Here is a 57671-nt window from a genome sequence, read left to right on the forward strand (position 1 = left end):
GTTCTCTCGATCTCCTGAATGTCATCTGCGCTACGCTTCCCGCCCCCGATCAACGCAGGAGACTCTGCCAGAACAATGTTGGGTCTGAGCCTAGCAACAGCAGCACTTTCTTCGACCGATCCAGCGCAAACCAGCGTAGCGAGCCCAACTTCATCCGCTCGACGGATCGTTGCGTGTAGCGAGGAAAGACTTAAGGGTTTCTCAGCGTGGTTCAGCAGAACACCTACTGCACCCGCTTCTCTAAGGGCTTCAGGCAATACCGCGCCTACACCACGACCGATGCAATTCGCATCCATGTGTTGAGCAAATACTTTTAGGTGGGTTGTCTTTTGCGCGATACGATAGATGTCAGTGTACTGCGCCGTGCAGATGATATCGACGCCATAGTCGTCACACAGCTTATCAGCATGCAACGCGAGCTCGATTGCCCTATCACCGTATAAATAGACTTTCGGGCCAAGTTCGAAAAAAGGCCTTCTGAGCGAAAAATCTTCTATCATCGTCTATATCCTACCGAGAATACCGTTCAAAAAATCGGCCGCGGCGGGCAATGTGACTTCTGGGCGTCCCATCGTGCTACATTCCAAATTGATGAATCGGCTATATCCGCACACCTTGAGCGCTCTAAGCCCGCGCTCCCAGTCAATGCTTCCGGATCCTGGCGTACAGCGGTTGTTGTCGCCCAAATGCACATGTCGAATAGCGCCGCTGTCAGCAACGGCCGTTATAGCGTCAGCTATATCGGCCTCCTCGATCGACATGTGAAAGAAATCGGGCAGAATCCCAGTTTCCTTCAAGCCAACCTTGGACGCTACCCGCGCGCAGTCCACAATGCTGTTCAAATAGGGGCTTTCATAGCGGTTGATCCCCTCGAGGAGGACGGCCCCTTCGGTCCCGACCACAGCCTGAGCGATATCCCGGTAGATCGAAACGAAATCATCCTCTTGTTCCGGCGTCATCTGCCGATATATGTCGAACAACGGCAGAGGGTCCTGAGGTCCCAGAAGATATTCGATTTCAGTGATAGCGCCGATTTGCGCGCACACCTCAGCCGCCTGGACATAGAGTGCCTTTGTGGCTGCCCTCTCTCGGGAATCATCACTCATCAGTTTCCCGGCGGCGGGCGACATGAATAGGAACTCACAAGGTGTAACGCCGGCGTTTTCTTCGAGATGAAGTAATTCATCCATCTTCTCATCGTTCCACGAGTCATGATCGGCAAATACGGAGATACCTTTGTAACCCCAGCTCCGCAATAGAGTTGCCTTGTCAGTCAAAGTTCTTCCTGGGACCATCATGTTGGTGCATGAAAGTAACATAGCGATTCCCCTATTTGCTTATGGCCGCTAAGCGTAGATCTTAGAAACACGTATACGCACCGTCGACAATGAAATCGGCCCCAGTTGTAAACGAACTAGTGTCGCCTGCGAGATACACGGCGATCGATTGTAATTCTTCCGGCTTCCCCATGCGGCGAAGTGGCGACAGTTGCTCCCACTGCTCGATCAGAGGTCGTAACGCGGGGGACTTCAACGTCATTTCTGTCGCCATATACCCAGGGCTTATGGTGTTTACTCGCACGTTCCTAGTCGCCCATTCGATGGCCATTGCCTTGGACATCTGGATGACCGCTGCTTTTGATGCTGCATATGACGCTTCGCGCTGGGGAATGTTGACAATATGAGCCGACATAGATGCTGTGCAGACGATTGAACCGCCTCCCTGTTTCAGCATGACCCGCCCGGCAGCCTGCGCGGTCAAGAAGGTACCGTTTAGGTTCACTTCAATGATCTTCTTCCAATCCTCGTACGTGTCGTCCTCTACCGCCACTTCGTTTGAGATTCCCGCGTTGCAGAAAGCAATATCGAGGCGGCCGAACTCTTCGAGAATGCTGTCTATCATCGCATTTACCTGTCGTGGATCTGTAATATCTGTCTTAATGGCAATCAGCCTGCTACCGTTTGCGGCCGATATCTCCGCGCAAGCCTTCTTCGCTTCATCCAGATCAAGATCTACAATGGCGACCTGCGCCCCGGCCTCGGCTAGTGCACTGGCGATTGCTTTGCCAATACCGCGTGCGCCCCCTGTTACGAAAGCGGTCTTTCCGTCCAAACGCATTCTTTCTAGAATACCCACTTTAGAAATCTCCACTTCTGGGCCTAGCGATTTGGCCAATGGGGAAAAAGACATTGCTTGCGACTCCACGTGCTCTTTCGCGCAATCAGGAAAACAGTCAGCGCCATAAGAGATGAAACGCCGAGAACAGAGGTCTCGATTGCGTTCAGTTCAGGCGTGATACCGCGTTTCACAGAGGCGAGCATAAAGATGGGGAGCGTTGGATTCGGCCCGGCCACGAAGAATGCTATGATGAATTCGTCGAAACTCAGAACGAACGATAGAAGTGCCCCGGCCAGCAAAACTCCCAACACAGGCCTCATCGCGACCTAAGCTCTCAAGCTGAGACATGTCGGTCTGGGTAATGTTCATGGCTGTCTCAACCCGTTGGCGGAGTTGGAATTATCCATGTGAAGCCATTGACAACAATGATAAAGAACAGATAGATTAATAAGCATAGGTGATGAATTACCAGCGGGACTATTGCTCCGTGCTGTCTCCGCGGCGGGAGCCCACTGGCTTGCAGAAGCTCGGGTTCGACTGTTGTCGCTCGAACGCGACTTTGGCTGGCCAGACGATCTCGTCCACCCCCTTGGCAGGCACACGACGCATTTCTCACGCGCGATCGTGACAGTTTCGATGTCATCGAGATCGACCGGTGGGTGAACGATGCTGCAATTAACCTTGCCGTCTTAATCGGTCGTATTTTCCGCGACTTTCTTTCCATCGTCGTTCCTCTTCAAAATTACGATAATAGACTATTCTATGCCCTAAACCACGATCCCGTACTCTTGCGTCGAGTTCCGATGCGCCGTGCAGTCTTCCGCGCTCTGCGACGGCGTAGCAGCGCTGCTTATTTGCAGCACGGGAACCGTCGTGGCGCACTTTTCCATCGGAGTGACGGAGCATCGTCACAGGCAATCCGGCGCGGTCCGGCCGTCTCGCGATCGGCGCGGCCGCAGGCAAGATAACGTGCGTTCCGTCGTTCCTGGTCTGCATCGGTCCTCATCCGCCGGAGCGGATTCCTTGTCTCAGATGGCGTCCGTCAACGTGCCGGTGCCATGCGTTTCAACTGTCGGTCTTCTGCTCATCGATGCGCTCCGAGCAGCTTGCGGGCTTTGTCATGGGCACGGCGCGCGGCGTCCGCCTGGCTTGCCGCCGGATCGCCGACATAGAACGTGCCGTCGGTCCAGATCGCGTGCATGATCACCGCCAGCTTGCGCGCCACGGCGACACAGGCCTTGCGGTGGCAGGAGCGTTTGGCGATCGCCTGGCCCCAGCTCTTAACCTTGTCCCTGCCCTTGAAGCGCGTCATCAGCCCCGACGCCGCCTCGTAGAGCGAGCGTCGAACATCGGCATCGCCGGCCTTCGATATACGACCCTGAACGTCGATCGAGGTGCCCGACTGCCAGCGCCGCGAGGTCAGCCCGAAGTAGGCCGCGACGTCGCGTGAGCGACGGAAGCGTGACGGATCGTCAATCGCCGTCATGAACGAAAGTGCTGTGACGGGGCCGACGCCGAGGAATTGCCATGAAGCGTCGGCACAGTTCGCTGCGCGCCACCATTTTCACGACGAGATCGTGCAGCCGGCAATACTGTCTCCACAGCGCTGCGCGCGCCGACAGCATGGCGTCCATCAGCTCGGACGACAGCGGGTCGTCCGCCACCGCGGTGCGCACCGTCTGCTCGAAAGCCCCTCGACCGACCTTGCCTAGGCGGATGCCGAACGCCTTCAGCGAATGGCGGATGGCGTTCTCAAGGTCGAGGAACTTGGCCTTCAGATTGCGCCGGTGCGTCAGCAGAAGCTTGGTCCGGTAGCAGCTTTCCGACTTGATATGGGCCTGGCGGAACCAGCCGGTGCGCATGATATGGGCGATGCCGAGCGCATCGGCCTTGTCGGTTTTGTTGCGCTGCGCCGACATCGCGGCGCGCACGTGCTGCGTCTCCAGGCAGACGGCCGGCAGGCCGAGTTTCTTGAGTTCCGGATGCAGCCAGGGCGACAGTGATCCTGCTTCGTGGCCCACACGCCGCAGGCGCGGCAGAAACGGCTTCAACGTCGCAAACAGCGCGTCGGGATCAGTCACCGTCGTCATCTCAAGATGCACAACGCCATGATCGTCGACGACGCACACCGCTGTTTCGTCCATCGCCACGTCCAGTCCGCAAAAGAATTCCATCGTTCGCCTCCTGCGTTGCTTCACAGGAGCAGATTTTGCCGCCGAGTCGCCGGCCATCGCCAGTTGACTAGCGGTCGACGCACAGTTTTGCTGCTCGGCCAGGCGCTCGCCCCGATTACGGGCGGCAGTCCCGCAAACCTGTCGACGGATCCGAAAATCAAACTCCTGCAGATACAGTAGGCACCCAGCGCGAGACGTTCAGCTCTTCGGCAGCGCGCGCAAAGTCCTCTCATCCGCCACGTCGATGAAGGCGAATATACCAGACCTGGATATTCATAAGCGTTGCCAATTAATCGTTCCGCCAATCGTCATTGTTGTCATTCGGTCCGCATGGATAATCGGAAGGCAAGCCAGTGAGTTGAGCTGGGCCATGAATATCGGCCGTCAGGACGTCTCCCCAGAAATGGGGGTGGGTCTGGCCGAATTTCCAGGCAGCCTGATTCACAGTCCGTTCCTAACTCCCAAGCGACGGCTGTATCCTCTGGCGGGGCTCGAGATCCCCGCCAGAGGAGTCAATGTCCAGATGGAGCACCCATGAGCTTGAGCCTTTGATGGCGTTGCTACGCCTCACATTCACATTGGCGGTGAGTCGCGCCCTAACACGGCCAGGTCCGTGCCCCGCACAAATCTGCCCATCGACATCGCCAAACACGAATTCATCGCCATCCCGACCCCAGCGGCCCCGGGCAAGAGCACGCCGCTTCGACTAATCGCCGGGCGCGACCGACCGAGCATGGGCAGCATGGTATTCGAAGGGGCCGACGTCACCGATCTGCCGCCGCACAAGGGTCGTCATCAATTGGGGACGGGCGACGTGCTTCTTCCAGGCCCAGCGCAGCAAAGAGCTCCGCAAACGAATCCTGGACGGTTGACACCGACAATTTGCCGATGAAGTCATGAGTTTCGCATGACATGTTATGCCACCCGTTCCCCAACGCCAGCCATATGGTGAAGTATCTCAGTCTCTGTTGTATGCTCGGTTTGAAGCTCACATGCGATACTACCGCGCCTCAAAATGTAGATGCGATGTGTTGTCTCCATCAGATCTGATAGTCGGTGGCTCACTAGCATCACCGAAGTCCCGCTCCCAGGCAGCTTACGAATCAGCTCCAGCAAGGGGCGTCCGGCTTTCACTGACAGCGCTGCGGTAGGCTCATCCAAAATAACCAACTTCGGGGATGAGGCCATCGCCCGAGCAATCGCCACCAGTTGGCGTTGCCCTCCTGAAAGCGCCGAGACCGGCTCGGTGAGCGACGGCAATTGCAACTCAAGCTTTTCCAGGATTTGGCTTGCTCTCCGCAACATAGTTGATCGGTCCAACGCATTTATGCCGAATGCCCCGAAGCGACGAATTTCTCGTCCAAGAAAGATATTTTCATATATTTCAAGATTATCGCAGAGCGCGAGATCCTGGTAGACCATTTCGATTCCGAGTTCGCGAGCGCGCTTAGGATTGTACGCCACAAGCTGCGAACCGTTCACAAGCAACTGCCCGGCGCTCGGCTCGACATCCCCCGCCACAGTCCTCATCAAAGTGGATTTTCCTGCGCCATTATCCCCGGCAAAGCCGACAACTTCACCAGGCTTGATATGGAAATTAACGTTCTCCAGAGCGGTCACAGCCCTGTAATGCTTGGCGATCGATCGCGCCTCAATTACGTTCTGCATCTCTAAATCCTCGTCTCGCCCCTGCGGCTCAATGAATCGAGACCCACTGCAAACAGCAGGATGATCCCGGTCGCGACCATTTGGTAGAACGTGTTAACTCCCGCCAAACTCAGTCCATTCGAGATGCTCGCCATGAGCATTGCGCCGGCAATCGCCCCCGGGATGGTACCTTGTCCCCCGAAAAGGTTTGTACCGCCAATAATGGCTGCGCTTATCGCATTCAGAGCTAGAAGCTCGCCGATCCCTGGGGGTGCCGCATCGAGCAACGACGATTGTATGATTGCCGCGACGGCGGTCAGGACGCCCATGAGCATGAACAGCGAGACGATTATGACGGGCACCGCAATACCAACTCGCTTGGCTGCTTCCGGATTTCCTCCGATGGCGTAGACGTAGCGGCCAATATCAGTCTTGCGAGTGAATGTGTGCAAAAGTATCCCCAACGCCAAAAGCAAAACAGTCGGATACGGAAGGCCTCGGTAGCCCGAGAAGACCCACAGCGCGCCCGCCAAAAAGACAATCAGAAAGCCGAGCCTAGCGGCATTGACAACCCGAGTGATTCCCACCCCACCTCTTTGTTGCTTGACTTGGCCAACAATACCCCAAGCCGAGATCGCGCCGATCGCCGCTATGAGGACCGCGGATACGACAGGCGGGACCTCAGAATTTGCAATGGCGTAGAACCCTTCTGAGGCACCAGAAAGAGTTTGGCCGTCGGGAATTATGAACGCAACACCGCGGATCCACGAGAAACCGGCCAACGTAATAATGAAGGATGGGATCCCAAGACTGACACGGACTATTCCGTGCAAGGCTCCCACCGTCGTCCCTATGGCAAGTGCGATGACGATTGTCTCCCACGTGCCTATTTCGTATTTCACTTGGCACTGAAATATCGCAACCATAATCAATGCCATGACTGCGCCAGCAGACAAGTCGATCTCGCGGGCAACCAGCAGCAAAGTCATGCCCATAGCCAGAATGGCCGTGACCGCCATCTGAACGGACAGGGTACTTAGATTTCGTTGCGTTAGGACGAAGCCGTCAGTGAGAAAAAAATGAAACACCACCCACGTCACGATTGTGAATCCAAGAAGGAGCACTAATCGCAAATCTCTCAGATCTGACGCCACGGACGTCTCTTTGGCGTCGCCAGCACGAGCATCCATAATTTCTTGTTTCACAGACATCTTCGTCTCCGCAGCGAGAAGGGAGCCTCGCGCTAAGCGCGAGGCTCATAAAGCCTATCGGAACTTCGCTAGCCCTGCGGGTAGAACTCCATCTGGAAGGCCCTTGAGAACAGTCGGCGCATCGACATATCCCGGGCTGTACTGCGAGAAATATGTCGCCATATTTTCCCTGGTAACGTTGAAGTCCTCTATCGGATACAGAGGTATGCTGAGGTCCCCTGTTTTATACTCGCTTGGAGCTTTTGGCTTTTCACCGCGGGCAAATTGAACCGCAACTTCTCCGGCTGTCCGTCCCATTACGTCAAATCTTGTGAAGCTTGATAGCTTCATGCGGCCCTCTATGATCTGGCGACATCCGTCGCTCGTCGCGTCCTGCCCAGAGACGAAAATTGTGTCCGGCAGACCGAGACGCTCGATGGCAGCGATAGCGCCACCAGCCATCCCGTCATTGTTGCACAGGAAGCCTTGGATGTTGTTGTTGTTAGCGGTCAGCGCGTTTTCGGCCTGCTTGCGCGCAGATTCCGGGTCCCAGCCCGCTTGAAACTCGTGGCTAACGATTTTCAATTTCCCGCTGTCGATGTATGGCTGCAGTATTTCAAAATATCCCTTTGTGACTTCCTCAGCCACGGCGTTTCCGGGCTGCCCCGAGATGATGACCCAATTGCCTGCCAGAACTCCCTCCTTTTCGGCTGCTTTCACGGCCGAGCGTCCAACATTTCCGTTGTCACGCGAGACGAAAGCTGCGACGTCGGAGCTCGGGATCGCAGTGTTGTATGCTATTACCGGAACTCCCTCGCGTTGCGCCCGTCGAGCCATGTTAATGGCGGCCTTTGACTCGACGGCCACGATGGCAAGTGCGTCCACGCCTTGTGAGAGGAGGTTTTCAACGTCACGTAGCTGCTGAGCGACGTCGAAATTTGCCTGGACGACTACCGCCTCAAATCCTCCTTTACGCACGGCATCCTCAAAACTCGGTTTGTCCAAGTTCTTCCACCGGGGCACCGTAAATGTTTCCATGGCAAAGCCGATGCGGCCCGTACGTGCTTGAACAATCGCTGGCGAAGCGATCGCTGAAAGCGCTGCTAGCGTACCGACTGACCGCTTGACGAAACTGCGTCGTGACATTTTATACATAATATACTCCTCTCTTGTTGTGCCTATTGCGATTTCACATCGTCTTTTTATAGTTTGGACGCCAGCACATCGATCTCGATTACCATGTCTGGGTGAGCGAGTGCCGATACATAAACGAGCGTATTGCCTGTGATGACATCGCCAAGCAGTTCGGCGCGGCGTTCCCTGCTGTAAGCAACGTGGGTCGCATCGGTCATAAAGACCGTAATCTTCAATACATCCGCCGGAGAGAGATCTTCGCTGGCAAGCCAGCGACCCACGTTCAGCCACGCTTCTGCGATCTGCTCTTTGTCGTCCTTCAGCATCTCTCCGGCTTGGTTGATCCCGAGTTGTCCGGCAGACGCGAATAGTCGCGCGCCAGGCTCGGTGATGTTCACGTGAACGTATGGGCCAATGGGTGCATGAAGCTGAGGTGGATTATGGCGCCTGATCATCCTATTTTTTCCTCGCTTTGGTGCCAACAACGAGTGTCGCGGGAGCTAATCCCGCGAGAAAATTCGTAGTCGCCCCCACGCGTTTGCCGGCATGCTGAAGCACATCCTTGCGATGCACGGCTCGGAGTACTAGGCGACCGCCAATTTGCCTGAAGGGTTCGGGTGGAAAGCCTCCTGTGGGGCCTCTAATCAAGGCAGACGACGTGAGTTCGGTCCGCTGTTCCAGCGCCAAATCTTTCAAGAAGCGCGCGGCCAGTCGAGTTGGCCCGACTCCGTTGCCGGAGAACCCGCAAGCGTAGATTATGTCCTTGTTATTGTTCAGGTAGCCAAACAGAGGAAGCGCATCTCGAGTGCGATCGACTGGCCCAATCCAGCTTTGCTCAGCCTTCAGATTAGAGAATGCAGAAGAGTATCGATGAAACTCCGCTTCCATCAGCCGAAGCCGGGGAGCTGGACCCGTGAACCGCGACTCATTTACCCCCCGGTAGCCGATCTTGCCTCCACCCTTTCCGAACACGATTCGACCGTCGGGGCGAGCTTGAATGGCACCTACCATCAGCCGAGCGTCATTTACGACGGGGCCATCGGTCCAGCCCATTGCCTCCACGATTTCGGGGACTGGCCTGGTGGTTGCGAGTTCTGATGCAGCTACTAAAATCGAGGATCGAAACTCGCGCATGGCGCCCATCCATGCATTCATGGCAAGGATGAGCTTCTTGGGGCGCACGCAACCATACGGAGTCGTCACTTCAAGGAAACCGCGACGCCGAAACCGGTTCATTGGTGTTCGTTCGAAAATTCGGATGCCACTTTCTGTGGCAGTCCGCCGCAGCGCCAGGGCGAGCTCTGCGGGATGCACAGTTCCAGAGGAAGGATCGAGGACGCCAGCTTTGAATCCGTCAAGGCCCCACCGGGAGGAGATCTGTCTGCCCGTCAACTGTTCAAATTTAGGGAGGTGGCCAGCGTCCAGTGCGAGTTGTGTGCTCCTCCATGCTCCAACATGAGCGTCGCAGGTCGCCGCCCAAAGCCAGCCGCTGCGCCTAAATTCGGCTACTCTGTGCTGACGACAGAACTCTTCGATTTCATCGACCGCTGCCATAGACGCACGGACAAGCGAGCTAGCTTCGTCTGCGCCGCAGAGGGCTGTAAGTGCAGGTAGCCGACCAGCCCAACTCAAGACATATCCGGCATTTCGGCCACTGGCACCAGCGCCGCAGATATCCTTTTCGAGGATAATGATTTCAAGAGATGGGTCCGCCGCTTTGAGAGCGAGCGCCGCCCACAATCCGCAGTATCCCCCTCCGACTATTGCGATGTCACAACTTACATCGCCTCTCAATTGAGGTGCCGCGCTGAGGTCTCTGCCGAGAGCGTCGGCGAGCCAGAAAGAGTTTTTAGCGACGTTCATCGGAATGCGCACCCGATTCACCCAGCTGAAGATCGAGGCCATATGCCTCTAAAGCAGACTGCAGCGACACATAGCCGTCGTGCACGTCTGAGATCACCTTTTGTCGGTCGCGCTTTGTCGGATCACCGTAGCCGCCACCGCCAGGCATGAGCACACGTACGACATCCCCCTCTTTCAACTTGATATTGGAGTACTTGCTCGAGGACGCGCGACCGAATGCCTCGACCGCATTGCGCCAATCTACGCTCGACGTCGTGCGGAACAGCGTGGCACCTGTCATGCCGGCTTGGCCTCCGTCGAGCCCCCAAGCAGGGATACGGTGCCGGTTTGTCATCTGGTTGATTGAAATTGGTCCCAGTGCCACAAGGGTCCGAGACGTAGCCAGACCACCGCGAAATGTGCCAGCGCCGCCCGAGTCTGTCCGTAGCGAATACTCTTCGATCCGCCATGGGAACTTTGTTTCAAAGACTTCGACAGGGGTGATTGCGCAGTTGCCGTTGATTGAATCAAGAGTGCTATTGCCGTCGGCGAACTGTCTGCCACCATAACCGATAACCGAGAGATCAAAACCGGCAAAGGACTCGCCCAATTTCTCGTGATATCCACCGAAAGTCAGGCATCCATGCGTGCAACCCTCAGCCGCCATCACACGGTTAGGGAGTGCCTTGGATAAGGCGCCGAAAATGGCGCACACAACGATCGGATGCGTTTCAGTATTTCCGCCAACCTCGGCACCCGGGTAGTCGACATTCATGATACTGCCAGCCGGTGCGATGATCTTGATAGGCCTATAGCACCCTGAGTTCTTCGGTATTGTCTGGTCAGTTATGTGCAGGAACGCGTTGAAGACCGCAGACCATGCGACCCCCAGGGTTGCATTTATCGGCCCAGTGGCCTGAGGCGAACTGCCTGTGAAGTCGACAACCGCCTGCTCGCCCTGAATATGCACCGCGACAGCAATCTGATATTCTTTGTCGCGATCAATACCGTCGTCTTCAACTATGTCTTTAAACCGATATATTCCATCAGGTATTTTTGCGATCTCGGCCCGGGTTCTTCTCTCAGAATAATTCAGCAGCGATGCTACAATATTATCCAATCGCTCTGAGCCGTATTTCGTATAGAGCTCCTGCACTCGCCTTTCAGCAAGTGCCACGGAACTCAACATAGCCCTCATATCTCCGTAGTAGATGCGGGGCGTACGCACCTGGGCAAGAAGCAGCCGCCACACGTCGGCGTCATCCTGACCACGCTTGACGATCTTTACAGGCGGAACCCGCAGTCCCTCGTGGAATATCTCGGTGGCGTCGCCGGGAAAGCCGCCGGCCGCGATACCGCCCACCTCAACAAAATGTCCGACCGCAACGGCGAAAGCTACGATCCGACCTTCGAAGAAGATAGGTTTGAAGACAGTATGCTCTGGAGTGTGCAACCCCCCCCGATAGGGATCATTGTGAAGAATTACGTCTCCCTCCTCGATCGTGTCGAGAGGCGTTTCCTGGATCATTGTTCGGACGAGGAGCGGTATCCCGCCGATCTGCGACGGGCAGTGGTCGCCGTTCGCGATCAGTTCACCTGTTGGCGTGGCCAGTCCGCAACTGAAATCTTCTGACTCACTGAAGAGAGAAGAGTAGGCGGTACGCATGAGATTGATGCCCATCTCGCGACAGATGGACGTCAGCAAGCCTTCGATCACCGAGATGTCCACCGCCGATGCCGTGGCAACCGCACCTCCGCCGGCGTCGGTGCCCAATGGGATCTGCGGTGAGGCGATACCCCGCGCCTTTTGCGCGGACCACTCATTGCACCAGGCTGAACAGAACAACGTTTCTGATCCAACGTGGGTCTGACCCGCAAAAAGTAGCGCCCCGCAGTTTCTACACTTTAGGTATTTTTCGACGTAATACTTGTTCGGTGATAATTTCATGTTAGCGGAGTCCACTCTTGCGCGAAATAATCAAGTTGCCGAACTGATCCACCTTCATTGTTGCGTATTCAGGTACGACCGTCACCGAAGCAATTTCTTCTACCAGTGCTGGTCCATCAATCGTTGAACCCGCCCCAAGGTTAGATCGCCAGTATACTGGCGTATCCCGTGGCCCGTCCTCAAACACCACACGACGCATTCCAGTGGGCTGAACGTTCCTACCCGCCTCTTCGATCGTTTCGAATACCGGCTTTTCGGTCGCGCCGACCGCTGTCAGCTTGAGATTCACTATCTCAAGTTTTTCCTCGGGATTGTGATAGCCGTACCGCGATTGATGTGCTTCGTTGAATTTTCGGAAAAGACTCTTGGTGTTTGCCTCGTCGAAATTCATAAAATCGATGGGGACCTCGAGTTCATGACTCTGACCGAAATAACGCATCTCCACACTCGGCATGAGAATGACGTTGCCCCGATAGCCCTGCTCCTCCAATTCCTTCTCGGCTGCTTGTCTCAGAGCGCCAAGCACTTCCGTCAGCTTGTCACCCTGGAATGTGTTGGATGTCATGGGGACAGTGCGTTCGAGATCAACCCGAGCATCTGCTCGCAGAAAGCCGTAAGCGGAGAACTGACCGGGATAGTTTGGAACGATTGCTTTCTTGAGATCGCCTTCGGCCATGAGTTCCGCCACATGCAGCGGACCAGCTCCGCCAAAGCCAACAAGTGCGAAATCGCGCGGATCATGCCCCCGCTCAGTTAGCACAGCGCGCAGCGGCCCAAGCATGTTGTTGTTAACAATGCGCAGGATCGACCACGCGGTTTCTTCGAGTCCCAGCCCGATGGACTGTCCCAGGACTTCGATCGCGTGGACTGCCGCGTCCTTATCTAAACGATAGCTTCCCCCGAGGAAGTTATTTGGATCGATCCGCCCAAGGACCACATTTGCATCCGTGACGGTCGGCTTGGTGCCACCCCGTCCGTAGCAGATTGGCCCAGGCATTGCGCCGGCGCTCATAGGCCCAACGCGCAGCATTCCTCCCGTATCAACCCAGGCGATTGAACCTCCTCCCGCTCCGAAAGTCCTAATGTCGATCATCGGTACCTGGATGGGCAGGCCGAACTCGATCTCAAAGTTCGTCGTAAATGCTTCTGTAAAGTCAACGATGCTGGCGCAGTCTGTTGATGTTCCGCCTATATCGAGCGTAACGACATGGCTCTCGCCGATGGCCTTCGATAGATCACGCGCGCCGATGACGCCGCCAGTCGGCCCTGACACGGCGAGATTGATAGGCACCTTCGCGGCCGCGGTGAGCGCGACCTCGCCGCCGTTCGATTTCATCATAACGACGCGTGGATCGTCAGCTCTAGAGGAGAAGTACTGATCAATGCGCGCAACTTGCTGTTGAAGGAGCGGCTTTACATAGGCATCAGAGATCGTCGTTTGTGCCCGGGCGTACTCCTTCCACCTCGGCATCACGTCAAATGAAATCGAGATCGCGTGGTCCGGGAGTTCTTCGGCTAGTATCTCTCGCAGGCGCCGTTCATGTGCTGGATTAGCGTAGGAGAACAACAGGCACACAGCCACGGCATGAACTTGGCCTTTTGAACGGATCTGCCTAGCCACTTCCCGTGCGCCATGTTCGTCCAACGGCTTCAGGATCTTGCCATCGGCATCTATCCGCTCGTCCACCTCATAAGCATTTCGCCGTTGAATCAGAGGGGCCGTCTTGACCCAGGTGATATCGTAGCTTCCCTTGCGCTTTCCGCTCTGGATGAACGGGATATCCCGAAAGCCTCTTGTGGTTATATATGCAACGTCTGCGCCGCGGCGCTCCAGAAGTGCATTCGTAGCAATTGTCGTTCCAAGCCGAAGATATTCGATTGAATAGTCGCCGAACTTCTCCAGGCCTGTAACGATTCCTTTGATTGGATCGCCAGACGTAGTTAGGTTCTTCCAGGCTTCGACTTTTCCTGTTTCGCGGTCAAACGATACGAAATCCGTAAACGTCCCACCGACGTCTACACCAAGCATTTTTCCCACTAGATGACCCTTCAGGTTCCCACTGTCGGCACTTCTTGCGCCGCCGGTCCGTTAGTTCCCGCAACGTTATGAGGTCGCTGAGGCCTCGCAGCACTCTACAAAATTCGCCTGCTCTCATCGCTCGGCTTTGGAAGACGGAAACAGAGTTTCACAAAGGAAACAAAATGTCAACGGTGAATTTTTGTTGCGCAGACTGAACCGTCTGTTGCAAGAGTTGAAATGGTTCTTGTTGGATTCCGCACTCAACAATCCACCGGGAGCTGCCGGAATGGCCTCCTTTAGTCCAGCGCGGTCGAGATTTTACGACGCATACCGCACATGCTGCGAAGAGGTTGTGCTTCCGCCCAGCAGACCCGATTGCAATCGCCCTGAAGACAGGTCCGCGTGAAATCAGAAATTTCCCTCGTGCAACTAGGTTTCTCTTGCGAAAAAATGAGCGGTAGCTGTTGGTTGGCCAGGGCCCAATCTCACTAACCGGCACTTGCGAAGGGAATAATGCGGGCATTCAGCGCCTCGCTTGCTCAGCATTGGCGGCAGGTGTGGTCGATCGGGGTGATGCTTATGCCGCGGCCGGAGGCAACCGCCTGAAGCCCGGAGTTGACGGTGGCCGCCTTGAAGACCACGTTGGCCGGCCTGTCGAAGCGGTATTCATTGGCGAGCCAGTAGTCGCGCCATACGCCGGGCACCGGGGCGGCGACGTCGGCTCGTCGAATATGTCATCAAGTTCGACGAGCGAGATGGTGCCCCGTCGGCAGGCACACGACGCATTTCTCGATGTTGACAATTTCGATGTCGTCGAGATCGACAGGTGGCCGAATGATGCCGCAATCGACCTTGCCGTCCCCCAGGCCTGCCGTCGGATCCGAGAAATCGAACTCCTGCAGGTGCAGTGAGACACCCGGGCGCATTCGTTCGAACTCACGAATGATCGCCGGAATGAACTGAACGGCGGTGCCGATCATGTAGCCGACGTGCAAGCTGTTCTTCAGGGCAAGCTGCAGCGCCCTCGCCTCGCCCTGGAACAATTCGATGTCCTTGTCCCGCGTCCGCGCTCTTACCAGCAGCCTCTCTCCGGACTGGGTCAGGCTCACGTTGCGGGTGGTGCGCTCGAATACCGGAAAGCCAAGCGTCTCCTCGAACTGGATGATGGTCTGCGAAAGCGCCGGTTGCGAGACGTTCAGCCTTTCAGCGGTGTGCGCAAAGCTCCTTTCCTCAGCCACGGCGATGAAGGCGCGAATATGCCGGGCTTGGATATTCATAAGCCTCACCTATTAATCGTTCCGTCATTCGTCCTTGTTTTCAAGTGCTCCACATGAATAATCGCAAACTAGGCCATAAGTTGAGCTGAGCCATGAGTATCAGCCATACAGAGTCTTCCAGGGTCACCGCGTCTTGGAGCGCGGCATGCGATCTCTAATCCATGACCCGGTGAAGGGCGACAAGTCCAAGCTCACCCTGGTGCGTGCCAGTGGTAGGCTTTGGGCTCTGCTTTATTCCGACGCTGTCGGCATCGCTCGCCCCCCGCTTGCTCGGCGCGCCGTGCGGCGTGCTCAACGGCATGTCGATAGCGCAGCAGTTCGGCGAGTCCGGCACGTGCTCGGCGCGGCCACGGGCGATTCCACGTCCTGTTCGCCTCGCTGTCGAGCCGGCCGAACTTTCCCTATCCTCCGGAGTTCGACTTCAGGAGCTACATCAGGCTCTACGCCAACACCGTTTATCAGAGCGCCTTCCTCAGCAGCCTGATCATTGCGAGGTGCACTACGGCGTTAAGCCGGAGCCTTCTCAATGAGGCTTTGAAGTAGCGCGTATACCGTGAAAGATGCCGGCCCCGGCAACCGTCGGCACGCTAAGGAAGAAGGGCGTATAAACTGCAGTCCTGCGCGCGTCCGCAACAGTGGACGGTTGTCGCGCGCAGGACGGAGGAAATTCGCCCCCGCCGCGGGCGGTTAACGGGACAGCCGTAGGAGCGTCAGCATAGCGCCGGCCGCAGCACGGGACGCGGGACCGACTGTCCCCGTCCGCGGCGGTCCGCTTTTTTTGCGTCAGGATGGAAGCCAACCGGCCGAGATCGCGCGATCCCCATTCTCGACAAGTCCGGCGGCTGATCGGCGACGATTCTCTGCCTTCGGTGACCAAAGGGTTTGTCGCCGCTCGACTTGTTTCGGTCAGCCGCAGCAGCGAAGCCGGAACTGGTGGTTTGATGAGTGGGGGAAAGGCGGTAGCGCTCTCCCGCTACCAAAATCTAGTTAACTAACTGAAAAATATGAGAAAAGCTCCTCTTATGGTAGCGCCCCCGAGTGAAATTTCGCAATAAAATCAAGGGAGCATCCCAATCAAACCGCGCCTCACTGAGGCGTCACGTCGATACCAAAAACCGAAGCCGACGGTGACCTAATCGTGCCATCCTGCTAGGCCTTGTCGAACATTGCCTTGAGTTCGGTGCCCTGCTTGCGCATACCGACGCCAGCGCCATTGCCCATCACGCAACCTTGAAAACAGGGTGTCGCAAATGTGTAGCAGATCGAAGCACACGGTTTTCAAAAGGCGATAAGCTCTTCGCGCTCCCGCGTTGTGGCGACGTCGGCCATGAGAGCATCATACTTGCCAACGTTGAGTGCCGGGATCATGTTGTCGAAGGAGCAGTCAGCCGTGATCGCGTATTTGACCTTCATTCTGGCGCAGTGATCAGTGGCAAAACCAATTTCGAAGCCGGCGAGCGTACCATCCGGCTTGGTCATTCCTTGGCAGATTGTTTGATCCACCCGTTCGCAATTGCATCAACAAATATCATTTCGGCAGCGATGGCGAGTTCAGGAGCATTCTGATGGATTGCTTCTGTCAGCTTTCGCACTCTGGCCTCGTCGACGGCGAAGTCGACCCATGTGCCGCCTCCGACAACATGATCTAGCAAAAGTGGCTGAAAACGCAAGAAGCACCGACTTACCCGCGCCGGTGGGGCCGACGACGAGCGTGTGGCCAACATCACCGACGTGCAGGGACAACCGGAACGGGGTGGAGCCTTCGGTTTTGCCGTAAAGCAAAGGGGGGCTACCGAAATGCTCGTCCCGTTCCGGCCCCGCCCACATGGCAGAGAGGGGAATCATGTGGGCGAGATTGAGCGTCGAGAGAGGCGGCTGGCGGACATTGGCGTAGGCATGTCCGGGCAATGAGCCGAGCCAAGCATCGACGGCGTTGACGGTTTCGACCATAGCCGTGAAATCGCGGCCCTGGATGACCTTTTCGGCAAGGCGCAGTTTCTCGTCTGCGAGACGCGGATCGGCATCCCAGACTGCGATCGTCGCAGTGACATAGGCCAAGCCCGACATGTCGGCGCCGAGTTCCTGCAAGGCCATGTCGGCGTCGACCGCTTTGTTGGAGGCGTCCGTGTCCATCAGCACGGACGCCTCGTTGGTCATCACCTCCTTCAGGATCGCTGCTATGCTCTTGCGTTTGGCAAACCACTGGCGCCGGATTTTCGTCAGCAGCTTCGTGGCGTCGACCTTGTCGAGCAGGATCGCGCGCGTCGACCATCGATAGGGAAAGGCAAGCCGGTTGAGCTCATCGAGCAGACCCGGCGTCGTCGCGGTCGGAAAACCGATGATGGTGAGCATGCGAAGATGCTGGTCCCCAAGACGCGGCTCGAGCCCGCCCGTTAGGGGCTCGTCGGCCAACAGCGCATCGAGATAGACAGGCGTCTCCGGCATGCGCACACGATGGCGCTTCGTCGAAACAGTGAAGTGCAGGTAGGTCAGCGTCTCGACATCGTCCAGCCAACGGCATTCCGGCATGAAGCCATCGAGCAGCGAGAGCACGCGCTCGGTGCGGTCGACAAAGGCGCGCAGGATCTCACGCGGATTCACGCCGGACTGTTCGCGTCCCTCGTAGAGCCAGCCTTCCGTACGCGTGGCCTCCTCGGCGGGCGGCAGATAGAGGAAGGTGAGGAAGTAGCTCGAGACGAAATGGACGCCTTCTTCCTCGAAGTCAGCCTTGCGTTCGGCATCGACCAGGCCGGAGGCCGCGTCGGGAAACTGGCTCTCGGGATACGTTGCCGCCTCGTGGCGCTGAGCCTCCACAAAGATGCTCCAACCAGAGCCGAGGCGACGGAAGGCATTGTTGATGCGCGAGGCGACCGCGACCAATTCGGCCGCGACGGCGGAATCGAGATCGGGTCCGCGAAACTTGGCGGTGCGCTGCAAGCTGCCGTCCTTGTTCAAGACGACGCCGGGGGCGACAAGAGCGGCCCATGGCAGATAGTCGGCAAGGCGGCTGGCGCTACTGCGAAATTCGGCAAGGTTCATCATGGCCACGTCCTCAAACCGACAAATGACTGGGAAGTCGCAGATGCCGGCGGCCGACTTCGAAAAACAGCGGATCGCGCTTCGCGGCCCATACCGCGGCGGCATGGCCGAGCGCCCAGATGATGAGGCCGACCAGCCAAAGGCGCAGGCCGAGACCGACCGCGCCGGCAAGCGTGCCGTTCAGGATCGCGATGGAGCGCGGCGCGCCGCCGAGCAGGATGTGCTCGGTCAGTGCCTTGTGAACAGGAACGATCCATCCCGGCACCGCGTCGAGCTGTTCGAAAGCGGTCGCCATCAGATCAATGCTCCGCCGCCGAACGAGAAGAACGACAGGAAGAAGCTGGAGGCCGCGAAGGCGATCGACAGGCCAAAGACGATCTGGATCAACCGCCGAAAGCCGCCCGACGTATCGCCGAAGGCGAGCGTCAGCCCCGTCACAATAATGATGATGACGGCAATGATCTTGGAGACCGGCCCCTCGATAGACTGCAGGATCTTCTCGAGGGGCTGCTCCCACGGCATCGACGAACCGGACGCATTGGCGGCGGGAGCAATGGCGACATTGACAATAAGGATCATGGCAACGGCAACCGCATTGCGGTAGCCGCGTGTAAGGGCGGCGATCATGAGTTCTCTCCTGTGTCGGTAGGTTTGGCTTGAATGATGCGATAGTCGCCGTCGGGGCCGAGACCTTCGACGCGCGCGAGTTCGGCAAGCCGCCGCGCCGAGCCGCGTCCGGCAACCACCGCGACGAGGTCGATGGTTTCGGCAATCAGCGCACGAGGAACGGCGACGACGGCCTCCTGGATGAGTTGTTCGAGCCGACGCAACGCGCCGATACCGGAGCCGGCATGGATGGTACCGATTCCGCCGGGGTGGCCTGTGCCCCATGCCTTGAGCAGGTCGAGAGCCTCCGGACCGCGAACTTCGCCGATCGGTATGCGATCGGGCCGCAGACGCAGCGACGAGCGAACCAGGTCAGACAGGGTAGCAACGCCATCCTTGGTCCGCATGGCGACAAGATTGGGAGCCGCGCACTGCAGTTCGCGCGTGTCCTCGATGATGACCACGCGGTCAGACCCTCTGGCGACTTCGGCAAGCAAGGCGTTGGTCAGCGTCGTCTTGCCGGTTGATGTGCCGCCGGCGACAAGGATATTGTGACGGGTGGCGACGGCGGCGCGCAACGTCGCTGCCTGTTGTGCGCTCATAATGCCTGCCGCCACATAGTCTTTGAGTGTGAAGACAGCGACAGCAGGTTTACGGATTGCGAAGGCAGGCGCTGTCACGACAGGCGGCAGCAACCCTTCGAAGCGTTCTCCGGTGTCCGGCAACTCCGCCGAGACGCGCGGCGAGCGGCTATGCACTTCCGCGCCGACATGATGGGCGACCAGTCGCACGATCCGCTCGCCGTCTGCGGCTGAGATCATCTCGTCCGTCCCGGACAGACCCTCGGCGAGCCGATCGACCCAAATCCGGCCATCCGGGTTCAACATCACTTCGACGATTTCGGGATCGTCCAGGAACCGGCTGATAGCCGGCCCGAGCGCCGTGCGCAGCATGCGCGAGCTGCGCGCTCGTCCTTCGGTATCGTTGTGCGAAGCAGCCATGTTGTCCCCGTTTCGGTCGGGAACAATTCAGTCGGTCCCCGCTTGGGGATGATCAAAAGAGCCAGAAATTCCGCTGATTCAACAAGTTTCCATTGTCGTCGTAGCACAGCGTGCAAATACAGGTGAACGGCGGCGGGCCCGAGAACGTCAAATGCCGGGCGGCCGGCCTCCGCCAAGCTTGGTTACGCTTGAACGTCGATGTATTCGCTAATCAGCTTGGGATTCGTTGACCAGCGGCAGACCTACTTGGCTTGCCTGGAACTGAGGCCGAGCGCATTCTCCAACTTCTCATATGCCTGACGGTGCTTGTCTCGCTGCATGCGTTCCAGATTGTGCATTTTCCAGCGAACCGCGGGAAGCTTGTCGGCCTCTTCGATACCTAGCAGGTTCCAATCCGGGCGCCTTGCCTTGAAGGACAGGAGGAATTTGCGCTGATCCTCGGTCAGGGCCTTGTTGAGGTCTGCGATCAGGCGTTCGCGGACGGCCAGCAGTTCGTCGAGGCTGACCTCGATCTGGGACATACGAACGAATTCGCCCTCGTAGATGCCGGCGATATCCTTGCGCGTTGGCTGCAGCAGTTCGGCCATAGTCCGGTTGTGGCTGATCAGGTAGACCAGAAATGTCCTGACCAGGTCCTCGGTGAGGCCCTCGTTTTCAAAGAGCAGTTTCACATCGAAAAGATCCCGCGGGTGCTGCCTGTCGAGCGCGGCGCAGATCTTTCCGGCATAGAGGTCCGGGATGGAAAGAAGCTGCATTTCGATGTAGCCAAACTGCTCCTCGACCGCGGGCGACACTTCGCGCGGTTCCTCGGGAAACACGGATCCACGCAGGACCGGCGAGAGCTCGATCTTGATGCGATCGCTGCCTTGCGCGACGAAGAGGCGAAGTGCATCTGCCTGATGCTCGAAAGAGCGAACAATCTCGGTGCCAGGCATCGCGGCGATGACGGCGTCCGCGATGCGGGCAAGCGCCTCCGCGACGTTCCTCAATGCCGCGTCACGATCGTCCATTGGCAGATAGACAAGATCGATGTCGACAGAGAGGCGCGGCAGGTCGCGGATAAAAAGATTGATCGCCGTGCCACCCTTTAGGGCAAACGACTTCTCCACCGCCACCAGCGGCAAGATGCGGGTCAGGAGGCGGACTTGTCCGTAGTAGGGGCTGGCGGTGTCCACATCTCCTCCGGAACGGTTATGCGATACTTTGGATCGAGTCTGCCGCCCTTGGCCAGAACTCTGTTGCCGCTGCCAAGGCCGAGATCATCGAGCGCTTCGGGAGGGGGCAGCTTTTTAAGCCATGCGTAAGCGTTGCGTTCTGCCATCCAATAGAACAGCCGGCGGACCTTGACGTTGGTGCATTTGCGCAGCAGCTGCTCCATGCGCCGCGGCGAAAGCGTCGTCATACCCTGAAGCAGCTGATTGGCATGTTCGAAGGAGATCGCCTCGGGAACATCCATCAGCACCTCAAGGTAGGCCCGTTCTGGCGACGACAAGGTGACAGGCCAATAAACTTGCCGCCGGCCCGGAGGTTCGACATCTTTGAGTGTGCGCTCGACCGGATCATACTCCCGGTGAACGAAGCCGAATCCCAACAGCGAGGAAAGGCGGTTGTGGCGGACGAACCGTACGGCCGGTATCGCATGGTTCAGCCAGGCCGGCAAAGCATCCTTGCTGTAAAGATGCACTGATCGTTGGCGCGACAGCGGCAGGTAGTGCGCAAATCCTTGCAATTCCAGTGCGGTAAGCCCACCGACATTAAGATCCTTGCTGAATATGGTTTCCAAGGCGGCCACGACGCCTTGCCAGGTCAAATGCGTGCCTGGCCGCACATATACGCCCGGCGCCAGCGCTTTGAGCTGCTTGCTTTTGAGCAGGTTGTCGAGGGCGTGACGATCAAACTGCGGGCTTTGCTGCGTCAGCCAATGCTTCGTCACTAGAAGCCCCTCGGGCATCAGGGTTTGAAGCAGTTCTCGGCGATCGGCATTCGTGGGCATTGGGTTTATAGATTTTGATGTATGCGGCAATCATCGCCGCATTTCTTCATTTCGATAAACTAGCACATGTGGCCGCAGTTTACAATAATGTCAATTTGCGGCGACCATCGCCGCAACTATGAAAAACTGTAAACGCCGCCAAAGTAGAGGCGCCACTCTCGTGGCCACTGTCAGCCTAAATCCCACCTGTCTCGGTCGGGTGGATATCGTCCGAAATCTCCTGTCGCAGTTTCGGCCCTTTCGCCAGCCGCCTCCCCAAGGCGGTGACGAAGGCTTCGTAGCGTTCGGCGGCCTTGCCCCGCGCGGCCTGGGCGGCGGGCTCTGGCAAGGCAGGCGTTGCCGCGAGCCAGAAGCGGACGAACACCGCCAGGGTCTCGACCGCGATGCCTATATCCCGTTCCTGCCGGGCCAGACGGCGATCGACCTGGTCAAGGCGCTTGGCGATCGCCGCTTCGCGGCGCTCATCCGCATCCGGCGACAGGAACGACGCAATCGCAGCCTCCGCGATCATGGATTGGGATTGATCGCGCCGGGCCGCATAATCGCCAAGCATCGTCATAATGGTCTGATCGAGGTAGACCGAAATCTGCACCTTCTTCTTGCCACCTGTCATGGGAGCTACAACTCCATGCCATCATCAGGGTCGAGCGAGACCTGCCGCGCGACGCCCTGCATCAGGCGCGCTAGGCGCCGATTGCGAACCGCATCATCGTCGTCGCTGTCGTCGGCCGGGCTGATCTCGAACTCATTGTCGATCGGAGCGGTTTTTTCGACTGGCCGCGCACGATTGAGTTCGGGTTGATGACGTCGCTCCGATCCCGTCGGATCTCCATCGTCCTGCTGGGGCATGAGGAGATCCTCGCTGACTTCAGCGTGGACCAGCGACTGCAGGTGACTCCAGTCGTCAACATTGGCCGATTGGGATCGGCCCAACTCGGGTGGCGGGAGGACGCGTTCGCGGAAGCGGACATCCTCATAGTAGCGCGCCTTCTTCGCCCGGATCGGCGGTGCTCCCGCCACCATGACGATCTCGTCGGTCGGGGGAAGCTGCATGATCTCGCCTGGCGTCAGCAACTGGCGGGCTGTCTCTTGCCGCGAGACCATCAGATGTCCGAGCCAGGGCGAGAGCCGATGGCCGGCATAGTTCTTCATCGCCCGCATCTCGGTCGCAGTGCCTAGCGCGTCAGAGACGCGTTTTGCGGTCCTTTCATCGTTCGTGGCGAAGCTCACACGAACATGACAGTTGTCGAGGATAGAGTTGTTCGGACCGTAGGCCTTCTCGATCTGGTTCAGCGACTGCGCAATGAGAAAGCTTTTCAGCCCATAGCCGGCCATGAAGGCCAGGGCGGACTCGAAGAAGTCGAGCCGGCCGAGGGCCGGAAACTCGTCCAACATCAAAAGCAGCCGGTGGCGGCTGGCCTTGGTATGCAGATCCTCGGTGAGGCGACGTCCAATCTGATTGAGGATAAGGCGAATAAGGGGTTTGGTCCGATTGATGTCCGAAGGCGGCACGACGAGATAGAGCGTTGCCGGGCGTTTCTCACCGACGATGTCGGTGATCCGCCAGTCGCAATGCCGGGTTACCTCGGCGACGACGGGATCGCGGTAGAGACCGAGAAAGGACATCGCGGTGGAGAGCACACCCGAGCGTTCATTGTCGGATTTATTCAGCAGCTCGCGCGCCGCACTGGCGATGACCGGATGCGGGCCAGCGTCTCCTAGATGCGCGGTCTTCATCATTGCTGCCAGGGTGGACTCAATCGGACGCTTTGGATCGGAGAGGAAGCCAGCGACCCCGGCCAGTGTCTTGTCCTTCTCGGCATAGAGGACATGCAGGATCGCGCCAACCAGCAGCGCGTGAGAAGTCTTTTCCCAGTGGTTGCGCTTCTCGAGACTCCCTTCCGGGTCGACCAGAATGTCGGCGATGTTTTGGACATCGCGGACCTCCCATTCGCCGCGGCGCACTTCCAGCAAGGGATTGTAGGCCGACGATTTCGAATTGGTCGGGTCAAAGAGCAGCACACGACCGTGGAGAGCGCGGAAGCCGGCTGTGAGCTGCCAGTTCTCGCCCTTGATGTCGTGGACGATCGCCGAGCCCGGCCAGGTCAACAGCGAAGGCACCACCAGGCCGACGCCCTTGCCGGATCGGGTCGGAGCGAAGCACAGCACATGCTCGGGACCATCGTGGCGCAGGTAATGGCGTTCATAGCGCCCGAGCACGACACCGTCGGCGCCGAGCAGGCCGGCAGCCTCCACCTCCCTCCTCTCGGCCCATCGCGCCGAGCCATAGGTGTAGACGTTCTTGAGCTCACGCGCCCGCCACACCGACATGCCAATTGCAACGACGATTGACAGGAAGCCGCCGGACACGGCGATCAATCCGCCTTCCACGAAGATACCTGGTGCATAGGCGTCGTAGAAGTACCACCACCAGAACAGTGCGGGCGGATAGTAGACGGGCAGTCCGGCAACCTCGAACCAGGGGTGACCGAGCCCCGTCTGGAAACCGAGTCTCCATGCGGTCCATTGCGTCGCCCCCCAGGTCGTCAACAGGACGATCAGGAAGACCGTGAGGATCTGACCCCATAGGATTTTCGTGGCGGACATTGCAGGTCCTTTCTGGGGTTGTCAGAGGCCAAGCCCCCTCTTACGGCCAAAGCTCCAATCGACACCTCCGCCATCACGGGCAACACCGGAGACGTGCTGGCCGAGATGCTTTTCGAGAGAGGGCGTCCAAGGAACGAGCTGGAAGCCGAGGCCGTCGTCGATCATGGCGAAGCGGCCGGAGGCCAGCATCAAGCGCTGACGATAAGTGCCGGCGACATAGCCTCCGGTAGCGACACGGTTGAAGGGCCGTCCGGTTTCGTCCGCGAGCTTGTCGCCATGCATCTCCAGTTCCCGGCGGCGCAGCGTGTCGAGTAGGTTGCGAGCGAAGACAACCCGCCTTCCCTGCCGCTCTGCGAGCCCCTGATCGACAAGGTGTTCGGCGCGCCTGTTCAAGGCGTGGCGGACCTCGTCGCCGAAGCCAGCTTCGGCCATGGCGACAGGCTCGCGGGCGATCGCCTGGCGGTCGAGCCAGGTCGCACCCGATGCCGCAACTTGTTCATCCAAACCAAGATCGGAGCGCACTGCCAGAGCTGCCCGGCGTTGGCCGCGCGCGTCATCGAATTTGCGCAACTCGACGATCGATCCGGGCAGGCTGTCGCCCGAAGCTTCCAGGTCGGAAAGTTTGATGTGATGCGTGCGTCCGTCGACGCCGTCAATGACAGCATAGGCTGTCCCGCGCAGTTCGTCGTCGAGCCCACGCTCGAGCAGCCGCCCGATAATGGGCGCATCAAGACTCTCTGCAGCCAGAACGTAGCTCGCTGGACCGCGCTCGATGCTTTGTTCACTCAGCGCGCGGTGCATGCGTTTGATGATGTCGCCACGTTCGCCGAGCTCGCGCAGCGCGGCTTCGGCCCGCTCGTCGACTATCCATTGACCAGGTCCGAGTTGCTCGGCGAGACCGAGGGATTCGAGCTTGCGCAGGCGGCCGACCTTCATCGCATGAAACTCGTCGGGTGGCTTGTCGGCCCGTGGGGCGAGATCGATGACACCGTCGTCGCGCCCGTCGCGAACCAGCTGGCGGTCCAGTTGTGTCCAACGCTCGGACTGGATCTGGCTTTCGAGCGTCCGGCGGATATCGAGATCGGTGCGTGGCCCCAATTCCTGGGTGATCAACTCCCGAGCCCGGTCACGCATGCCTTCCTTGATATAGTCACGCGAGATGACCAGATCCTGGCCGTCGTCACGAACACCACGCACGATCAGATGGAGATGCGGATGCCCGGTGTTCCAGTGATCGACCGCTACCCAGTCGAGCCGCGTGTCCAGGTCCTTCTCCATCTGTCCCACCAGTTCGCGGGTGAAGGTTTTGAGGTCCGCCATGTCGAGGGCGTCGTCCGGCGAGACGATGAATCGGAAATGGTGCCGGTCGTCCTTGGCGCGCATAGCAAAGGCCGCACCATCGGCTTCCTCGGCCCCCGGGCCAAACAATTTCGCCTTCTCTCCGTCGCGGGTTACTCCCTCGCGCCGCAAGTAGGTGAGGTGTGTGCCAAGCGAGGCGGCCCGCAGGGAGTGGCGGACAACGCGTGCCTTGACGACAGCGCCACGCGATCGTGAGGTGACGAAGCGATTGGCTTGGATGCTGGCACGCTGGCCGTGGCCAAAACGGGAGCGGTTGCTGGGAACAATCCGGCCCGAGCGCGAGATGGCGCCGCCAGCCTTTTTCGCCGCGGCGAGGGCCTGCGCGATGAAAGGCCGGGCCTGCTGGGCGCGGGTCGAGCGGATCCGGCCAGGCCGAATGCGAAACTCCCGCTCCCTATCCATCGCGCGTCACCGCAACGTGTAGAAAAAGGCGCAAATTCAGTAATGTAGGCGTTTCGCACACATTGCGCCGGTGGTTGGCAATGTGCGCAACACGCCAGAATATCGAGCAAGAACAACCGCCCAACCGACGCACAATGTGCGGCCTTTTATCCTGCCGTCTTAATCGGTCGTATTTTCCGCGACTTTCTTTCCATCGTCGTTCCTCTTCAAAATTACGATAATAGACTATTCTATGCCCTAAACCACGATCCCGTACTCTTGCGTCGAGTTCCGATGCGCCGTGCAGTCTTCCGCGCTCTGCGACGGCGTAGCAGCGCTGCTTATTTGCAGCACGGGAACCGTCGTGGCGCACTTTTCCATCGGAGTGACGGAGCATCGTCACAGGCAATCCGGCGCGGTCCGGCCGTCTCGCGATCGGCGCGGCCGCAGGCAAGATAACGTGCGTTCCGTCGTTCCTGGTCTGCATCGGTCCTCATCCGCCGGAGCGGATTCCTTGTCTCAGATGGCGTCCGTCAACGTGCCGGTGCCATGCGTTTCAACTGTCGGTCTTCTGCTCATCGATGCGCTCCGAGCAGCTTGCGGGCTTTGTCATGGGCACGGCGCGCGGCGTCCGCCTGGCTTGCCGCCGGATCGCCGACATAGAACGTGCCGTCGGTCCAGATCGCGTGCATGATCACCGCCAGCTTGCGCGCCACGGCGACACAGGCCTTGCGGTGGCAGGAGCGTTTGGCGATCGCCTGGCCCCAGCTCTTAACCTTGTCCCTGCCCTTGAAGCGCGTCATCAGCCCCGACGCCGCCTCGTAGAGCGAGCGTCGAACATCGGCATCGCCGGCCTTCGATATACGACCCTGAACGTCGATCGAGGTGCCCGACTGCCAGCGCCGCGAGGTCAGCCCGAAGTAGGCCGCGACGTCGCGTGAGCGACGGAAGCGTGACGGATCGTCAATCGCCGTCATGAACGAAAGTGCTGTGACGGGGCCGACGCCGAGGAATTGCCATGAAGCGTCGGCACAGTTCGCTGCGCGCCACCATTTTCACGACGAGATCGTGCAGCCGGCAATACTGTCTCCACAGCGCTGCGCGCGCCGACAGCATGGCGTCCATCAGCTCGGACGACAGCGGGTCGTCCGCCACCGCGGTGCGCACCGTCTGCTCGAAAGCCCCTCGACCGACCTTGCCTAGGCGGATGCCGAACGCCTTCAGCGAATGGCGGATGGCGTTCTCAAGGTCGAGGAACTTGGCCTTCAGATTGCGCCGGTGCGTCAGCAGAAGCTTGGTCCGGTAGCAGCTTTCCGACTTGATATGGGCCTGGCGGAACCAGCCGGTGCGCATGATATGGGCGATGCCGAGCGCATCGGCCTTGTCGGTTTTGTTGCGCTGCGCCGACATCGCGGCGCGCACGTGCTGCGTCTCCACGCAGACGGCCGGCAGGCCGAGTTTCTTGAGTTCCGGATGCAGCCAGGGCGACAGTGATCCTGCTTCGTGGCCCACACGCCGCAGGCGCGGCAGAAACGGCTTCAACGTCGCAAACAGCGCGTCGGGATCAGTCACCGTCGTCATCTCAAGATGCACAACGCCATGATCGTCGACGACGCACACCGCTGTTTCGTCCATCGCCACGTCCAGTCCGCAAAAGAATTCCATCGTTCGCCTCCTGCGTTGCTTCACAGGAGCAGATTTTGCCGCCGAGTCGCCGGCCATCGCCAGTTGACTAGCGGTCGACGCACAGTTTTGCTGCTCGGCCAGGCGCTCGCCCCGATTACGGGCGGCAATCCCCCGGTCGTGGTGCCTGCCCCTGTCCTTTCCGCGCGCCTTGGCACGCTGAAGCACGAGATGATGCGACGGGCCCCGGGGTGTCTCATGGCGCGGCCCTTTCGTTTGTTTTAGGCACGAACAGGCCAGTTGACTGCGGCGCGACGTTTGGCGGTCCGCCCTTTGTCTGGGACCTTGAGGCGTCATCGCGCGGACGGCCCTGCTGCATTGCATAAGCGGTCGCACTTCCGTTCCGCTGCGCGACGAAGAGCGGCGCAAACTTCCAGCCAGGCCGTGCGGATACTGCCGAACTGATTGCTTTTGTCATGCCGTCGTCGACGATGGCGGCCGCAACGGCGGCGACATAGGCGCGCGTCTCCGCAGGCAGGCGCCGGCCTTGTAAGGACATCTCGTAGCGCCCCGGACCAGCATTGTAGGCAGCAATCCAGCCAGGGAATCCGTAGCGATCAAGCAGTTCGCGAATATAGGCCGAGCCCGCGATGATGTTGTCGCGTGGATCGTAGGGATCGCCGCCAAGGCGATACCGGGCGCGCAGATCGGACCAGGTCTCGGGCACGATCTGCATGAGGCCCATCGCGCCCTTGCGCGATGTGGCGCGTACGACGCCAGCGCTCTCGGCGGCAAGGACCGCGCGGATCCATGCGGGCGGAAGACGGAAGCGACTTGCCGCTTCCGCGATGTGGGCCTCATAAGGACTTCGCACCGACGGCGTGACGACTGTCCGGTCGTGCGCCACCGCAAGTGCAGGAAGGACGCATGTGATGCAGAGGCCGCCAAGCAGCGCGAGAGCCGGCCGTGTGGCCGAGCGCAGCAGGCTGTGCGATCCCGGATGGCGTGTCGACCGTCGGCGCGCGGACATCGCTCAGTCCTTCTCGGCGCGGTCGCGCGGACGGGACCACTGCAAGGACCAGGACTTCTTGTCGTGGCTGTTCTGGAACAGATTGGCGCGGATCGGTTGCGCGAAGGTCGGGTCATCTATCAGGAGCGACACGAACTCGCCGGCCTTTTCACCGGAGCGTTTCCACCCAGCCCCGATCGCGGGGCCGTCCTCGCTGCCAGCGTGCACCCGGTAGTCGGGCGCGTTTTCCACATCGCTGGCTTCGGCCGCGATGATCGCGACATCGAGGTCGAGGCTGAGTGTTAGGATGTGTCCCGAATAGCCGGTTGTATTGCGCGTGAATTCTCCGATCTGAGGCATGTCGTGTCTCCTGGGGCTGATAGACCGCGGTGATGAGAGGCGGCATGAAATGGACCGCCGTTAGCGCGCTCACCGCGTTCGCGCGCGCCATTCAAAGCGACCGTCGCCTTGCTCGTCGGTCCACAGCGGGACCGCGCGGCCAATAATCTGATCGGTGGAGACGAGGCCGAAATATCGGCCGTCGAGGCTGTCTCGTACCTGCCGGTTCATGAGGAAGACGGCGCCGACCGGGATACGCTGGCAGCCCTGCCAGCGTGGCAGATCGCGCCCGGCGCGATCGCGCTCAAGTGCAACGCCGACTACCAGACCATCTACCGAGATGGTGAGTTCATGCCGGCACAAGGTTTGACCGGAAACCGCCACGATGTGCTTGAGCAAAAGCACGCCCTTCGGTAGATAGGCTCGGGCGGCAAGGAATGTTGCGAGCGGCTCAGGCGGCACGACGGCGACGAGTTCGCTCACCGACAACGGCCCGCCGCCGTCGATCCGGTAGAGGCCAACCGGAGCGCTGGCCGAAGCATTCCAGACCAGCTTTGGCGTCAGAACGGTGAGACCGGGGAAGAGCACGCCTACGGTCGCCAGCCCAGTAGCGAGCATAATTGCGGACCGGCTCATAGCTGCACCTGCCGCCGAAGCAGGTAAGCTCGATGAAGATCAAGCGTGTAGGCGCGAGGATCCTGGCCAGCCGTCATCCGGTTGTGGACGTGCCGCCAGTGGTCGGGCGAAACCGCTTCCGGATCGATGTCGAGTTGCTCGATACCGTCGATCGTCTGCAGCACACGCTCGACCTTGGGCCAGCCTTCCATCTTGAGCAGGATGTCGCCGCCGGGGCGCACGAAAGGCAGCGTCTGATGGGCTTGGCTCTGCCCGACAGCGCGCACGATATCGACGCGCGAGATGATCGTGCCGAAGTCGTTTGCGGCCCAGCGGACGAAGGCAAAGACAGTGCCGGAGCGAAATGAAACGATGCGCCGGCGTCGATCGAGTACCTTCTCCCCGGCAACCGCACCGAAGCGGATCCAGTACTCGATCTTCTTCTCGACCCATGTCAATTCGACATGCGTGAGGTCTTCGTCCTGCATGGCGCCGGGCGCCGATCTGCCTGTACGGAAGTCAACGACAACGGCCATCGTCTGTCTCCTCATCTTGTGGGCGAGCACGGCTGCGTTGCGCTGTTGCTGTTGCTGTCCCTGGTCTGCCTGCGCGATGAACGGCCGCGCAGATCGTCCGCGGCTTAGCGCCCATACCGTCCGGTCTGGCTCGAAGGCGTTGGCAAATGGCGCTTGGCGGGAAGGACGGAGCCGCGCGGATCAGAGGTTGAGGTCACGGCCCCGCGTTCGGCCCAGGCCTGCAGATCATCGACGGCATAGACGACGCGGCCGCCGAGTTTGCGATAGGCAGGACCGGTGCCGTAGGTGCGGTGCTTCTCGAGCGTGCGGGCTGACAGGCTGAGGAATTCGGCGGCTTCCTTCGTGCGAAGAAAGCGTGGCGGCAAAAGAGCTAGATCCGGTCGCATGTTTCAGGCCTCCGTGGGGGTTCAGCGAACCGCTGGCGTTCAGCGGCGGACGGCGATCACGGTGGCGGAAAGACAGGGTCGGAGGGGATGGGGAAGATCAGGGGAGCCAAAATCACCACCCCGATCCCGCTAGGAGCGGCGGCGATGGCGTAGGAGTTGCAGATAGCCGCCGCCGATCATGGCAGCGCCAGCTCTGGCGAGACCAATCACCGTGTCCCGCAACGAGGAGGTTTTCCAGGGAGCAGAAGCGACACGCTCTGTCCCAAAGAAAGTGAAGGCGATCTCGCGGTAACTGGCGCCGTTCGTGCGACCGTCGGAGGCCTGCATCATCAGACGCAGGCGACGCCGTTGCTGAACGGTCATGCGGGTGTCAGGCGGCACAGACCACCCATGATAGCCGCGCCAGAAACGGACAAGGGCTTCGACCCGCTCCAGTGTCTGGGAATCCAGTGGGATCAAGGCCGACAGTGAACGGCTTGTCTCACTACCGGGAAGAAGGAGCAGCTGTGTGGCGATGCCCCTGTCGTGGACGGCATGAGACCCTTGAGGGCTGTCGCGATAGGTGCCGAGTCCGACGAGCGCAAAGGGCTCGGCCGAAAGGAATTCCGGAGACGGCATGAGGGTCAGCACAGCCGGATCGGCCAGGGGCGACCAGAGAACGTCTTGCGTCAACGCGGACAAATCCGGCCGGGCCGGGAAATCGCAGCCCCCAGCGCCGCTGTGCTTCCAGCGCGAAGGGTTCCTCCTCGGCTCCTGCACTAGCGAGCGCTTGATAGTACCTCTGGTACGAATTGGAGCGTCGCAGACATTCCCAAGCGAGGCCTTCGATTGGCAAGCTGTCGAAGAAGTCGTAGCTGTTGTTGTCCCGCCAACGCGACGTGTTCGGTTTCGTCGAGCGGTTCCTCGCGAAAACTGCAGGTTGTGCTCGATTCGATTCCGAACTCTGGCGGATGACGGAAGACCCAGCGGAGGCATCGCGTGATGCTCTTTCGGCATCACCTGCCGGACTAAGTTCGCTTGGGGTCAGTCTGGCCCAGGAGATAACGGTAGCCGGTGCGCGTCATCCAGCGTGCCCGCGCCAGGTGACTATCATGGACGCGTCGGGCACGCTGCGGCTCCACTGCTGGATCGATCCCGAAGAGAACCTTGACCACCTCGCGCCAATCGGCGCCGTCAGCGTCGGCGTCGAACAAGCGCATGTAGAGCTTGACGTGGCTGCGATCATAGTCGGTTAGTTCGTCGCCGGTCGGTGCAGTTTCGTCAAAAGGCCCAATCATCGTTATTCCCTCGCGCGACGCAGAGGCAAACCTTACAGGTGCGACGTCGTTCTTGGAGGAGGCCAGGCGCGCATCACGCGATGCTGTCCTAGCATCGCCCCTGCCGCTCGCTATGCCGACTATTGTTTGATCGAGAGGTCCCGCCCGGATGGACCGGGCGGGACCGATGCGAGCGAGCTACTCAGCGTTCCGACGGCTGGGGCGAGACCAGATGAGGCTGTGGCCCTCACCGTCCTCGTCATCGAAGAGGTTGGCGAAGATCGGAGCGGTGAAGCTCGGATCGTCGAGCTTGAGCCCCAGATAGGCGCGGCCTTCGTTGGACTGCTTGGCCCAGGCGGCGCCGATTTCTGCGCGGCCGACGAAGACGCGGTGGCTTGGAGCGTTGTCGCCGTTTGCGCGGGTTTCGGGGACGATGCGGACGCCGCGGGCCTGGACGCTGAGGGTGACGATTTCGCCAGTGAATTCGTTGTTGCCGGACTTCTTGAAGGTGCCGATGGTAGCCATGGTAATTCTCCTTGATCCTGTCTGTTAACGAGTCGCACCATTGCGGTCTCGATGATGCTCGCAAGGCCGGAGGCGACCGCCTGCGCACCCAAGGGCCGCAGCGAAGCGGAGGACGGCGCGAGAGCGACTTTGTTGTGCCGCGAGGAATGACGGCGCAGCCGTCAGGGGAAGAAAGTCGCGTTGCGCCGTTGCGTTACAGGCGGTCGAGGCGAAGCCGGTCTTCGGACTAAAAACACCAATCGATGAGACCGCTTCGGTGTGCTCGCTGCGACAGGGCTGAACCAAGGAGATGTGGCGGCCAATGCCCGACTTTGCCCGGCATGTCGCTTCACGGTCGAACGGTACTCTTTTGTCTCGGGCTCGCCCTTTCGCCTCCGCATTGGCCGGGGCGCCATGGCGAAGCCCTGAAACGATCTGTTCGACCGCCATGCAGAAGCCCCCGAGGCTCACGCGGTCCAACGGCAGTTAATCAACGCCCACACCGAGATCCGTTCAGCAAGGCGCATTCGCCAACTTCGATGATGCGGGCGAGGCAGCCCTGCTCGGCGTGTCCTAAGGAGCTCAAACTAGCCGTTTTGAGCGCCAGATCTTGTCACGCGAGTTAAGGCGCGAACCTCGCTTGGAGCCCGTTCGGCATTTCCGCTCTTGGGCCAGCTCTGCGCGATGCCCCTAGGCAAGCGATGTCCCACCTTCGCAAGAACTCGAGTGACCGGCTGCGTCAGATGATCATCTCGAAGCCTGAGGCGGTTTGTGACCGATTTCGGCTTTGCGAATGCCAGCCCGCCAGTTTGCGACAAACCGCCAACCTCGGCGGCGATCGCTACTCGTTCTGCCCTGCAGGCCTCTAATGTCGCCCTACGCGGGCCTTGTGCCTCGTATTGACCGAGTAAGTGCCAGAACCGCGGCCCTGGTGGTTACAGTACAATCACGGCCAATCGATCCTGACATGAATGCGCGAACCGTCGTGTTATAGGTACGCGGTGTCTGAGGGCCCGAGCTGGCAGTGCGTCATGAAGCGCAGAGGAGAGTACACCACGTCCAGGATCAACCGCCGCGCCTTGATTATCCACTCCGGTAGCGCCTTGGTCGCCTCGACGCTTGCGGCAACCGCTGTTGCCACGGAGCAGCCGCGCCGAGACCAAAAACTGTCCAACGATCTGAGAACGCTCATTGAGGTCCACAAGACAGCATACGCGGCCTTCGGCAAGGCGGTCCACGAAATAGGCGGCAGCAGCCGCAGACACGACAGAGCGAGCCGAGTTGGGGAAATGGCGCTGCGGGCCGTCTGCGCCTACCCGGCGGTCAGGGAAGGCGACCGCTTGGCCAAGGCCGGATATCTGTTGGAGATCGAGGCGCGCGGCGAACTCGATCTGGCAGACCAGATGCAGGCTCTTCTTCGCTCAACGATGTGGACGGATGAGACCGCGGGTAGCCCCCTATCAGATTGTTCGAAGCTCGCCGGCCGATGTCTTTCCGGAACGTTTGTCTTGCACCAGTTCGTAGCTAACTTTTTGACCCTCATTGAGGCTTCGCAAGCCGGCGCGCTCGACAGCTGAAATGTGCACGAACACATCCGTGCCGCCCTGATCAGGCTGAATGAAACCAAAACCCTTTTGCGAATTGAACCATTTTACCGTTCCGGTAGCCATAGAGAACCCTTCTTGAGATATGACGGACGAGCTGACCGGTGATTATTTTATCGTCAAGATCAGCAGCACAAGCATATCCATCAGGGTCATCATTTGCCAACATGGAAAGCAAACCGGCCGCAGAGTTTCTGGAACGTGAGATCGTTCGCCTACGTATTCGAATGACTGGATTTGGGCCGGATGCGGACGGGCGGGTTTTGGAGTGGCCCAGACAAAGGCTGCCGTTGCGCGACGGATACACCTCGAACTCCAAAATGCATGAGGGCCACAGCGGCTTGTGGCTTAACGCAGCCCGGCGGATCATAGCGCTTCCGGCCAACCGGTCGGTTGGGCGACGGATCTGAGGCACCGGTGGAGCATCTGCGCAGCACGCATTCGCGCCACACTTCGGAGGACTTTCTGCCACCTATTGGGGGGGCACCTCCGATACGTGACGTGCTGCGGCACGGTTTGCAGAGTCGATAGAGGCCGAGAAGGAACGATCGGTCGCCAGTCCTGCTGCCAACGTGCCGACGAACACGTCCCCGGCACCATGTGTACTTATCAGTTTTACAGGAAGTGCAGGCAGGCTGACCAAAGTCTCGCCACGCTTCACCCCAACCACGCCGTCGCCACCCGCGGTCACAACCACCGACGGGAACGATCCGGACAAGGCCTCAGCGGCCGTAGCAGCGGCCGACAGATTCGTAACCGGCACCCCGCACAGTTCTTCGGCCTCGATGGCATTGACGATCAGCACGTCGATCAGTTCCGTGAACTCGCCTGCCATTGGCCGATATGGCGCGGCGTTGACACACACGACGGCGCCAGCAGCCCGTGCGGCACGAGCCGCGGCAATGTTGATGGCCTCTGGCATTTCGTTCTGCAGGATCAGCACCCGCGAGCCTCGCCAGATTTCTGCCAGCGCCACTGCGTTGGGATCGACCTTGAGATTCGCTCCGGAGACGATCACCGCCCCATAGTCCCCGCCATCATCCGAGATGGCGACGCTCATGCCGGAGGCTGTATCAGAAAGGCGCGCAACCTTCGAGATATCGACGTCACCCTGTTCCAGTGCAGTCAGAAGGAACTGGCCGAAAGCGTCATCGCCCACCGCGCCCGCGAACCGGACCTGTGCACCAGCCTTGGCGGCGGCCACCGCCTGGTTGCCTCCCTTGCCACCAAACTTTGGTCGCCAGCCATAGCCTGTCACCGTCTCGCCCTTGCGCGGGCGATCGGGTGCGTCGACCATGATGTCGTAGTGAAGGCTGCCGACTACGACGACAATTGGCCTGTACGTCATGTCTGCCGCCGTTTACTGGTTACCGCGCCCATGGTCGCCGCCAGATTTCTTTCCGCGGCCGCGAGGTCGCGCTGAGCGACAGCCGCGAACACGGCGTCGAAGACCACCAACTGGGCTATGCGGGCCGCTGCGTTTTCGCCGAGCAGCGGCGAGCCCTGTGCCGTCGAACACAGAACCACGTCAGCAATCGAGGCGATCGGAGAACCGGCGTAATTGGTGAGCACGATGATGCGAGCTCCGTTCTTGCGCGCTAATTCCAGCGGCTCGATGACAGCGGTGGTGGTGCCGGAATGGGAGAAGCCGATCGCCACATCACCATCCGACAACAGCGCAGCCGACATCAGCATCATGTGTGCATCGTCAAACACGCTGGTGCGCACGCCGATGCGCAAAAGCTTGTGGGAAACGTCCCTGGCGATCTGGGCCGAACCGCCAATGCCATACAAGTCGCGCTGCCTCGCGTTGAAGATCAGGTCGGCCGCACGCTCGAAGGCTGCGGGATCGAAAATCGACAGGGTCTCTTCAAGCGCATGAATTGACGTACGGAAGACCTTTTGCGCGATCTCCAGGCCAGTATCTTCAGGAGAAAGTTCCTGATGCAGTTCGGCAGTCGGCAGCCGGTTGTAGTCGTCCAGGGCGCTGCGAAAGTCCCTGAAGCCTGTGAAGCCCAGCTTCTTGACAATTTTGATGACCATCGCCTCCGAGACACCGGCGTCGTCGGCTATCGATTTCAGCGGTGTCGCCGCATCGAAGTCCCGTCGTCCGAGGATCATGTCGACCACGCGAGCTTCCAGAGGTGTGAGGTGGGGCATCATCATCCTGATGCGTGGCCCCACCGTCCTGGGATCATTGAAAGAAAGGTTCATTCTCGGCCTCTCGTCGCGCGATCAATCAGCATCGCGACGAGGATGATAATGCCAGTGGCGAGAAGTTGGTAGAACGCTTGCACATTCAACAGGGTCAGGCCGTTGCGCAGGCTCCCAAGGATAACCGCTCCGAGCAACGTGCCAACGATCGAGCCCTTGCCACCCATAAGCGAGGCACCGCCGATGGCGGCAGCGGCAATCGCGTCCAGCTCCCACAAATTGCCAAGAGTGGGATCGGCGGCGCCGAGGCGACCAACAAGGATCAGTCCAGCGACCGAGGCCAGGCCGCCCGAAATTACATAGCTGGCGATTTTGGTCAGCGAGACCGGTACGCCCGCAATGCGCGATGCTTCCTGGTTGCCGCCGACCGCGAGGAAATATTCGCCAAGCGGTGTCTTGTTCAGCACCACCCATACGGTAACCGCCAAGACCGCAACGATCACGACCGGATTGGGCACTCCCATGATGCTGGAATTGGTGAGAGCCCTATAGGCCGGCGGTATGCCGAAGATCGGATTGCCACCCGTGTAGATCAGCGAGATGGCCCGATAAAGAGACAGTGTTCCGAGTGTGACGATAAAGGGTTGCAGACCACCGAAAGCGACTAGCGACCCATTGATCGCACCGGCGGCCGTGCCGAAAAGCAGCGCGATCGGAATCGCCAAGGCGATCGACACTCCCATCGCCATCAGCACCGCAACCGAAACCGCCGCGATTGCGGCTGTCGGTCCAACGGAAAGATCGATGCCGCCCGCAATGATGACGAGGGTCATGCCAAGCGCCACGCAAGCGTTGATCGACGACTGCTGCAGGATGTTGAGAATATTCGGCTCAGTGAGAAAATTCGGGCTGAGCACGGAGAAGACGACGACGATCGCGACAAGGCCAAGCAGAGTGCCCGCATCGCGGATACCGACTGGCAGGGCAAACTTGGGCTGATTTTTGGTCACGGCAGGAGTGTTCGAAGCGGACATGGTTCAGGACCTTGAAACGGAGGGAGCTTGAGGCGACGATTGCGGCACGGCCAATGCAACGATGGCCTCTTCACTGAGGCTGTTCCGTTCCAGGACGCCTGCAATGCGGCCTTCCCGCATGACTAGAACCCGGTCGGCGACCCGGAGAATTTCTGGCAGCTCGGACGAGACGACGATCATCGACCGACCTTCGGCGGCCAAGCGTTCGATCAGTGCATAAATTTCCGCCTTGGCACCGACGTCGATGCCTCGGGTCGGTTCATCGAACAGCAGGATCTGCGCGCCTGCCGCGATCCATCGCCCGATGATCGCTTTCTGCTGATTGCCACCCGAGAACTGGCCGATCGGCCGTTCGATATTCAGTGGTCGGAGATTTAGGTCTCCCATGAGCGCCTGGCTCTCCTTGGTAACCGCCTTTCGCCGGACGAAACCAAACCGCGAGAAGCGGCGCATTGACGGCAGCGCGATATTGCTGCGCACAGGGCGACGGGCGATGATGCCTTCCCGCTTGCGCTCTTCCGGCAAGAGTCCGAACCCCGAAGCGATGGCAATGCGTGGATTGCCGAGTGCGAGCGGTTTGCCCTTTAAGCGGATCTCTCCGGCATCCGGCTTGTCGACGCCCGCGATCAGACGCAGAAGCTCCGTTCGTCCTGCACCGACCAGTCCCGATACTCCAAGCACTTCTCCTCGGTGCAGTTTGAGTGAAGCGTCACGAACGGCCGTGCCCCGCGAAAGCCCCGATACTTCCAGAACAACATGATCCTGTGCGAAGCCCTTGTGCTCCGCGGCCGCTAGCTCGCGACCGACCATCCTGGCAATAACGGCGCTTTCGGATGTTTCCGACATCACCACATCGGTAACCTTGCGCCCATCGCGAAGGATCGTTGCCGTGTCGCAAACGCGGAAGACCTCATCCATCTTGTGAGAGACATAGATGATCGACACGCCCTTGGCGGCGAGGTCGGCGATCAGAACCGCCAGCCGTTCGAATTCCGCCGGCGTCAAGCTCGATGTCGGCTCGTCCATCGCCAGCACTTTGGCGTCTTCCATCATGGCGCGCGCGATTTCGACAATCTGTCGCTGCGCGACTTTGAGGGTGCGGATTGGCACCGACGGATCTATCGAAGGGTCGAGCGGCGCCAATGCTTCGGCTGCGGCGCGCTCCTGCGCGCGGCGAGCCACGAACAAGCCGCCACTCTTGATAGGGCGGCCGAGAAACATGTTCTGCGCGACTGTGAGTTCGGGGACATGCTGCAGCTCCTGATGGATCATCACGATGCCGGCCCGTCTCGCGGCCACTGGGCCGTGGCCGATCACCCGAACCCCATCGATCTCGATTTGACCTGAAGAGGGTGGGAAAACCCCCGAGAGGATGTTCAGCAGCGTCGATTTGCCGGCGCCGTTCTCACCCAGGAGGCCGTGAACCGTGCCGCGCTTGACCTGCATGTCGACGCCATCAAGCGCGCGCACCGGTCCAAAGCTTTTGCCGATATTGGTCAGCTTGAGACGATAAGTCTCGTGCATCAGATTTCTCCTCCCGGAAGTTGGTGGGAACAGGGCCCGGCCCCCCCAGTCGAGCCCTGTCAGTTCACTCAGCCGGCTGGGCGAGCAATACCTTGCGCAGTTCGTCGCCCTTCACCGCGTAGGTGTCGACGTTGTCCTTGGTGATCAGCGCCTGCGGGGTCGAAACCACGCGGGGCAGCGCCTGCTTGCCCAGCAAGCGCAAGGCGACTTCCAGACCCACTTCGCCGGTCAGGACCGGGAAAGAGTCGACTGTACCCGTCAGTTCACCAGCCTTGATCGAGGCGTAGGCATCCGAGATGCCATCCGTGCCGAACACCACCACCTTGTCCTGAAGCTTCGCAGCCTTCACAGCTTCAACCACGCCCAATGCCATGCCGTCATTGTTGGCGTAGAAGCCGACCAAATCGGGATTTTGCTGAAGAATGGTCGCGGCATTGTCGTACGCAAGTTGACGATCCCAATTGCCGGGAACGCTCGCCACGACCGTGAACTTGCCGCCTTCGACGATTGTTTCGCTGAAACCCTTGGTGCGCTGGCCTGCCGCGAAAACGCCCGCCTGCCCTTCAATCACCGCAACCTTGCCACCCTGGGGCCGGTTCTTGAGGAACCACTTTGCGACGCGTACGCCATTGTCGCGCTGCACATTGCCGACGTAGTGCTTGGCGCTCGGAATGACGGCGTCATTCACATTGATGACCGGAATGCCCTTGCCTTCGGCCTCTTCCATAGCCGGCTGCAGATTGTTATCGGTCTGCGGCGAGAACAGCAGTGCGTTGAAGCCCTGTGAGATTAGGGTCTCGGCTGTTGAGAGCTGGCCGAGCTGGTCTCCTTCGCTGGAAGCAGCCTGGTAAACCACTTCCACACCGGCCTTCTTGGCGTAAGCCGCGTATCCTTCGCCGAGGCTGCGCCAGTATTCGTTGGTGAGGGTTTTGGAAACACCACCGATCTTCGTTCCTGCGGCTGCTGCGGGAACGGCTCCGAACTTGGACTCCAGCTGCGACCAGTCAATGCGATCCTTCTCGGTGTCAGAGTTAAGCGGCGCCAGATCTTGTGCGTGCGCGTAGCTGCCGAGAAGCGCAAAGGCGCAGCCGGCGATAAGAGACTTTATGCGTAAAGACATCAGACTTCCTCCTGCTTAAAGCCGGTCAATGCGCCGCCGGCGAGCGAACGTTCGATCAGGCGCTGCCGATCAATGCCGTATTGACGATTCTTTGGCTGGCGACTGCGTCCTGGCTCGCCATGGCAGCTCCCAACTGGTTGTTGCCGTCGAGGCGCTCGACGATAGCGAGCAAGCGGTTGACAGTGGCGATGTTGGCTTCGCATTCCGCAACTGGATCGAGCCCGCTGACATCGGGAAACGTATCGAAATAGAGTGCTCCGCTGTAGCCGTCGTGGCGGATCTGGCGCAGCAACTCCATGGTCGAGCGGAGATGCACGGAGCCTACCATAAGACCGTCATCACGCTTGGCGTAGGCGTCGTTGAGGTGGACGCCGAGCAGCTTGCTGCGGCGATGAATGAGATGCGAGGCGAATGCCGGTTGTTCGCCGGCATAGAGAGAGTGAGCGAAATCCATCGTCACGCCAAGGTTTGGCGAGCCCGCTTCTGCAATTGCAAGCAAGGTTGTTGAGGCGTCGCGTAGCAGGCTGTGCGCACGGGGCTCATCGGGCTTGTATTCGATGCTGATCTGACATTCAGGGTCGTGCTCGGCGACCTCGCGGATGCCTTCAACCTCCCAATCCCAAGCCTGCTTGTAGTCGAGCTGGAAATTGTAGTCGAAACCGTCCTGGCCAAGCCACACAGTCATGAGATGAATACCCATCTCGCGCGCCGCGTCTATGCCGTGCTTGGTGAGGTCGATTGCCTCGCGCCTTACAGATTCATCAGGATTTGTGAAGGCGCCTCTCTTGAAACCTAGGTTAGTATAATAGCGCATGGCCAGACCGTTGATGTTGAGACCGAGGTCTCCAATGCGCTGCGCCAATGCTTTGGGTTCGTCGCTCACGTGATCGGGATAATTCAGGTCGAGATCCGTCAATCCCTTGGCAGTTGAAGCCCTTTCGACCATCTGCATCATGCTTGGCTTGGCCGTCAGATCGGGCCAGAATAGCTGTGGGGCAGACCCGAAGGAGTTCAAGCGAGTAGCAAAACGCGGAGCAGTCATGTCGGTCGCCTTGTGTTGATAACCTCACAAAAAACACAAAAGTTGTGAAGTTGTCAAGTGACGCGACGACTCTTTTTGCGATAGGCATCAACTTGAGGAAGCGCGGTTCGCTATGAAGGTCTCGTTGAGTTCATTCACACCACTTCTGCACGTGCTTAATCAAGGCGTCGTACCTTCGTCAGGCGAGTTTGTCCCGGGTAGAAGGGTGTACGGTGCCCCCCGTGATGGCAGTGACACAGTGACCGCTTTCAGGGAGTGACAACGCCAACTTTAACAGCCGAGAAGCGGCGCAAAGCTGCCATCAAAATGGTGCCAGCCTTTGACCAGAAGCCAACTTGCCCCCGCCGCAATGTCGAGAGCAGCTTCGCACCGGGGAAGGGACGCTTAGCTTCGTTGTAGGAAGGTCCGTGCACGAGGGGCGAGTCGCCCTCAACGAAGTCGAGACCGGCGACCCATAGGCGGCCATTGCGGACATTGCCCAAGCGCCAGGCGAGTCCGGCCACACGATAGGAAGTAGATTATCAACAGCCGTCGATTCCGAACTACCATCCACATGGAGGCCGTCACGCCTCCGGAATTGCATGCACATACCGCGCGATCCTATACTTAAAGCGCATTCCTCCAGATGCCCGGAGCAATCATGAGGATACGCGCAGGTCTTGTTGTCGAGCTCGTGGTCAATTTGCTGCTGCCATGGCTCGCGTACCGCATGGCGCTTCCTCATTTCGGAACGATGGGAGCGCTCTATGCGTCCGCCGTTCCGCCTGTCGCGTGGGGGCTAATCGAGTTCGCGAGATTTCGCCGCGTCGATGCGCTGAGCGCGCTCGTTCTGCTCGGTATCGCCTTGTCGCTGATGGTGATGGCGCTCGGTGGCAGTGCGCGGTTCCTACTGCTTCGCGAATCGCTCGTGTCGGGGGCGATAGGCGTTGTGTTCCTATTGTCGCTCGCGTTCCGGAAGCCGGTAGTTTTCTACCTCGCGCGGGCGACGATTGCGAGGGAACTCGAGCACGGCGAGGAGCGTTTCGAAGCGCTGTGGCGTGAACGGCTGAGCTTGCGCTCGTCGATTCGATTGATGACGCTCGTCTGGGGCGTCGGACTCTCGGTGGAGACTATGATTCGTAGCTGGCTCGCATGGAATTGGCCGATCGAGCAGTATCTGGTCGTTTCACCGGTCATCAGCTACGGCATTTACGGCGGGCTAACGCTCTGGACGATCTGGTATCGAACACGGATGAAGCAACGAGGAGAGGTTGCCGCTGGCGACGGAACGCCGTCAGCTAGCTAGGCGGAGCGTCCCCCTGGGTAATGTTTGTCCCAACTCGCGACGAGAATGCCTCGCTATGGCCTGCTGCCGGTTTTTCGGACACGAGGTTAAGCTAACATAGCTTGTTCCTCGAACTCCACGGGGCTCAGATAGCCCAGCGTCGAGTGCCTTCGCCGAGGGTTATAGAAGCGCTCGATGTAATCGAACACATCCGCCCTCGCATCATCTCTCGTCCTGTAGACCTTGCGGGCTGTCCGCTCGGTCTTGAGCGACGAGAAAAAGCTCTCCATCGCAGCGTTGTCCCAGACGTTGCCCGACCGGCTCATCGAGCAGGTGATGCCGTGGTCGGCCATCAGTCGCTGGAACTGCTCGCTCGTATATTGCGATCCCTGGTCGGAGTGGTGCAGCAGGCTGTCGGGCTTGCCTCTCCTCCAGATCGCCATGATGAGAGCGTCGGTGACGAGCTGCGCGGTCATCTCGGCCTTCATCGCCCAGCCGACGACACGGCGGGAGAACAGATCGACGACGGCGGCAACGTAGATCCATCCTTCCGCAGTCCAGATATAGGTGAAGTCGGCGACCCACTTCTGGTTCGGGGCCGATGCCTCGAAGGCGCGATCGAGGAGGTTGTCCGACACGGCGGCTCGCTCGCCGGTATCCTTCGGCAGTCCGCGCCGGCGTGGACGTGCCCGGAGGCCGTTCTCCCGCATGAGGCGTTCGATGCGATGCAGTCCGCAGGAAAGCCCCTCTGCCAGAACGTCGTGCCAGACCCGACGCGCGCCGTAGGTGCGGTCGCTGCTCTTGAAGCTTCGGTCGATCCTGGAAACGAGGATCTCGTCATGCTGGGAGCGAACGCTAGGGCTGCGGTTGAGCCAGGCATGGAAGCCCGAGCGGGACACATCCAGCGCACTGCACAGCCATGCCACCGGCCAGATGTTCCGGTGCCTCGCGATGAAAGCGAACCTCATGTCACTTCCCTCGCGAAGTAGGCTGCGGCCTTTTTTAGGATGTCGCGCTCCGCCTTCAGCTTCGCGACTTCCTTACGCAGCCGGTCAATCTCCTGCTGCTCCGGCTTCATCTGCCCATGACCGGGAAACGCACGCTGCGGATCGGCCGATAGCTCGCGCACCCATTTGCGCAGCACATTCTCGTGGACATCGAGGTCGCGGGCAGCCTGGGCCACCGCAACGCCCCGATCCTCGATCAATCTCACCGCCTCAAGCTTGAACTCGCGGCTGAACTTCCTTCTCTGCATTCCCACTCTCCAGTTCCGTTAAACACCTTATCTCGGTGTCCACGAAACCGGCAGCAGGCCACTAGATGTCGTTCCGCAGCTCGGCTTCCGACCGATGCGCGCTACCGAGCCATTGGGCCGAAATGACTTTCAATTGCTGATGAGTCCTGTTTTGACCATGCAAAAACTCCGCTACCGGATAGCGTTGGCGGTTGTGACGACAAGGTGGCCGTTCTACACCAAGGATGTAAGCCACCCGAAAGGCCCACTGCATCCTCCCGTCGCAGTGGGCTTTTCTGTAGGGCAATAGCGGGATTACAGGCGGGGCTGGGCGAGGCAAAATAGGTGCGGCTAGCGAACAAGCGCTACCCAAGAAAAGCTAAGCGACTGCGAGCTCCTTGATCGCCTTCTCGAAAGCGGACGTGATCGGATTGGACAAATCCTCGGCGGCTTTGGTCGTGACTGCCTGGAGTTCCTTGGCCTGTTCGATAGCCTTTTCAACCTGCTTGCGGACGAAGGCGGTCTGAAGTTCAACAAATTCGGAAGGCGTCCTAACGGCAAGCAGGGCTTCAAAGTGCGAGAAGCCGGCGTCGGCATTGGCGCGCAGCACGGAAATGGTCTTCAGCGAGAGATCGCTGCCAACGGCTTTTGCGGTTTCGAAACTCGACTCGAGCGCTTTCTGGGTCGACTCTGACCCCACCTTGAATTTGGCATAGGCCTCTTTCGACTGCTGGACACCTTTTTCGGCAACAGAGCTCATATATTCGATAGCCTTGGAAGCGTCCAAGGCGGGGTATACGTCGTTGATAAATTCAGCGGTCTTTTCGGTAGTGTTGGGCATCGATTCCATCCTTTCCGGGGGGCAGCTTTCCAAAAGCAATATTAGCATTCCCTAACGGAACTTTGGGTGCAACGCAACATCTTTGTTGCAGTGCACCAAGATGTACAGGGCCGACTTTGACGCCAAGCTGCGCCTTAGTGTCCCCCCAATTCAGCCGTTTTTACGCGCATACTTAGCGAAGGTCGGCGCCGGAAACATGCTGCTCGCACCGCCCGCCAGCTGCTGGAAAGCCCGGGAGCCTTCGTGGTGACTAGGGTCGGAAAAGGAAGTGCGGGTACCGCCGGGACATCTGGCGGCAGCAACGCTGATCCGTAGGGCAAGTAGGGTTTTTTCCATCAGGGGTTGACGCGCCCCTATTTGCAGGGACGCGCCATAGGGACCCTCAGTCAGTAGCAGAAACTGATGAGCACCTGCCGCACCGGCTTAAGCCATGCTCAGCGATGTTCCGAGCGAGAAAAGGACCAGCTCGCCAAGGCCAGCGGGCGGGTTTCTATGGGATCTGGGATCGAAGTGAAGAGTTGATCCGGCACCGCAAAGCTCAAGATCGCGATAGGTGCCATTGTCCTGGCCATGAAAGAGCGCCGGCTTTGACTGGTGGCGGGCCGACGCGAAAGAGCCACGCGCGTAGTGTCTCAGTTTGAAATTTGCCCGCCTTGACGATGCGCGTCGAATGTTGCTGATCATTCGCGTATGATGGTCGGCAATCAGTCATGGGGAGGCAGCGAATATGTGAACAATCGATCTTTGTGCGGCCTTTGCTCTGTGCATCGTGCCACCCAGCCTGCTGGCGGCCGACGAAGTTTCAGTCGAACGCGGCTTTTATATTTCGATCATCGGCGGCTGCCATTTCTGCCACACGGAAGGATACCGTGAAGCCGATGGGAAAATCGACCCGGAGAAAGCGTTGAAAGGCTCGTCCATTGGCTGGCAAGGTCCATGGGGCACGACCTACGCAGCAAACCTCAGGGACTCGGCGATGGGCTTTAACGAGGACAAATGGGTCGACCACCTCAAGAACAAAGTCAATTTGCCGACGATGCCCTGGTACCAAGTCCAAGCCATGACCGACAGCGACTTGCGTTCGGTGTATCTTTACATCAAATCACTCGGACCACCCGGCGAGTTGGCCCCGTTTTACCGGGAGCCCGGCAAGGAGCCGAGGACACCTTATGTTATACTAGCACCACCTCAGACGCCGAAGAAGTAACGACCTAGCGCCTGTCCTTCATCCTTGGGATTGCGTCTACATTAGCTTCAGCTCAGATTGCCGGCCAGCCGGAAGGAGTTCACTAACCCGCTCCGGTCAGGCCCGGTTGCTGTCCCCTGTGTCACCCATAAGGAGTGCGGCGGCCGGGCCGTCTAACCATCGGCCACCAGGTGGTGAACGCTAGCCAGTGCGGCGCACATGGGAGGTAGTCCATGTCTCATCAGACGAGATTTGCGGTATTGTTACTTGCTTTTGTAACGGTAGGTGCTGCTGTCGCGGGGGACGACCCGATAGCCGACCGCCGCCAGATCATGCTGATGAATTCGCATTTGGAGGACGTTGCCCTCCGGGTAATTCTCGGCAAATACCCCATCGAAAAAGCGACTGCCGCTATGAGAACGCTTCAGGAGAATATGACCGTTTTCCCGACTCTTTTCCCCGAGGGCAGCGACAAAGGCTATACCGAAGCCTCTCCGCTGATCTGGGAGAATATGGACGATTTCAGGTCGCTTGCAGCGAAGCTTGTCACCGACGCAAAGGTGGCGGAAGGAGCAGCGATGAACGGACTGGACGCGTTCGCGCTTGCGTTCCAGGCAGTCCAAGCAGACTGCAGAGCATGCCACTCGAAGTACGATCCCAGGAGAAACTGAGCGCTGTCAAAGACATGATGACACACCACCCTCAGGGCAGGGTGCTGGGCTTGCGGCTCGAGAGCTGAGGCTGCCAGCCGTTAGGTTCGCAATAGCTGCAAAGCTTCAACCCGCTTCAAGCGATTTTTAGCGGTCGTGCCACTCCAGGTCGGTTAGAACCTCAGCCTCCACGGTTATGTTTTCCGCGTACTCCCTGGCACGGTCGTGGCCGGCCTCGGCGCCTTCGTCTTGTTGCGCCTAGCGTCTGCAGCTCGACAGCCCGCTGCCGCCGGGGGTGGGCAGGCAGCGGGCCATCGGCGGGGAATGTGGGCCCCCGATAGAGCAGCAAAGGGACGTGCGCTGCCGGCTGCGACTCTAGCCAGATCCGGCTTGATTCGGCGACTTACTGATTCGTAAGGAATGGATCGGCGCCGGCCACTGATCCTTCACAGCCCAAATCCCGATCCACTTTCCCTCTTTACCAAGGGCTGCCTACACAGGATGATAATCCTAGGTCGGGCGACTCTCGTAGGAGGTCGCAGTGGTCCGATACAAACATTCCAAGCAGCTACCGCAGGCAGATTTGCAGCGATTCCTGGAGGCAGCAGAGGGACTGCATAAAAGCATCGTGAGCCCGCTGATATCGCCGCAGTGCGAGCACTACCGCTCGCTCCAGCTTCTCCACTCCGCGCTGCTGAAGACCGTGCGTGAAGTTACTGGCAAGGAAGTCGCGTTCATTCGGTGGAACGGCACAGGCCCGGTGCAGAGCCCTTAGCGCCAGCCGCCTTTGTTTCGACACCCGGGCAACGTTTCATTGCGTTCGGGTGATCACTCCGAGAGCGACAATAAGGAATTTCCATGGCTACCACCGCAGCATTGGTCTGGTATCTCGTGGTCGCCGGCCCACAAGGGGGCATGGTCATTTTACCCAGCACCTTCGACACCCGCGAACAGTGCACCAACGCCATCACCGAATATCACAAGCAGCCGACGCCGGCAGGTTGGTCGTTGCAATGCGTGCCGAATGCCTCACCTTTTGCCAACAATGGATCGGCCGAGTAGCCGGAGCCAGGCGCGTCGGCTACCCGCCGGCAACAGCACGACTGCTGTCCAGTCTATTAGAAAGCGTTAATATCCTGCCCTTAAAGAAGTGGAATGATTTCGTCCAGCGCCGCACTGGAATACGCCCTACTCGCGCGTTCTCATTGGTATGGCGATCTGGCCGGGGTTTGCGGATTCGCTAGAGCTAACCCCGGTAATCTTCTGGTTTTAGTCGCCGGAAGCCGGAGCAGTTTAAGCAGAATTAACAACGCTAATAGGCCGTTGCCTGTATGTTAGGCGGCACATATTTTTTGTGGAGGGACAGGTGCAGATCGTCGCTGTCGAGTTGAGGGCGAAGCTTCGTGATGCGATCGAGGCCATCAGCGATCACCTTTTGCAACTAGATGATCTCAACCTCCAGGCGTTAGAAGCTAGGTCGCCTCGCAACCCCCCGGCTGGCAGCGCGGAAATGGTAATGTTGTTGCTTGTCTATCGCGAGATGGAAAAGCGGAAACGATAGCCTTCCTTCTCCGCTGCTGCTCATGAAGTCGTCGCCGCGGCCCTCGCCTATCGTGCGATGATCCAGTCCAGAATGCCCGGCTCGATTTCGTCTAACTCGATCAGTTAGAGCGCGAGGAGCAGGGCGTGCAGGCGTCTATTTCTTTTTGCAATGCGCCTCTCCACGACCAATTTTCGGAAGACGCTGCGAAGGATGTCGCACTGCAAAAGCGAACCCTGTTGTCCGGGTCTCGCGCCATCGTGCTCCCAACGTCCACCATCTGGCGAGAGGCAGGGTAGCACTGCCTTCGCCCTCCGGCGGCTTTTCCACCAGGGTAGGCATCAACGGCTCAATGAACTTCCGACCCATACGATACCCGCCTCCAGCGGTTAAATTAGCATGTGCTGAAATGGTTTTGGTAGTGTACAGTTCGCGCGACGACATCCCTTGCCCTTTGAGGGCCATGAAAGTGTATGAGGTCGGAACACGGCACATGGCACTGGCAGGCGCGATAGTTACGGCTGCCGCGCTGGAGAATGGTTCTGCGCTAGCGCACGGCCCTGATGGAAATTGGAGCTATCCCCCAGCTTGCTGTCATGGCGATCCGGTGACCGGAGAATGCGGCAAGATACCCAGCACTTCGGTGACGCCGCGCCCAGACGGATATGTCATCATCCTACGACCCGGCGACCACCGGAAAGTCACCCACCAGGACCGCTACTTCGTCCCATACGACGTCGTGATCCCATCCGGAGACGACAACTTTCACATCTGCCTGCACCCAACCGAGGAGCACGAGAACTGCTTCTTTGCTCCAGCGGACGCTATGTAACCGCCGTCAAAGGTTCGACTAAAAAGCCCGCCGGCGTTTGAGCCAGCGGGCTAACACAAGGACAGATCGCCAGGCGGTAACCGGCTGGATGAAGGCATTGACCCATGAGGCAATGGTGTCCGTGGTGACAAGATAAGCAGGACGCCGTCAAGGCATGCTATCAGGAATGGGTGCAACACTAACCCGGCATTGATGGCGTCGCACAAATCGGGTCCCTCGGCGCTTCCCTGGATATTGTTAGATCACGCCGCACCGGGCGATAGGTGCAACACACCTTCCGGCCTGAAATCTTCGATGGTGCTCGCGCGTATCCACAGCCAGCCGGCCAGGCAAGCGATGGCTATCGCAAGAACCACCAAGCCAAGGTCGAGGGCCCACTCCGGCACGAACGCACGGAGCGCAATAGGCACTGCGCCAATGACATAGAGAGCGAGTGGGATGCGTGGCACGCCTCTTACAAGGGCGAGAGAAATTACGAAGGCAAGCGTCCCAACCAGGAAAAGCAACGAACTTGCGACCAGAGCCAGCCCGAGTGGCCCGGCTCGCAGGTCGATGATCGTTGTCAGCGGAAGCTTCGAAAATACGAGATTGATCACAACCTCCACACCTTCCAAACTTGCTAACGCAACGAAGTTTAGGACAAACGCTATAGTGCCAAGCAGGCCAGCACGCCGTCCAGACGCTAGAAACAATCCCGCCACAAGACCGAGCGCCAGTATCTCTGCAAGTGGCGCCAGAAGCTGCGTTAGATCGGTGGTCGGGATGAGCGAGCTGCGCTTAGCCGCGTTGACCAAAAGAATAAATGCGCTTCCCACTCCGGCGATGGATGCAAGCCGATAAAGCGTAGCGCTGGTTATAGCCACGTTCGATTGGACGGCCGCTGAACTCAACGTCGGTCGAGGGTCTTCAGCTGGGCTTTGGACCGAAATGGACGATTGCGGTGGGTGCGTTTCGGCGTTTGTGGCGAGCATGTTCATTTCCTCCATCTGGGAGTTCGGCAACCGCGAAAGCCGCAGGCCTGTTCCGATCCCATTTGTAATCACTGATTACATCTTATCATCCATGTTGTAAACAGTGATTACATGATGCTCGCAGTCGTGATAGGCATGCGTTGTGCTGTTCAAGAGAACGAAGGACGAAATGCCAAAGGACAAGACGCCTGGCCGAACTGGCTACCACCATGGCAATTTGCGGCAGGCGCTGATCGATGCCGCTGTTCACCTCATCGAGGAGGATGGCCCCGACAATGTCAGCGTGCGCGAAGTCGCAAAGCGAGCGGGCGTTTCCCCCGGCGCTCCCTTTCGTCATTTCGCGAGTAAGACCGCATTGATGACGGCTGTAGCAGAGCAGGCAATGGGCCGATTCCGCGCGGAGATTGCGAACGCGGTCAAGAATGTCGCTACGGACGACCCGATTGAACGCTTTGCCGCTGTGGGAATGGCCTATTTGCGCTGGGCACTTCGAAACCCCACCCATTTCCAGATCATCTCCGCCAGGAGTCTCATTGATTGGGATAGTTCGGAGTCGCTGCGTCGCGATAACGAAGCGGTGCGTGCTTTGATGGAAGGGTCGATGGTAGAAGCTCAGCGACGAGACATGCTCCGGTCAAACGACATAGCAGAGACACAGATCGCCGCGAGGGCGCTGGTCTACGGGCTCGCACGCATGTGCATTGACGGACATTTTGCACAGTGGGGAGTGACGGGAAACACAGCAGAGCTAACCGCAGAGAATGCACTAGCACACTTCGTGACACTGGTTAGAAACGACCGGTCTTGGTGAACTAGCGCAGCTAGACAAATCCTGTGAAAAACAGCCGAAATAGCTGAATGTCGGCTATGCCAATCACGGCAAGCGGCGCACTGTCGCCGAATGGTGGCCGGGCACGTTGAGATGGTCCTGTTTGAGCAGTCTCTTGCTAATGCCGACGGCTTTCAGCGACCGTTTTCTGACCGCATAGCAGACGCCGCGGCAAAAACCTCAGGTTCAGTGCTGTTTGATGTCCGTATTGATGGTGACGCCAGCGTACAGCGAATGGCCGCGATTGGGTACAATGACGCAGAAACTGCAATCGTTGTGCTCGAGAAGACGGGTTATTTAAGATGCACGGCGGTTGACGGTGATGCCTCGACTTTGGTTACGGATTTGGCCGCATGGGAATCGTCTCCGCTACGCGAGCACGTGCAATCTGAGTACCATGGTACGGCACTGATCCTGCTGGCGAAGCTTCGTGTGTCCGGTCATCTTTCATGATCAGCGTTGTCATCTACCTCCGGCGAGCGTAAGCCGCCGCGCGGCTGAGTTTGTCGTACACACAATCGATCACGTATCGCTAGTCCAATGTTTTTGCCGGCAATTTAGTGGCTACAGCCAATGGGGCCAAGGCACATCGGCATGCCAGCGCCTGCCGGCCGTCAGGCGAGGCTCCCTCACCTATGCGGCGTGGGGGTCGATTTCAACGACGATCTCCGAGGCCTCTCCGTCAAATTCGTCCGCGGGCACGACCGTGAGCGCACCGTCGCCGGCCCGGAAAATGACGATGCTGACCATCAGACTGGTGGCGAGGCTGAAGGCGAAGGCGTTTGCTTCTGCGAGGGACATCGATCCGGCTCCTGTTTGGAAGCGGGGATCCGCCCCCCGTGACAGGCGCCCGATGTGTCCGGCCGAGGGCCGCAATCACCGCGAAGGCGAAGTCGAAGCGGCGGCACGCTTTGCGTAGTCTGACCCTTCATGGGTTGATGGCATCAGGCCCTAGGATGGACCAAGGAATCGCGCCTATGAACGCGGTGATCGATTCACAGTTTCGGTCGCAGGAGCCGATGAGACGTGAGGGATCGAGGCTTGCCCGACGCGCCTTCATCGCAATCGCCGCAGGAAGTGCCATGCCCCGGACTTCCACGCCGGACGAGCCCGGTCGCCGACGTGCACATCATGCCTCGCGCCGGTCGAGGCGCCCCTTCATGTGGCGCCGAACTTCATGACCGGGATGCCGAGCTTTCGGGCCTTGTCGGCGAGGTTGTCCTGGATGCCTGTGCCAAGGAAATGGATGACGCCGATCGGCAGGGCGTCGAGCATGACGTCGTTGCGTTTGAAGGGAGCGGCTTTGGCGTGCCTGGTCCAGTCGGGCTTGAAGGCGATCTGCGGAACCTTGCGGTTGTTGGCCCATTTGGCCGCGATCAACTCGGCACCCTTGGGCGATCCGCCGTGAATCAAGACCATATCCGGATGCTTGGCGTGGACCTGGTCCAGCTTGGCCCAGATCAGCCGATGATCATTGAAGTCGAGCCCGCCGGTGAACGCGACCTTTGGCCCCGGAGGCAAGAACGACTCGCTGTCGGCATGCTTCTTCGCGGCAAGGAAATCACGGCTGTCGATCATCGCCGCGGTGAGATTGCGGTGGTTGACCTTGGAGCCCGCGCGGGGTCGCCAGATCGAATGGGTATAGCGCTCGAAGTGCTCGGCTGCCTGATCGCGCATCAACTCGAAGGCATTGCGGCGTTCAAGCAAGGTCTGTCCTTGGGCGGTGAGCCGTTCAAGTTCGACGGACTTGACCTCGGATCCGTCCTGTTCGCGCTGTAGGCGCAGCTGCGACAGTTCGTTGTCATCGAGTTCGCGTTCGATCCGATTGGTCGCCCGATGGTACAGGTTGACGGTGCCCCAGAGCAGTTCCTCAAGGTCGGGCTCGAGGCGCGTATCGGAGAGCGTCGCCACGAGGGCATCGAAGATGTCGGCGATGCTGCCTGCGACCACGCTGGCCTCTGGAAGCGGGCGCGGATCGGGTTCGTCTTCGAAGGGCCGGTAGCCATAGAGTTGGAGTTCCTGGAGCACATGCTCCATTGAGGAGGACGCGTGCGGTGGTTCGAAGTCGAGGTGATTGTGATCGCTCATGGCGGCTTCCCTTGTGCCGGATCGGCCGCGCCCATCGCGGCCTTCATGGCGACGAGAGCGACGGGCGGACAGGTCTTGCACCCGCGGCGCCAGCCAAGGGCCGAAACGTCAGTGGAGGGTGGCGAAGCCCGGCTATTTTGTCTCGCGATGAAAAGGCCCGCAGGGCCGACGGAAAATAGCCGGGCGCAGCCATTGCCTGACCGGGTCGCGCGGCGCACCCGACCGCCCTCTTGAAGGCCGTGGGGCCGTCACGCCCGGCAAGGGAACCGAGCGCTGCCGCAACGATCGCTGCGACGTGCGCCACCGCTCACCTCCTCCCGGTCAGGCCGGCTGTGCCATGAAGCGGGCGATATCCTTAGGCGCGATCTGAAGCCGCAGCATCGCCCTGAGGGCATCGAGGCCGAGGAGATGCAGGTCCTCGTTGAAGTCACCGAGTTGCGGGGTCAGGACGACCGCTTCGATGCCTTCGCAATTGGCGCGTTCGATGAGGGTCGCCACCGCTCCATCCCCCGCCGGATCATTGTCGCGAGCGATGTAGAGACGCCGCAGCGTTTCGGGAAAGAGGATCGCGGACAGGTGCGCCGCCGAGAGGGCCGCGATCATCGGCATGGTGGGTAGCACAGAACGCTGCGACAGCATGGTCTCGATTCCCTCTCCGGCTGCCATCACGTCATTGCAGACCCCGAAGCGGACGCCGTGGCCAAGAAGATCGCCCATGGCCCGTCGGGGTGTATCGATCGGAGCTCGGCCGAGATGCGCCTCGCTGAAACCGGCTGGGTCGAGCCAGGTGCGATGCGCGCCGGTAAGCTTGCCGTCAAGGTCGGTCACCGCCGCGATCATTGCGGGCCAGGTGTCGGTCGGCGCCTCCTCGTCGGAGCGGTAGTAGCAGCGCGGGTGAAACCGAAGGCTTTCAGTTTCGTGCAATGCCGTTATGCCGCGTGCGTGCAAATACATCTCAACGAGCGTCCGTGAAATCGACCGCGACATGGAAAACAGCCGCCGCGCCGCCTCGACAGAACCCGCCGGGGCTGGAGGTGCATGCTTCCTACCTTGGGTTGAATCTGGAACTGGCTGGGGGATAGCCAAAAAGCTGCGCGCCTCGTCGGTCACATCCTTGAAGTCATGCAGGCCAAGCGATTCCTGGATGACGTCAAGCAGATCGCCATGCTCGCCGGTGGCGGCGTCGGTCCACTTGCCCGCAGCGCCCTTGCCCGAGTCCGGTCCTTTGAGGCGGACAAACAGGGAGCGCCCGGGTGCATTGTGGACATCGCCCACCAGCCAGTACCGGCCCTCGCGATGACCATTGGAAAGATAGCGGCGGCAAACCGCCTCAGCCTGACTACCAAGACGACGCGCCAGTTCGGAAGCATCTCGACGAGGCATCAGGCGACTTCCTTCTCGCCGATGCGTTGGACCGGATAGCGATCAAGTACCTTGGCAAGCACCGTGGGTCCGGTCGCGTCGGTGGGAACGAACATGCGCAGCTTCCAGGAAATGATCTCGTGGAACAGCCCGTAAGCAGAGAGCTGCTCGCGGATCGTGTCGGCAAAGCCCGACAGTTCGATGCGGTTGGCGCCCATGACGCGCACGCGGCGAAGATGGAGCTTCTGTCGTTGGTGATCGTTGCTGACCGAGAACGCCTCGAGTTGGGCGATCGTCATGCCGTCGTCGGCATAGATGTCGAGGAGCGCCGGTGACGCGGCGGTGAGCTTGAGCCGCTGCTTGACGATGTTGACCGAGATGAAGAAGGCCGACGCGATCTCCTCCTCCGATATGCCCTTGTCGCGCAGATCCTTGAAGGCCCGATACTGGTCGAGCGGATGAAGCGGTGCGTGCTCGATATTCTCGGCCAGCGAAATTTCCTCCGCAAGAATGGCGCCAGAGGAACTACCGACGACACACGGCACCGGCGCGGTCTTGGCAAGGCGCTTCTGCCTCATGAGCATTTCGAGTGCGCGATAGCGGCGGCCGCCAGCCGGTATCTCGAACATGCCGGTCTCCTGGCCATCGGCATCGGGGACGGCACGAACATGGATGCTCTGGATCAGGCCGCGGCGGGCGATCGAGGCGGCAAGGTCCTCGATCGAGACGCCGGCTTTGATGCGCCGGACGTTGGTTTGCGCAAGCAAAAGCTTGTTGAAAGGAATGTCGCGCGCGGACGACAGGGTGATCTTCTGAACGGCAGTGGTCATCTGGGTTCTCCGCGACGGGCGCCGAGAGCCTCTCTCTCAGTCCTGAACCCGTCGCGAAAATCCCTTCAAACCTCTTCCTCTCCTTCCCCTGGACATGATCTCGCACGCCGCTGCCCGTCGGCAGCGGCGTGCAGAACCTGTTCGCCCTGCGGGATGCTTCCAGTTGCCAGGGCAGCCTCGGCATAAGCCGAGATAGGCAACCGCCCCACGAAAAGGAGATCGCGTTCGATCGCCATGCCGAACGGCAGGCGAACCGACTGAAATTCCGAGAGACTGAAGCTGCTTAGTTCGGGATAGCCTATACCGAGATCGGCCAAGCCGAATAGGGTATCGCCGTCCTCGTCGAGTTCGGTCGCGAGCCAGGTGCCGGCGCCGACCGGATTGAAGAAACGCACAACCGGGACATGGTCGGCATCACGATCGCGGCCGTTGGCAAGAAGGCGCTCGCGCAGCTCTGGAGTCAAGAGGATCATGCCGCCCTCCTGTCGTCATCTCCTTCCACCTCAATCGGCGGTGCGACACCCCCGGAAGATGCCCTAGGAGCCAGTCGGCCGCTTTGCTGGCCTGGCCCGCGGCGCGCACAATGGCGCGATTGTCCTCTCACAAAACCTCGAGCCAGGACCCGATGTAGTCGGCATGCCGTACGGTGGGGACGATGCCCAGCGCGGCACAAGCGAAGGCCGCGCTGATCTCGGCCACCAGTTCCGCGAACGCATATTTCCTGGTGCTGAAGATCCGGAAAATCGCGGCCAAGCCGTGAAGGATGACCGGTGGCATGACCAAGCTCATGGAGGGCTGTGCGATGCCAGTTGATCGGTTCGAAGAAGGCCTGCGGCGGCGGCACCTGAACATAGTCGTGGGCTGGCGAGTAGTAGGCCCTGTTCCCGCCGATGCGGAATTCTATGGCGGTTGCCTTGATCAGTGCCTCAACCCGCGGCTCGGTCAACCTGATGTCGGGTAGCGGAGAGGAAACTGCGATTTCGTCGGGTAGACCGTCGCATTGCTCGATGTTGAAGACCCTGAAGCGTTTGAGGAATGGAACCGCTCGGGCATCCTCGCCAATTTCGCTGGCGCGTTTCTTCTCATCGTCCGGGACGAAGCGATCAGCAAAGACGACAGTGGTACCACGCTCACCTTTCCGGACATTTCCACCGAGTGAGATGGCCTGCCGAAAGGTCAGCCAGCTTTGCGTTGGAAAGCCATGTTCGACCACGGCGCCCCAGAGAATGAGTACGTTGATCCCACTGTAGGCTCTGCTGGTGGAGGCGTTTCGCGGCATCGACAATGGCGCCTTGGCGGCGGCGGTTCCCCATGACTGGACCCAAGGGAAACGACCGGCCTCCAGTTCGGAGATGATCTTGTTGGTGATATCATCATAGAGGTTGCTCCGGTCGGCCCCGGCGCGCGCTCGATTGTTTTGAAAAGACATCGCGGTTTCTCCGCGACGGGCGTCGGAGGCCTCTCCTCCGGCTCTCAACCCGTCACGGAAAATCCGGTCCCCACTCTCCCTCTCGTTCGCAGGCGTGGTTGCCCGCAACCTTTCTCATCGCACATCCCTCCTATTTGCACGCCGCAGCCACCGTTTGCGGCACGAACAGGAACTGCCACTTCCTTCTCTTTCAAATGTTCGCCTAGCGTGGGACATGCCGTGTCCTTGGATCTGCAAAGAGGTGTGGCGGTGAAGCGCTCCGCACCTGCGCCCAGGCCGATCACCGCTGAGCGTATCGAGCGCGCGCTCGACCGCGTGGCGGAAATTATCGTGGCGCGAGGCGACCAAGGCGAGGCATGGCTTCCACTATACGACCATCTAGAGCGGGCCTTGCGGGATCACCAGGCTAAGGAAGAACGCCTCGCAGCGGTGCGCCAGCGTGTCATACGATCGCGGGATCGAACGGCAGCGCGATCTTCATGAGTTCCTCCTGCCACATCTTCATGTCGCCACCCTCGCCGTATTTCGGGCGATCAATGGTATGGCCCATCAGCATGCGGCGAAGCTCCTCATCCAATCTAGCGTTCTTCATCCGGTCCTCAAACGAGTGGCGCAGCGAGTAAACCGTGTGCTCGTCCGTCGGAAATAACCCGTGTTTCTTGAAGTGCTTGTTCACTGTGGCCGACAGCTGAGCCTCGCGATCCCTGTAGCGAGGAAAGCCTTCAGGGTGCTTCTTGAACACCTCTAGAGCCACGCCAACCAAGGGAACCCTGCGCACCGAGGATTCCGTCTTGATCTCCCGGGGGTCCTCAGGGTCTTCCCCGGGCTCGACTGAGATGTGAGGCACATCGTGATCGAGAAGGATGACCCCGGCATGCAGGTTTGCAAGCTCGCTCGGGCGGCACCCGGTCTCGACGAATGCCAGGACGATACCTCGAGCCTGGTCGTTGAGCTGGGCCAATGCACCTGGCGCGAGGATCTTGTCCTTGATCCAGTCGGTCGGGAACGGTGGCCGGCTCCGTTTTGACTTGTCCTTGAACGAGAGATCGGCAAACGGGTTCTTCTGTTCGGGGAACCCCAGATGGCGGTAGTAGTCGCCATACAGCGTTCGGAGGTTGCCCATGTTCCGGTTGCCGGTCGAAGCCGAACGGTCACCCGGGCCATCCTCCGGCGCCACGCGGTCCAGCCAGTATTTGTGGACTTTGCGCGCGTCATCGCGCGTGATCTGGCCCATAGGCTTGTCTTCGACCAGTTCGATGAAAACGTCGACGCTCATCTTACGCTTGGCCTTCCAGCGCTTGCGCTGATCAGGACTTTTCGTGCGCAGCTCGTCGCGGACTATTTCGGAGAAGTACAGCTGGAGCGCTTCGGATATCTTGTCGTCTGGCTGTGCCACCATGCCCGCGACCGCATCCAAGACCGGAGATTTAGCCGGTTCCACAGCGGTAGTCTCTACGCGCCGCATGATGGTCTCTAGCGGCTCGGAGGCAAGAATTTCGCCAAGGGGCCGGTAAACGAACCCAAGCGATTCTG

The 57671-nt window shown here is 59.5% G+C and carries 52 protein-coding genes and 6 pseudogenes (2 of these 58 only partly in view); 8 read left to right on the top strand and 50 right to left on the bottom strand.

From position 1 onward, the window contains the following. The 40 genes and pseudogenes from AC56QQ_RS28100 to AC56QQ_RS28295 form a co-directional block, all read right to left on the bottom strand. A protein-coding gene (locus tag AC56QQ_RS28100; RefSeq protein WP_489859849.1) for a triose-phosphate isomerase crosses the window boundary here: on the bottom strand, positions 1-500 show its 5' portion. Its footprint begins 211 nt before the window's first position; 500 of the gene's 711 nt are visible here — the first part of the coding sequence; its start codon is at positions 498-500; the stop codon falls past the left edge of the window. Between the two features lie 3 nt (positions 501-503). Continuing rightward, entirely contained in the window at positions 504-1277 is a 774-nt protein-coding gene (locus AC56QQ_RS28105; RefSeq protein ID WP_489859848.1) for a TIM barrel protein, read from the bottom strand. Positions 1278-1359: 82 nt separating this feature from the next. Then, entirely contained in the window at positions 1360-2190 is an 831-nt protein-coding gene (locus AC56QQ_RS28110; RefSeq protein ID WP_489859847.1) for an SDR family oxidoreductase, read from the bottom strand. A gap of 1012 nt (positions 2191-3202) precedes the next feature. Next, positions 3203-4292, bottom strand: a pseudogene (locus tag AC56QQ_RS28115) (IS110 family RNA-guided transposase). 915 nt (positions 4293-5207) lie between these two features. Beyond that, positions 5208-5960, bottom strand: a complete 753-nt coding sequence (locus AC56QQ_RS28120; RefSeq protein WP_489859846.1) for an ATP-binding cassette domain-containing protein — start codon at positions 5958-5960, stop codon at positions 5208-5210. 2 nt (positions 5961-5962) lie between these two features. Then, positions 5963-7150 (bottom strand): sugar ABC transporter permease, encoded by a 1188-nt coding sequence (locus tag AC56QQ_RS28125; protein ID WP_497124165.1) that lies wholly within the window; start codon positions 7148-7150, stop codon positions 5963-5965. A gap of 54 nt (positions 7151-7204) precedes the next feature. Further along, on the bottom strand, positions 7205-8284 hold the full coding sequence (locus AC56QQ_RS28130) for a sugar ABC transporter substrate-binding protein (protein WP_489859844.1): 1080 nt from the start codon (positions 8282-8284) through the stop codon (positions 7205-7207). Positions 8285-8331: 47 nt separating this feature from the next. Further along, the gene (locus AC56QQ_RS28135) at positions 8332-8718 is read right to left on the bottom strand and encodes a RidA family protein (RefSeq protein ID WP_489859843.1); all 387 of its coding nucleotides are present in this window, start codon (positions 8716-8718) and stop codon (positions 8332-8334) included. A 1-nt stretch (position 8719) separates the two neighbouring features. Next, a complete protein-coding gene (locus AC56QQ_RS28140; protein WP_489859842.1) occupies positions 8720-10168 on the bottom strand; it encodes an NAD(P)/FAD-dependent oxidoreductase in 1449 nt (482 codons plus the stop codon). After that, positions 10113-11879, bottom strand: coding sequence for a hydantoinase B/oxoprolinase family protein (locus tag AC56QQ_RS28145; protein WP_497103992.1), 1767 nt, complete (start codon positions 11877-11879; stop codon positions 10113-10115). The genes AC56QQ_RS28140 and AC56QQ_RS28145 overlap by 56 nt, the downstream gene beginning before the upstream one ends. A 175-nt stretch (positions 11880-12054) precedes the next feature. Continuing rightward, complete coding sequence (locus tag AC56QQ_RS28150) at positions 12055-14082, bottom strand: hydantoinase/oxoprolinase family protein (protein WP_497100575.1); 2028 nt, start codon at positions 14080-14082, stop codon at positions 12055-12057. A gap of 530 nt (positions 14083-14612) precedes the next feature. After that, a complete protein-coding gene (locus AC56QQ_RS28155) occupies positions 14613-14777 on the bottom strand; it encodes a hypothetical protein (protein WP_489859837.1) in 165 nt (54 codons plus the stop codon). Between the two features lie 33 nt (positions 14778-14810). Further along, a complete protein-coding gene (locus AC56QQ_RS28160) occupies positions 14811-15350 on the bottom strand; it encodes a LysR family transcriptional regulator (protein WP_489859836.1) in 540 nt (179 codons plus the stop codon). Positions 15351-16628: 1278 nt separating this feature from the next. Next, complete coding sequence (locus tag AC56QQ_RS28165) at positions 16629-16829, bottom strand: transporter substrate-binding domain-containing protein (RefSeq protein WP_489859835.1); 201 nt, start codon at positions 16827-16829, stop codon at positions 16629-16631. A gap of 177 nt (positions 16830-17006) precedes the next feature. Then, positions 17007-18392, bottom strand: a pseudogene (locus AC56QQ_RS28170) (VirB4 family type IV secretion/conjugal transfer ATPase); the annotation flags it as partial. A 10-nt stretch (positions 18393-18402) separates the two neighbouring features. Beyond that, on the bottom strand, positions 18403-18684 hold the full coding sequence (locus tag AC56QQ_RS28175; protein ID WP_489859834.1) for a VirB3 family type IV secretion system protein: 282 nt from the start codon (positions 18682-18684) through the stop codon (positions 18403-18405). Beyond that, positions 18684-18968: a TrbC/VirB2 family type IV secretion system protein gene (locus tag AC56QQ_RS28180; RefSeq protein WP_489863636.1), complete on the bottom strand. Its 285-nt coding sequence runs from the start codon at positions 18966-18968 to the stop codon at positions 18684-18686. The genes AC56QQ_RS28175 and AC56QQ_RS28180 overlap by 1 nt, the downstream gene beginning before the upstream one ends. A gap of 44 nt (positions 18969-19012) precedes the next feature. Continuing rightward, positions 19013-19996 (bottom strand): P-type conjugative transfer ATPase TrbB, encoded by a 984-nt coding sequence (gene trbB, locus AC56QQ_RS28185; RefSeq protein ID WP_489859833.1) that lies wholly within the window; start codon positions 19994-19996, stop codon positions 19013-19015. Positions 19997-20238: 242 nt separating this feature from the next. After that, positions 20239-21171: a nucleotidyl transferase AbiEii/AbiGii toxin family protein gene (locus tag AC56QQ_RS28190; RefSeq protein WP_489859832.1), complete on the bottom strand. Its 933-nt coding sequence runs from the start codon at positions 21169-21171 to the stop codon at positions 20239-20241. After that, positions 21129-21929: a type IV toxin-antitoxin system AbiEi family antitoxin domain-containing protein gene (locus tag AC56QQ_RS28195; RefSeq protein ID WP_497103993.1), complete on the bottom strand. Its 801-nt coding sequence runs from the start codon at positions 21927-21929 to the stop codon at positions 21129-21131. The genes AC56QQ_RS28190 and AC56QQ_RS28195 overlap by 43 nt, the downstream gene beginning before the upstream one ends. 235 nt (positions 21930-22164) lie before the next feature. Next, positions 22165-22602 (bottom strand): CopG family transcriptional regulator, encoded by a 438-nt coding sequence (locus AC56QQ_RS28200; RefSeq protein WP_489859830.1) that lies wholly within the window; start codon positions 22600-22602, stop codon positions 22165-22167. A 5-nt stretch (positions 22603-22607) separates the two neighbouring features. After that, entirely contained in the window at positions 22608-24596 is a 1989-nt protein-coding gene (locus AC56QQ_RS28205; protein ID WP_497100574.1) for a conjugal transfer protein TraG, read from the bottom strand. A 21-nt stretch (positions 24597-24617) separates the two neighbouring features. Next, positions 24618-26357 (bottom strand): relaxase/mobilization nuclease domain-containing protein, encoded by a 1740-nt coding sequence (locus AC56QQ_RS28210; RefSeq protein WP_489859829.1) that lies wholly within the window; start codon positions 26355-26357, stop codon positions 24618-24620. 554 nt (positions 26358-26911) lie between these two features. Beyond that, positions 26912-28001 (bottom strand): annotated as a pseudogene (locus tag AC56QQ_RS28215) (IS110 family RNA-guided transposase). Positions 28002-28215: 214 nt separating this feature from the next. Then, positions 28216-28866, bottom strand: a complete 651-nt coding sequence (locus AC56QQ_RS28220; protein ID WP_489859827.1) for a lytic transglycosylase domain-containing protein — start codon at positions 28864-28866, stop codon at positions 28216-28218. Positions 28867-28992: 126 nt separating this feature from the next. Next, positions 28993-29328 (bottom strand): DUF736 domain-containing protein, encoded by a 336-nt coding sequence (locus AC56QQ_RS28225; protein WP_489859826.1) that lies wholly within the window; start codon positions 29326-29328, stop codon positions 28993-28995. Positions 29329-29397: 69 nt separating this feature from the next. Next, positions 29398-29943, bottom strand: coding sequence for a S26 family signal peptidase (locus tag AC56QQ_RS28230; protein ID WP_489859825.1), 546 nt, complete (start codon positions 29941-29943; stop codon positions 29398-29400). Continuing rightward, complete coding sequence (locus AC56QQ_RS28235; protein ID WP_497124166.1) at positions 29940-30458, bottom strand: DUF2840 domain-containing protein; 519 nt, start codon at positions 30456-30458, stop codon at positions 29940-29942. The genes AC56QQ_RS28230 and AC56QQ_RS28235 overlap by 4 nt, the downstream gene beginning before the upstream one ends. A gap of 104 nt (positions 30459-30562) precedes the next feature. Then, complete coding sequence (locus AC56QQ_RS28240; RefSeq protein WP_489859823.1) at positions 30563-30844, bottom strand: helix-turn-helix transcriptional regulator; 282 nt, start codon at positions 30842-30844, stop codon at positions 30563-30565. A 129-nt stretch (positions 30845-30973) separates the two neighbouring features. Continuing rightward, positions 30974-31516 (bottom strand): DUF2285 domain-containing protein, encoded by a 543-nt coding sequence (locus AC56QQ_RS28245; RefSeq protein ID WP_497103994.1) that lies wholly within the window; start codon positions 31514-31516, stop codon positions 30974-30976. A gap of 82 nt (positions 31517-31598) precedes the next feature. After that, positions 31599-31679 (bottom strand): annotated as a pseudogene (locus AC56QQ_RS28250) (transcriptional regulator domain-containing protein); the annotation flags it as partial. Positions 31680-31851: 172 nt separating this feature from the next. After that, on the bottom strand, positions 31852-32121 hold the full coding sequence (locus AC56QQ_RS28255) for a DNA -binding domain-containing protein (protein WP_489859821.1): 270 nt from the start codon (positions 32119-32121) through the stop codon (positions 31852-31854). 177 nt (positions 32122-32298) lie between these two features. Further along, entirely contained in the window at positions 32299-32625 is a 327-nt protein-coding gene (locus AC56QQ_RS28260) for a DUF736 domain-containing protein (protein WP_489859820.1), read from the bottom strand. Between the two features lie 1439 nt (positions 32626-34064). Next, entirely contained in the window at positions 34065-34274 is a 210-nt protein-coding gene (locus tag AC56QQ_RS28265) for a cold-shock protein (protein ID WP_489859819.1), read from the bottom strand. 406 nt (positions 34275-34680) lie between these two features. Continuing rightward, the gene (locus AC56QQ_RS28270; protein WP_497103996.1) at positions 34681-35556 is read right to left on the bottom strand and encodes a PfkB family carbohydrate kinase; all 876 of its coding nucleotides are present in this window, start codon (positions 35554-35556) and stop codon (positions 34681-34683) included. After that, on the bottom strand, positions 35553-36422 hold the full coding sequence (locus tag AC56QQ_RS28275) for a MurR/RpiR family transcriptional regulator (RefSeq protein WP_489859817.1): 870 nt from the start codon (positions 36420-36422) through the stop codon (positions 35553-35555). The genes AC56QQ_RS28270 and AC56QQ_RS28275 overlap by 4 nt, the downstream gene beginning before the upstream one ends. Continuing rightward, positions 36419-37396: an ABC transporter permease gene (locus AC56QQ_RS28280; RefSeq protein WP_489859816.1), complete on the bottom strand. Its 978-nt coding sequence runs from the start codon at positions 37394-37396 to the stop codon at positions 36419-36421. Before AC56QQ_RS28280 ends, AC56QQ_RS28275 begins: the two co-directional genes overlap by 4 nt. A gap of 3 nt (positions 37397-37399) precedes the next feature. Continuing rightward, positions 37400-38920 carry a sugar ABC transporter ATP-binding protein gene (locus AC56QQ_RS28285; protein WP_497100571.1) on the bottom strand — a complete coding sequence of 507 codons (1521 nt, stop codon included), beginning with the start codon at positions 38918-38920 and terminating at the stop codon, positions 37400-37402. 64 nt (positions 38921-38984) lie between these two features. Next, the gene (locus AC56QQ_RS28290; RefSeq protein WP_489859814.1) at positions 38985-40040 is read right to left on the bottom strand and encodes a sugar ABC transporter substrate-binding protein; all 1056 of its coding nucleotides are present in this window, start codon (positions 40038-40040) and stop codon (positions 38985-38987) included. A gap of 55 nt (positions 40041-40095) precedes the next feature. Next, on the bottom strand, positions 40096-41082 hold the full coding sequence (locus tag AC56QQ_RS28295; protein ID WP_489859813.1) for a sugar phosphate isomerase/epimerase family protein: 987 nt from the start codon (positions 41080-41082) through the stop codon (positions 40096-40098). A 640-nt stretch (positions 41083-41722) separates the two neighbouring features. Here AC56QQ_RS28295 and AC56QQ_RS28300 point away from each other — a divergent pair. Beyond that, a complete protein-coding gene (locus tag AC56QQ_RS28300) occupies positions 41723-42367 on the top strand; it encodes a VC0807 family protein (RefSeq protein ID WP_489859812.1) in 645 nt (214 codons plus the stop codon). Between the two features lie 86 nt (positions 42368-42453). Here the strand turns inward: AC56QQ_RS28300 and AC56QQ_RS28305 are convergent. Then, a protein-coding gene (locus AC56QQ_RS28305) for an IS3-like element ISMlo4 family transposase (RefSeq protein ID WP_157866075.1) occupies positions 42454-43601 on the bottom strand; the annotation gives its coding sequence in 2 pieces (ribosomal slippage) (positions 42454-43352 and positions 43352-43601; 1149 coding nt in all). A gap of 358 nt (positions 43602-43959) precedes the next feature. After that, positions 43960-44421 (bottom strand): phasin, encoded by a 462-nt coding sequence (locus AC56QQ_RS28310; protein ID WP_489859811.1) that lies wholly within the window; start codon positions 44419-44421, stop codon positions 43960-43962. A gap of 769 nt (positions 44422-45190) precedes the next feature. Here AC56QQ_RS28310 and AC56QQ_RS28315 point away from each other — a divergent pair. The 5 genes from AC56QQ_RS28315 (at position 45191) to AC56QQ_RS28335 (ending at position 47818) form a co-directional block, all read left to right on the top strand. Next, positions 45191-45628 (top strand): hypothetical protein, encoded by a 438-nt coding sequence (locus AC56QQ_RS28315; RefSeq protein ID WP_489859810.1) that lies wholly within the window; start codon positions 45191-45193, stop codon positions 45626-45628. Between the two features lie 212 nt (positions 45629-45840). Beyond that, complete coding sequence (locus AC56QQ_RS28320; RefSeq protein ID WP_489859809.1) at positions 45841-46278, top strand: c-type cytochrome; 438 nt, start codon at positions 45841-45843, stop codon at positions 46276-46278. A gap of 520 nt (positions 46279-46798) precedes the next feature. After that, positions 46799-47032, top strand: a complete 234-nt coding sequence (locus AC56QQ_RS28325; RefSeq protein ID WP_489859808.1) for a hypothetical protein — start codon at positions 46799-46801, stop codon at positions 47030-47032. A gap of 83 nt (positions 47033-47115) precedes the next feature. Next, entirely contained in the window at positions 47116-47319 is a 204-nt protein-coding gene (locus AC56QQ_RS28330; protein ID WP_489859807.1) for a hypothetical protein, read from the top strand. A 304-nt stretch (positions 47320-47623) separates the two neighbouring features. Next, on the top strand, positions 47624-47818 hold the full coding sequence (locus tag AC56QQ_RS28335; RefSeq protein WP_489859806.1) for a hypothetical protein: 195 nt from the start codon (positions 47624-47626) through the stop codon (positions 47816-47818). 1053 nt (positions 47819-48871) lie between these two features. Here AC56QQ_RS28335 and AC56QQ_RS28340 read toward each other — a convergent pair. Beyond that, complete coding sequence (locus tag AC56QQ_RS28340; protein WP_489859805.1) at positions 48872-49600, bottom strand: hypothetical protein; 729 nt, start codon at positions 49598-49600, stop codon at positions 48872-48874. 169 nt (positions 49601-49769) lie between these two features. Here AC56QQ_RS28340 and AC56QQ_RS28345 point away from each other — a divergent pair, with 169 nt between their 5' ends. Together AC56QQ_RS28345 and AC56QQ_RS28350 are read left to right on the top strand one after the other, a co-directional pair. After that, positions 49770-50411 carry a TetR/AcrR family transcriptional regulator gene (locus AC56QQ_RS28345; protein WP_489859804.1) on the top strand — a complete coding sequence of 214 codons (642 nt, stop codon included), beginning with the start codon at positions 49770-49772 and terminating at the stop codon, positions 50409-50411. A gap of 90 nt (positions 50412-50501) precedes the next feature. After that, positions 50502-50882, top strand: coding sequence for a hypothetical protein (locus tag AC56QQ_RS28350; RefSeq protein ID WP_489859803.1), 381 nt, complete (start codon positions 50502-50504; stop codon positions 50880-50882). Between the two features lie 180 nt (positions 50883-51062). On the opposite strand, the gene AC56QQ_RS28355 is transcribed toward AC56QQ_RS28350, so the two are convergent. The 7 genes and pseudogenes from AC56QQ_RS28355 to AC56QQ_RS28385 all read right to left on the bottom strand — a co-directional run. Then, positions 51063-51230, bottom strand: a complete 168-nt coding sequence (locus tag AC56QQ_RS28355) for a hypothetical protein (protein ID WP_489859802.1) — start codon at positions 51228-51230, stop codon at positions 51063-51065. 357 nt (positions 51231-51587) lie between these two features. Continuing rightward, complete coding sequence (locus AC56QQ_RS28360) at positions 51588-52517, bottom strand: DUF2493 domain-containing protein (RefSeq protein ID WP_489859801.1); 930 nt, start codon at positions 52515-52517, stop codon at positions 51588-51590. Between the two features lie 321 nt (positions 52518-52838). Next, complete coding sequence (locus AC56QQ_RS28365) at positions 52839-53900, bottom strand: DUF7146 domain-containing protein (protein WP_489859800.1); 1062 nt, start codon at positions 53898-53900, stop codon at positions 52839-52841. A gap of 221 nt (positions 53901-54121) precedes the next feature. Next, a pseudogene (locus tag AC56QQ_RS28370) lies at positions 54122-54709 on the bottom strand (ParB/RepB/Spo0J family partition protein); the annotation flags it as partial. A gap of 65 nt (positions 54710-54774) precedes the next feature. Next, positions 54775-55182 carry a DUF2958 domain-containing protein gene (locus AC56QQ_RS28375; RefSeq protein ID WP_489859799.1) on the bottom strand — a complete coding sequence of 136 codons (408 nt, stop codon included), beginning with the start codon at positions 55180-55182 and terminating at the stop codon, positions 54775-54777. Beyond that, positions 55124-56138, bottom strand: a pseudogene (locus tag AC56QQ_RS28380) (ArdC family protein). The gene AC56QQ_RS28375 and the pseudogene AC56QQ_RS28380 overlap by 59 nt, the downstream one beginning before the upstream one ends. A gap of 442 nt (positions 56139-56580) precedes the next feature. Next, positions 56581-57671: the 3' portion of a DUF6538 domain-containing protein gene (locus AC56QQ_RS28385; RefSeq protein ID WP_497124167.1), read on the bottom strand. Its footprint extends 271 nt past the window's final position; only the last 1091 of its 1362 coding nucleotides appear in the window; its start codon lies off the right edge, out of view; its stop codon occupies positions 56581-56583.

This window comes from Mesorhizobium sp. RCAM 05099, from assembly GCF_059683685.1.

Coding starts and splice junctions, on each gene's coding strand:
- AC56QQ_RS28205 (WP_497100574.1), bottom strand. CDS start 24,596: ATGTCCGCCACGAAAATCCTATGGGGTCAGATCCTCACGGTCTTCCTG.
- AC56QQ_RS28285 (WP_497100571.1), bottom strand. CDS start 38,920: ATGCACGAGACTTATCGTCTCAAGCTGACCAATATCGGCAAAAGCTTT.
- AC56QQ_RS28300 (WP_489859812.1), top strand. CDS start 41,723: ATGAGGATACGCGCAGGTCTTGTTGTCGAGCTCGTGGTCAATTTGCTG.
- AC56QQ_RS28310 (WP_489859811.1), bottom strand. CDS start 44,421: ATGCCCAACACTACCGAAAAGACCGCTGAATTTATCAACGACGTATAC.
- AC56QQ_RS28375 (WP_489859799.1), bottom strand. CDS start 55,182: ATGATCCTCTTGACTCCAGAGCTGCGCGAGCGCCTTCTTGCCAACGGC.
- AC56QQ_RS28320 (WP_489859809.1), top strand. CDS start 45,841: ATGTCTCATCAGACGAGATTTGCGGTATTGTTACTTGCTTTTGTAACG.
- AC56QQ_RS28175 (WP_489859834.1), bottom strand. CDS start 18,684: ATGGCGACCGCTTTCGAACAGCTCGACGCGGTGCCGGGATGGATCGTT.
- AC56QQ_RS28265 (WP_489859819.1), bottom strand. CDS start 34,274: ATGGCTACCGGAACGGTAAAATGGTTCAATTCGCAAAAGGGTTTTGGT.
- AC56QQ_RS28150 (WP_497100575.1), bottom strand. CDS start 14,082: ATGCTTGGTGTAGACGTCGGTGGGACGTTTACGGATTTCGTATCGTTT.
- AC56QQ_RS28360 (WP_489859801.1), bottom strand. CDS start 52,517: ATGAGCGATCACAATCACCTCGACTTCGAACCACCGCACGCGTCCTCC.
- AC56QQ_RS28340 (WP_489859805.1), bottom strand. CDS start 49,600: ATGCTCGCCACAAACGCCGAAACGCACCCACCGCAATCGTCCATTTCG.
- AC56QQ_RS28110 (WP_489859847.1), bottom strand. CDS start 2,190: ATGTCTTTTTCCCCATTGGCCAAATCGCTAGGCCCAGAAGTGGAGATT.
- AC56QQ_RS28280 (WP_489859816.1), bottom strand. CDS start 37,396: ATGTCCGCTTCGAACACTCCTGCCGTGACCAAAAATCAGCCCAAGTTT.
- AC56QQ_RS28260 (WP_489859820.1), bottom strand. CDS start 32,625: ATGGCTACCATCGGCACCTTCAAGAAGTCCGGCAACAACGAATTCACT.
- AC56QQ_RS28365 (WP_489859800.1), bottom strand. CDS start 53,900: ATGCCTCGTCGAGATGCTTCCGAACTGGCGCGTCGTCTTGGTAGTCAG.
- AC56QQ_RS28290 (WP_489859814.1), bottom strand. CDS start 40,040: ATGTCTTTACGCATAAAGTCTCTTATCGCCGGCTGCGCCTTTGCGCTT.
- AC56QQ_RS28235 (WP_497124166.1), bottom strand. CDS start 30,458: ATGGCCGTTGTCGTTGACTTCCGTACAGGCAGATCGGCGCCCGGCGCC.
- AC56QQ_RS28225 (WP_489859826.1), bottom strand. CDS start 29,328: ATGCCTCAGATCGGAGAATTCACGCGCAATACAACCGGCTATTCGGGA.
- AC56QQ_RS28345 (WP_489859804.1), top strand. CDS start 49,770: ATGCCAAAGGACAAGACGCCTGGCCGAACTGGCTACCACCATGGCAAT.
- AC56QQ_RS28240 (WP_489859823.1), bottom strand. CDS start 30,844: ATGCGACCGGATCTAGCTCTTTTGCCGCCACGCTTTCTTCGCACGAAG.
- AC56QQ_RS28160 (WP_489859836.1), bottom strand. CDS start 15,350: ATGAATATCCAAGCCCGGCATATTCGCGCCTTCATCGCCGTGGCTGAG.
- trbB (WP_489859833.1), bottom strand. CDS start 19,996: ATGGCTGCTTCGCACAACGATACCGAAGGACGAGCGCGCAGCTCGCGC.
- AC56QQ_RS28275 (WP_489859817.1), bottom strand. CDS start 36,422: ATGAACCTTTCTTTCAATGATCCCAGGACGGTGGGGCCACGCATCAGG.
- AC56QQ_RS28130 (WP_489859844.1), bottom strand. CDS start 8,284: ATGTATAAAATGTCACGACGCAGTTTCGTCAAGCGGTCAGTCGGTACG.
- AC56QQ_RS28165 (WP_489859835.1), bottom strand. CDS start 16,829: ATGACCAAGCCGGATGGTACGCTCGCCGGCTTCGAAATTGGTTTTGCC.
- AC56QQ_RS28255 (WP_489859821.1), bottom strand. CDS start 32,121: ATGATTGGGCCTTTTGACGAAACTGCACCGACCGGCGACGAACTAACC.
- AC56QQ_RS28140 (WP_489859842.1), bottom strand. CDS start 10,168: ATGGCCTCGATCTTCAGCTGGGTGAATCGGGTGCGCATTCCGATGAAC.
- AC56QQ_RS28180 (WP_489863636.1), bottom strand. CDS start 18,968: ATGATCCTTATTGTCAATGTCGCCATTGCTCCCGCCGCCAATGCGTCC.
- AC56QQ_RS28270 (WP_497103996.1), bottom strand. CDS start 35,556: ATGACGTACAGGCCAATTGTCGTCGTAGTCGGCAGCCTTCACTACGAC.
- AC56QQ_RS28135 (WP_489859843.1), bottom strand. CDS start 8,718: ATGATCAGGCGCCATAATCCACCTCAGCTTCATGCACCCATTGGCCCA.
- AC56QQ_RS28120 (WP_489859846.1), bottom strand. CDS start 5,960: ATGCAGAACGTAATTGAGGCGCGATCGATCGCCAAGCATTACAGGGCT.
- AC56QQ_RS28200 (WP_489859830.1), bottom strand. CDS start 22,602: ATGACAGGTGGCAAGAAGAAGGTGCAGATTTCGGTCTACCTCGATCAG.
- AC56QQ_RS28330 (WP_489859807.1), top strand. CDS start 47,116: ATGGCTACCACCGCAGCATTGGTCTGGTATCTCGTGGTCGCCGGCCCA.
- AC56QQ_RS28355 (WP_489859802.1), bottom strand. CDS start 51,230: ATGTCCCTCGCAGAAGCAAACGCCTTCGCCTTCAGCCTCGCCACCAGT.
- AC56QQ_RS28230 (WP_489859825.1), bottom strand. CDS start 29,943: ATGAGCCGGTCCGCAATTATGCTCGCTACTGGGCTGGCGACCGTAGGC.
- AC56QQ_RS28125 (WP_497124165.1), bottom strand. CDS start 7,150: ATGTCTGTGAAACAAGAAATTATGGATGCTCGTGCTGGCGACGCCAAA.
- AC56QQ_RS28210 (WP_489859829.1), bottom strand. CDS start 26,357: ATGGATAGGGAGCGGGAGTTTCGCATTCGGCCTGGCCGGATCCGCTCG.
- AC56QQ_RS28295 (WP_489859813.1), bottom strand. CDS start 41,082: ATGACTGCTCCGCGTTTTGCTACTCGCTTGAACTCCTTCGGGTCTGCC.
- AC56QQ_RS28350 (WP_489859803.1), top strand. CDS start 50,502: ATGGTGGCCGGGCACGTTGAGATGGTCCTGTTTGAGCAGTCTCTTGCT.